The organism is Armatimonadota bacterium, from assembly GCA_017993055.1.
GTDB lineage: Bacteria > Armatimonadota > UBA5829 > DTJY01 > DTJY01 > JAGONM01.
The window spans coordinates 1-54,098 of sequence record JAGONM010000025.1; the positions used below are offsets into that span (position 1 = coordinate 1).

61 protein-coding genes, 4 tRNA genes and 1 other annotated feature are annotated in these 54,098 nt (G+C 59.9%); of the genes, 58 read left to right on the forward strand and 7 right to left on the reverse strand.

Annotated features, from left to right (window positions below; genetic code table 11):
* The 43 genes from tuf to argH all read left to right on the forward strand — a co-directional run.
* A partial coding sequence (gene tuf, locus KBC96_10255; GenBank protein MBP6964777.1) for an elongation factor Tu occupies positions 1 to 126 on the forward strand: 126 nt, incomplete at its 5' end.
* Positions 127 to 149: 23 nt separating this feature from the next.
* On the forward strand, positions 150 to 458 hold the full coding sequence (gene rpsJ, locus KBC96_10260) for a 30S ribosomal protein S10 (protein ID MBP6964778.1): 309 nt from the start codon (positions 150 to 152) through the stop codon (positions 456 to 458).
* A gap of 94 nt (positions 459 to 552) precedes the next feature.
* On the forward strand, positions 553 to 1,170 hold the full coding sequence (gene rplC / locus KBC96_10265) for a 50S ribosomal protein L3 (protein ID MBP6964779.1): 618 nt from the start codon (positions 553 to 555) through the stop codon (positions 1,168 to 1,170).
* Between the two features lie 74 nt (positions 1,171 to 1,244).
* Positions 1,245 to 1,871, forward strand: coding sequence for a 50S ribosomal protein L4 (rplD, locus tag KBC96_10270; GenBank protein ID MBP6964780.1), 627 nt, complete (start codon positions 1,245 to 1,247; stop codon positions 1,869 to 1,871).
* Positions 1,868 to 2,158 (forward strand): 50S ribosomal protein L23, encoded by a 291-nt coding sequence (rplW, locus tag KBC96_10275; GenBank protein ID MBP6964781.1) that lies wholly within the window; start codon positions 1,868 to 1,870, stop codon positions 2,156 to 2,158. The genes rplD and rplW overlap by 4 nt, the downstream gene beginning before the upstream one ends.
* A gap of 5 nt (positions 2,159 to 2,163) precedes the next feature.
* Positions 2,164 to 2,988 carry a 50S ribosomal protein L2 gene (rplB, locus tag KBC96_10280; protein ID MBP6964782.1) on the forward strand — a complete coding sequence of 275 codons (825 nt, stop codon included), beginning with the start codon at positions 2,164 to 2,166 and terminating at the stop codon, positions 2,986 to 2,988.
* 11 nt (positions 2,989 to 2,999) lie between these two features.
* Positions 3,000 to 3,284, forward strand: a complete 285-nt coding sequence (gene rpsS / locus KBC96_10285) for a 30S ribosomal protein S19 (GenBank protein MBP6964783.1) — start codon at positions 3,000 to 3,002, stop codon at positions 3,282 to 3,284.
* Positions 3,285 to 3,355: 71 nt separating this feature from the next.
* Positions 3,356 to 3,883 carry a 50S ribosomal protein L22 gene (gene rplV / locus KBC96_10290; protein ID MBP6964784.1) on the forward strand — a complete coding sequence of 176 codons (528 nt, stop codon included), beginning with the start codon at positions 3,356 to 3,358 and terminating at the stop codon, positions 3,881 to 3,883.
* Positions 3,884 to 3,895: 12 nt separating this feature from the next.
* On the forward strand, positions 3,896 to 4,696 hold the full coding sequence (gene rpsC / locus KBC96_10295) for a 30S ribosomal protein S3 (protein ID MBP6964785.1): 801 nt from the start codon (positions 3,896 to 3,898) through the stop codon (positions 4,694 to 4,696).
* 2 nt (positions 4,697 to 4,698) lie between these two features.
* Positions 4,699 to 5,139, forward strand: coding sequence for a 50S ribosomal protein L16 (rplP, locus tag KBC96_10300; protein ID MBP6964786.1), 441 nt, complete (start codon positions 4,699 to 4,701; stop codon positions 5,137 to 5,139).
* The gene (gene rpmC, locus KBC96_10305; GenBank protein MBP6964787.1) at positions 5,120 to 5,338 is read left to right on the forward strand and encodes a 50S ribosomal protein L29; all 219 of its coding nucleotides are present in this window, start codon (positions 5,120 to 5,122) and stop codon (positions 5,336 to 5,338) included. The genes rplP and rpmC overlap by 20 nt, the downstream gene beginning before the upstream one ends.
* 5 nt (positions 5,339 to 5,343) lie before the next feature.
* Entirely contained in the window at positions 5,344 to 5,604 is a 261-nt protein-coding gene (rpsQ, locus tag KBC96_10310; protein ID MBP6964788.1) for a 30S ribosomal protein S17, read from the forward strand.
* Positions 5,605 to 5,644: 40 nt separating this feature from the next.
* On the forward strand, positions 5,645 to 6,013 hold the full coding sequence (gene rplN, locus KBC96_10315; GenBank protein ID MBP6964789.1) for a 50S ribosomal protein L14: 369 nt from the start codon (positions 5,645 to 5,647) through the stop codon (positions 6,011 to 6,013).
* A gap of 14 nt (positions 6,014 to 6,027) precedes the next feature.
* The gene (rplX, locus tag KBC96_10320; protein MBP6964790.1) at positions 6,028 to 6,369 is read left to right on the forward strand and encodes a 50S ribosomal protein L24; all 342 of its coding nucleotides are present in this window, start codon (positions 6,028 to 6,030) and stop codon (positions 6,367 to 6,369) included.
* 13 nt (positions 6,370 to 6,382) lie between these two features.
* Entirely contained in the window at positions 6,383 to 6,925 is a 543-nt protein-coding gene (rplE, locus tag KBC96_10325; protein ID MBP6964791.1) for a 50S ribosomal protein L5, read from the forward strand.
* A 12-nt stretch (positions 6,926 to 6,937) separates the two neighbouring features.
* The gene (gene fusA / locus KBC96_10330) at positions 6,938 to 9,019 is read left to right on the forward strand and encodes an elongation factor G (protein MBP6964792.1); all 2,082 of its coding nucleotides are present in this window, start codon (positions 6,938 to 6,940) and stop codon (positions 9,017 to 9,019) included.
* A 20-nt stretch (positions 9,020 to 9,039) separates the two neighbouring features.
* Positions 9,040 to 9,225, forward strand: coding sequence for a type Z 30S ribosomal protein S14 (locus KBC96_10335; GenBank protein MBP6964793.1), 186 nt, complete (start codon positions 9,040 to 9,042; stop codon positions 9,223 to 9,225).
* A gap of 158 nt (positions 9,226 to 9,383) precedes the next feature.
* Positions 9,384 to 9,782, forward strand: a complete 399-nt coding sequence (gene rpsH, locus KBC96_10340) for a 30S ribosomal protein S8 (protein ID MBP6964794.1) — start codon at positions 9,384 to 9,386, stop codon at positions 9,780 to 9,782.
* Between the two features lie 12 nt (positions 9,783 to 9,794).
* Positions 9,795 to 10,349 carry a 50S ribosomal protein L6 gene (rplF, locus tag KBC96_10345; protein ID MBP6964795.1) on the forward strand — a complete coding sequence of 185 codons (555 nt, stop codon included), beginning with the start codon at positions 9,795 to 9,797 and terminating at the stop codon, positions 10,347 to 10,349.
* A gap of 20 nt (positions 10,350 to 10,369) precedes the next feature.
* Positions 10,370 to 10,729: a 50S ribosomal protein L18 gene (locus KBC96_10350; protein ID MBP6964796.1), complete on the forward strand. Its 360-nt coding sequence runs from the start codon at positions 10,370 to 10,372 to the stop codon at positions 10,727 to 10,729.
* Between the two features lie 10 nt (positions 10,730 to 10,739).
* Positions 10,740 to 11,336 (forward strand): 30S ribosomal protein S5, encoded by a 597-nt coding sequence (gene rpsE, locus KBC96_10355; protein MBP6964797.1) that lies wholly within the window; start codon positions 10,740 to 10,742, stop codon positions 11,334 to 11,336.
* A complete protein-coding gene (gene rpmD, locus KBC96_10360) occupies positions 11,329 to 11,505 on the forward strand; it encodes a 50S ribosomal protein L30 (protein MBP6964798.1) in 177 nt (58 codons plus the stop codon). The genes rpsE and rpmD overlap by 8 nt, the downstream gene beginning before the upstream one ends.
* 59 nt (positions 11,506 to 11,564) lie before the next feature.
* On the forward strand, positions 11,565 to 11,999 hold the full coding sequence (gene rplO / locus KBC96_10365; protein MBP6964799.1) for a 50S ribosomal protein L15: 435 nt from the start codon (positions 11,565 to 11,567) through the stop codon (positions 11,997 to 11,999).
* Between the two features lie 3 nt (positions 12,000 to 12,002).
* Positions 12,003 to 13,283, forward strand: a complete 1,281-nt coding sequence (gene secY, locus KBC96_10370) for a preprotein translocase subunit SecY (GenBank protein ID MBP6964800.1) — start codon at positions 12,003 to 12,005, stop codon at positions 13,281 to 13,283.
* A 2-nt stretch (positions 13,284 to 13,285) separates the two neighbouring features.
* Positions 13,286 to 13,918, forward strand: coding sequence for an adenylate kinase (locus KBC96_10375; GenBank protein ID MBP6964801.1), 633 nt, complete (start codon positions 13,286 to 13,288; stop codon positions 13,916 to 13,918).
* 40 nt (positions 13,919 to 13,958) lie between these two features.
* Positions 13,959 to 14,726, forward strand: coding sequence for a type I methionyl aminopeptidase (gene map / locus KBC96_10380; GenBank protein MBP6964802.1), 768 nt, complete (start codon positions 13,959 to 13,961; stop codon positions 14,724 to 14,726).
* Between the two features lie 112 nt (positions 14,727 to 14,838).
* Complete coding sequence (rpmJ, locus tag KBC96_10385) at positions 14,839 to 14,952, forward strand: 50S ribosomal protein L36 (protein MBP6964803.1); 114 nt, start codon at positions 14,839 to 14,841, stop codon at positions 14,950 to 14,952.
* Positions 14,953 to 14,967: 15 nt separating this feature from the next.
* Positions 14,968 to 15,339, forward strand: a complete 372-nt coding sequence (gene rpsM, locus KBC96_10390) for a 30S ribosomal protein S13 (GenBank protein MBP6964804.1) — start codon at positions 14,968 to 14,970, stop codon at positions 15,337 to 15,339.
* Between the two features lie 12 nt (positions 15,340 to 15,351).
* The gene (rpsK, locus tag KBC96_10395; GenBank protein MBP6964805.1) at positions 15,352 to 15,744 is read left to right on the forward strand and encodes a 30S ribosomal protein S11; all 393 of its coding nucleotides are present in this window, start codon (positions 15,352 to 15,354) and stop codon (positions 15,742 to 15,744) included.
* 21 nt (positions 15,745 to 15,765) lie between these two features.
* Positions 15,766 to 16,395 carry a 30S ribosomal protein S4 gene (gene rpsD, locus KBC96_10400; protein MBP6964806.1) on the forward strand — a complete coding sequence of 210 codons (630 nt, stop codon included), beginning with the start codon at positions 15,766 to 15,768 and terminating at the stop codon, positions 16,393 to 16,395.
* 124 nt (positions 16,396 to 16,519) lie between these two features.
* Complete coding sequence (locus tag KBC96_10405) at positions 16,520 to 17,575, forward strand: DNA-directed RNA polymerase subunit alpha (GenBank protein ID MBP6964807.1); 1,056 nt, start codon at positions 16,520 to 16,522, stop codon at positions 17,573 to 17,575.
* Positions 17,576 to 17,602: 27 nt separating this feature from the next.
* A complete protein-coding gene (rplQ, locus tag KBC96_10410; protein MBP6964808.1) occupies positions 17,603 to 17,959 on the forward strand; it encodes a 50S ribosomal protein L17 in 357 nt (118 codons plus the stop codon).
* Positions 17,960 to 17,971: 12 nt separating this feature from the next.
* Positions 17,972 to 18,706, forward strand: a complete 735-nt coding sequence (gene truA / locus KBC96_10415) for a tRNA pseudouridine(38-40) synthase TruA (GenBank protein ID MBP6964809.1) — start codon at positions 17,972 to 17,974, stop codon at positions 18,704 to 18,706.
* Between the two features lie 14 nt (positions 18,707 to 18,720).
* Complete coding sequence (gene rplM, locus KBC96_10420; GenBank protein MBP6964810.1) at positions 18,721 to 19,164, forward strand: 50S ribosomal protein L13; 444 nt, start codon at positions 18,721 to 18,723, stop codon at positions 19,162 to 19,164.
* Positions 19,164 to 19,559 carry a 30S ribosomal protein S9 gene (rpsI, locus tag KBC96_10425; GenBank protein ID MBP6964811.1) on the forward strand — a complete coding sequence of 132 codons (396 nt, stop codon included), beginning with the start codon at positions 19,164 to 19,166 and terminating at the stop codon, positions 19,557 to 19,559. Before rplM ends, rpsI begins: the two co-directional genes overlap by 1 nt.
* 384 nt (positions 19,560 to 19,943) lie before the next feature.
* Positions 19,944 to 20,648, forward strand: coding sequence for a C40 family peptidase (locus KBC96_10430; protein ID MBP6964812.1), 705 nt, complete (start codon positions 19,944 to 19,946; stop codon positions 20,646 to 20,648).
* Between the two features lie 117 nt (positions 20,649 to 20,765).
* Positions 20,766 to 21,971 (forward strand): bifunctional glutamate N-acetyltransferase/amino-acid acetyltransferase ArgJ, encoded by a 1,206-nt coding sequence (argJ, locus tag KBC96_10435; GenBank protein MBP6964813.1) that lies wholly within the window; start codon positions 20,766 to 20,768, stop codon positions 21,969 to 21,971.
* A 108-nt stretch (positions 21,972 to 22,079) separates the two neighbouring features.
* On the forward strand, positions 22,080 to 22,952 hold the full coding sequence (argB, locus tag KBC96_10440; protein MBP6964814.1) for an acetylglutamate kinase: 873 nt from the start codon (positions 22,080 to 22,082) through the stop codon (positions 22,950 to 22,952).
* A 201-nt stretch (positions 22,953 to 23,153) separates the two neighbouring features.
* Positions 23,154 to 24,344 carry an acetylornithine transaminase gene (locus KBC96_10445; GenBank protein MBP6964815.1) on the forward strand — a complete coding sequence of 397 codons (1,191 nt, stop codon included), beginning with the start codon at positions 23,154 to 23,156 and terminating at the stop codon, positions 24,342 to 24,344.
* A 36-nt stretch (positions 24,345 to 24,380) separates the two neighbouring features.
* Entirely contained in the window at positions 24,381 to 24,866 is a 486-nt protein-coding gene (locus tag KBC96_10450) for a hypothetical protein (GenBank protein ID MBP6964816.1), read from the forward strand.
* A gap of 22 nt (positions 24,867 to 24,888) precedes the next feature.
* Positions 24,889 to 26,289, forward strand: a complete 1,401-nt coding sequence (gene argF / locus KBC96_10455) for an ornithine carbamoyltransferase (GenBank protein ID MBP6964817.1) — start codon at positions 24,889 to 24,891, stop codon at positions 26,287 to 26,289.
* A 16-nt stretch (positions 26,290 to 26,305) separates the two neighbouring features.
* The gene (locus tag KBC96_10460; protein ID MBP6964818.1) at positions 26,306 to 27,496 is read left to right on the forward strand and encodes an argininosuccinate synthase; all 1,191 of its coding nucleotides are present in this window, start codon (positions 26,306 to 26,308) and stop codon (positions 27,494 to 27,496) included.
* Between the two features lie 2 nt (positions 27,497 to 27,498).
* Positions 27,499 to 28,869 carry an argininosuccinate lyase gene (argH, locus tag KBC96_10465; protein MBP6964819.1) on the forward strand — a complete coding sequence of 457 codons (1,371 nt, stop codon included), beginning with the start codon at positions 27,499 to 27,501 and terminating at the stop codon, positions 28,867 to 28,869.
* An 87-nt stretch (positions 28,870 to 28,956) separates the two neighbouring features.
* On the opposite strand, the gene KBC96_10470 is transcribed toward argH, so the two are convergent.
* The 3 genes from KBC96_10470 to KBC96_10480 all read right to left on the reverse strand — a co-directional run bounded on the left by KBC96_10470 (position 28,957) and on the right by KBC96_10480 (position 32,441).
* Complete coding sequence (locus KBC96_10470; GenBank protein MBP6964820.1) at positions 28,957 to 29,736, reverse strand: trypsin-like peptidase domain-containing protein; 780 nt, start codon at positions 29,734 to 29,736, stop codon at positions 28,957 to 28,959.
* A gap of 46 nt (positions 29,737 to 29,782) precedes the next feature.
* Entirely contained in the window at positions 29,783 to 31,831 is a 2,049-nt protein-coding gene (locus KBC96_10475) for a PDZ domain-containing protein (GenBank protein ID MBP6964821.1), read from the reverse strand.
* Positions 31,832 to 32,090: 259 nt separating this feature from the next.
* A complete protein-coding gene (locus KBC96_10480) occupies positions 32,091 to 32,441 on the reverse strand; it encodes an STAS domain-containing protein (GenBank protein MBP6964822.1) in 351 nt (116 codons plus the stop codon).
* Positions 32,442 to 32,974: 533 nt separating this feature from the next.
* Here KBC96_10480 and KBC96_10485 point away from each other — a divergent pair.
* The 3 genes from KBC96_10485 to KBC96_10495 all read left to right on the forward strand — a co-directional run bounded on the left by KBC96_10485 (position 32,975) and on the right by KBC96_10495 (position 37,621).
* Entirely contained in the window at positions 32,975 to 34,213 is a 1,239-nt protein-coding gene (locus tag KBC96_10485) for an MFS transporter (GenBank protein MBP6964823.1), read from the forward strand.
* A gap of 200 nt (positions 34,214 to 34,413) precedes the next feature.
* A complete protein-coding gene (locus KBC96_10490) occupies positions 34,414 to 36,768 on the forward strand; it encodes a SpoIIE family protein phosphatase (protein ID MBP6964824.1) in 2,355 nt (784 codons plus the stop codon).
* Between the two features lie 403 nt (positions 36,769 to 37,171).
* Positions 37,172 to 37,621, forward strand: a complete 450-nt coding sequence (locus KBC96_10495) for a hypothetical protein (protein MBP6964825.1) — start codon at positions 37,172 to 37,174, stop codon at positions 37,619 to 37,621.
* On the opposite strand, the gene KBC96_10500 is transcribed toward KBC96_10495, so the two are convergent.
* The 3 genes from KBC96_10500 to KBC96_10510 form a co-directional block, all read right to left on the reverse strand.
* A complete protein-coding gene (locus KBC96_10500) occupies positions 37,591 to 38,721 on the reverse strand; it encodes a hypothetical protein (GenBank protein ID MBP6964826.1) in 1,131 nt (376 codons plus the stop codon). The two genes, KBC96_10495 and KBC96_10500, sit on opposite strands and share 31 nt — an antisense overlap.
* Before the next feature lie 74 nt (positions 38,722 to 38,795).
* Complete coding sequence (locus KBC96_10505; GenBank protein MBP6964827.1) at positions 38,796 to 39,917, reverse strand: hypothetical protein; 1,122 nt, start codon at positions 39,915 to 39,917, stop codon at positions 38,796 to 38,798.
* Positions 39,918 to 40,026: 109 nt separating this feature from the next.
* Positions 40,027 to 40,509, reverse strand: coding sequence for a S1 RNA-binding domain-containing protein (locus KBC96_10510; protein ID MBP6964828.1), 483 nt, complete (start codon positions 40,507 to 40,509; stop codon positions 40,027 to 40,029).
* A gap of 210 nt (positions 40,510 to 40,719) precedes the next feature.
* Between KBC96_10510 and KBC96_10515 the strand changes: the two genes are divergently transcribed.
* Positions 40,720 to 42,069, forward strand: a complete 1,350-nt coding sequence (locus KBC96_10515) for an FAD-dependent oxidoreductase (GenBank protein ID MBP6964829.1) — start codon at positions 40,720 to 40,722, stop codon at positions 42,067 to 42,069.
* On the opposite strand, the gene KBC96_10520 is transcribed toward KBC96_10515, so the two are convergent.
* Positions 42,062 to 42,919: a YihY/virulence factor BrkB family protein gene (locus KBC96_10520; protein ID MBP6964830.1), complete on the reverse strand. Its 858-nt coding sequence runs from the start codon at positions 42,917 to 42,919 to the stop codon at positions 42,062 to 42,064. The genes KBC96_10515 and KBC96_10520 overlap by 8 nt on opposite strands.
* Positions 42,920 to 43,051: 132 nt before the next feature.
* Here KBC96_10520 and KBC96_10525 point away from each other — a divergent pair, with 132 nt between their 5' ends.
* From KBC96_10525 to KBC96_10575, 11 genes are all read left to right on the forward strand, one after another.
* The gene (locus KBC96_10525) at positions 43,052 to 43,288 is read left to right on the forward strand and encodes a glutaredoxin family protein (GenBank protein MBP6964831.1); all 237 of its coding nucleotides are present in this window, start codon (positions 43,052 to 43,054) and stop codon (positions 43,286 to 43,288) included.
* A gap of 166 nt (positions 43,289 to 43,454) precedes the next feature.
* Positions 43,455 to 43,530: transfer RNA gene (locus tag KBC96_10530), tRNA-Arg, on the forward strand.
* A gap of 87 nt (positions 43,531 to 43,617) precedes the next feature.
* A tRNA-Lys gene (locus tag KBC96_10535) sits at positions 43,618 to 43,693 on the forward strand.
* Between the two features lie 66 nt (positions 43,694 to 43,759).
* Positions 43,760 to 43,843, forward strand: a tRNA-Leu gene (locus KBC96_10540).
* A gap of 73 nt (positions 43,844 to 43,916) precedes the next feature.
* A tRNA-Gly gene (locus tag KBC96_10545) sits at positions 43,917 to 43,991 on the forward strand.
* A gap of 140 nt (positions 43,992 to 44,131) precedes the next feature.
* Complete coding sequence (gene tig, locus KBC96_10550; protein MBP6964832.1) at positions 44,132 to 45,436, forward strand: trigger factor; 1,305 nt, start codon at positions 44,132 to 44,134, stop codon at positions 45,434 to 45,436.
* A gap of 90 nt (positions 45,437 to 45,526) precedes the next feature.
* Positions 45,527 to 46,114, forward strand: coding sequence for an ATP-dependent Clp endopeptidase proteolytic subunit ClpP (gene clpP, locus KBC96_10555; GenBank protein MBP6964833.1), 588 nt, complete (start codon positions 45,527 to 45,529; stop codon positions 46,112 to 46,114).
* A 29-nt stretch (positions 46,115 to 46,143) separates the two neighbouring features.
* The gene (gene clpX / locus KBC96_10560; GenBank protein ID MBP6964834.1) at positions 46,144 to 47,409 is read left to right on the forward strand and encodes an ATP-dependent Clp protease ATP-binding subunit ClpX; all 1,266 of its coding nucleotides are present in this window, start codon (positions 46,144 to 46,146) and stop codon (positions 47,407 to 47,409) included.
* 180 nt (positions 47,410 to 47,589) lie between these two features.
* Positions 47,590 to 49,998: an endopeptidase La gene (lon, locus tag KBC96_10565; protein ID MBP6964835.1), complete on the forward strand. Its 2,409-nt coding sequence runs from the start codon at positions 47,590 to 47,592 to the stop codon at positions 49,996 to 49,998.
* Positions 49,999 to 50,020: 22 nt separating this feature from the next.
* Positions 50,021 to 50,308 (forward strand) — a binding site (T-box leader).
* Positions 50,309 to 50,386: 78 nt separating this feature from the next.
* Positions 50,387 to 53,041, forward strand: coding sequence for a valine--tRNA ligase (locus tag KBC96_10570; GenBank protein ID MBP6964836.1), 2,655 nt, complete (start codon positions 50,387 to 50,389; stop codon positions 53,039 to 53,041).
* Between the two features lie 116 nt (positions 53,042 to 53,157).
* A partial coding sequence (locus tag KBC96_10575; GenBank protein MBP6964837.1) for a sugar ABC transporter substrate-binding protein occupies positions 53,158 to 54,098 on the forward strand: 941 nt, incomplete at its 3' end.

The window sequence follows — 54,098 nt, forward strand, 5'->3', positions numbered from 1 at the left end:
GGAGACAACGTCTCGCTGGAGGGAACGCTGATCCAGCCGATCGCGATGGAAGAGGGGCTGCGGTTTGCGATCCGAGAGGGCGGCCACACCGTGGGAGCGGGAGTCGTCTCCGCGGTTATCGAGTAGGTTTAGTACCGGAGGATCGTTCTATGCGTAAGGAAAAGGTCAGGATTCGGCTGAAGGCGTTTGACCATCGGATTCTGGATCAGTCGGCGGAGCGGATCGTAGAGACGGCCCGCAGGACGGGTGCGCGTATCTCCGGCCCGGTGCTCTTGCCGACTGAGAAGGACATCTTTTGTGTGAACAGGGCACCGAACATTGACAAGGAGTCCATGGAGCACTTCGAGATGCGGACGCACAAACGGCTCATAGACATACTCGAGCCGGGTCCCAAGACCATCGACGCATTGATGCGGCTGGATCTGCCGAGTGGCGTAGACATCGAGATCAAGCTCTAGTTGCGGGAGTGATGCGCTTACGGTAGGCACGGCGGCTGTAATGTCGAGGCAGCCGTGGGTGACCGCTCCCGTGGAAGTAAGAAGGGATACGAACATGGTCAGTTCCATAGTCGGCAAGAAGGTCGGAATGACCCAGGTCTTCAGCGAGGACGGGAGTGTTGTACCCGTGACCGTCATTGAAGCCGGCCCAGCTGTAGTCACGCAGATACGCACAGAGCAGACTGACGGTTACACAGCCGTGCAGGTCGGCTTTGGTGATATCGCTGAAAAGCGCCTGACGAAGCCCGCCGCCGGACACCTGAAAAAGGCAGGCGTCGCACCGAAGCGTTATCTGCGGGAGTTCCGCGTGGAAGACGCCGGCGATATGGCGCTCGGCCAGGAGTACAAGGTGGATATCTTCGGCGCCGGAGACAAGGTCAGCGTGACCGGTGTGTCTAAGGGCAAAGGGTTCGCCGGTGCCGTAAAGAGATGGCACTTCCACGGTGCGGACATGACTCACGGCTCGATGATCCACCGCAAGCCGCAGTCCGGCGGTGCAACCGATGCAGCTCGCACCTTCAAGGGCGTCAAGCGGCCCGGCCGAATGGGTGGAGAGACCGTTACGACCCGTGGCCTGACGGTGGTGCGCGCGGACGCCGAGAAGAACCTGCTCCTGATCAAGGGTGCCGTTCCCGGCGCAAACGGGGGTTTGGTCATAGTCGCCAAGATGTAGCGATCCCGGCGGCGCACTGTGGGAAGCCGCAGGCGACCCGCCGGTTCGGAGTGTAGTGAGACGGAGGACAAGTCATGCCCAGAGTGGACATAGTAGACTCTGAGGGGACCAAGGTAGGGCAAACGAATCTGAAGCCGCAGCTTTTCGGGATTGAGGTCAACGTGCCTGTGATGCATCAGGCCGTCGTTGCTCATCTCGCTAAGTGTCGGCAGGGCACGCACGATACCTTGACACGTGCGGAGGTTGCCGGTGGTGGAGCAAAACCGTATCGCCAGAAGGGGACCGGCCGCGCCAGGCAGGGCAGCATTCGCGCCCCGCACTACCGGCATGGCGGCGTTGTCTTCGGCCCGCATCCGAGAAGCCATGACGTTGACCTCCCTAAGAAGATGCGGAGACTCGCGCTGAGGTCGGCGTTCTCATCGAAGGCTGCGGACAAGGCCATCATAGTCCTGGACCAGTTGACGCTCGAGAGCATCAGCACGAGGAAGTGCGCCGAGATTCTCACGAAGATCGGCGCGAACGGGAAGACCCTGCTCGTGCTCAGCGATCCGGACCAGACACTGATCAAGTCGCTCAGGAACATACCTTGGGTGCAGGTGCGAATAGCGCCGTCGGTTTCGTCCTACGATCTCCTCAACGCGGATCAGGTGGTCGTGACCAAGGCCGCTCTGGACACGATCCAGGAGGTTCATGCGAAATGAAGAGCCCTTACGAGATCATCGAGAAGCCTCTGGTAACGGAAAAGAGCGTTGACTCGGCTGCAGCAGGCAAATACACTTTTCGCGTCAGCAAGGACGCAAACAAGGTTGAGATCGCTCACGCAGTAGAAGCGATCTTCAGCGTGAAGGTTGACAAGGTCAACACTGTCACGGTTCGAGGGAAGACTAGGAGAGTCGGTCGTCATCCGGAGGGTAGAAAGCCCGACTGGAAGAAGGCGATCGTCACACTGAAGTCCGGACAGACCCTCGACATTTTCGAAGGGATGTGACACTAGTGGCAATCAAGAAGTTCAAACCGACATCACCGGGTAGAAGATACGCCACGGTTTCGTCCTTTGAGGAGCTAACGGCCAGCGAACCGGAGAAGTCGCTAACGAGACCGCTGAAGAAGACCGGCGGTCGTAACAACAGCGGGCGCGTGACCTGCCGCCACAAAGGCGGGGGACACAAGCGTCTGTACAGGATCATAGACTTCAAACGGGATAAGGTGGACATACCGGCCAAGGTGGCCACCATAGAATACGATCCCAACCGGTCGGCCAGGATCGCGCTGCTGAACTATGCGGACGGCGAGAAGAGGTATATCCTCGCGCCGCTGGGTCTGCAGGTAGGCGATGATGTTATCTCCGGCGAAGCCGCGGACATCAAACCCGGGAACGTGCTGCCGATGAACAACATTCCGGTCGGTACGATCATTCACAACATCGAGTTGAGGCCCGGCAAGGGCGGTCAACTCGTGCGAAGCGCCGGCGCCGGAGCACAGCTCATGGCGAAGGAGGGCAAGTACTGTCTCGTGAGACTGCCGTCCTCCGAGATGCGGCTCGTTTTGCAGACCAATCGCGCGACCATAGGCCAGGTCGGCAATGTCGAGCACGAGAACATCGCGCTAGGCAAGGCCGGGAGATCTCGCCACCTCGGGATTCGCCCGACGGTACGCGGGGTTGTCATGAACCCGAGGGACCATCCCCACGGCGGTGGTGAGGGCAAGTCGCCTGTAGGTCGAAAGAGCCCGATGACCCCTTGGGGCAAGATCGCTCAGGGCCGGAAGACGAGGCGCAACAAGACGACTGACAAGTTCATCGTCAAGAGAAGGAAGTAGGACGTAACCAAGTGGCTAGATCACTGAAAAAAGGACCCTACGCTGAAGCCAAGTTGCTGAAGAAGATCGAGGATATGAACGCGAAGGGCGAGAAGCGGATCATCAAATCCTGGTCTCGCCGATCCACGATCTTCCCGATGATGATCGGGCACACCATCGCGATACACGATGGAAGGAAACACGTGCCTATCTTCATCACGGAGAACATGGTCGGGCACAAGCTCGGTGAGTTTGCGGCGACGAGGACGTTCAGAGGACATAGTGGGCATACGGAGAGGTCAACCTCTCTGAGGTAGGCCGCGCTCGGGTCTTGTGATAGGCCCGACGACTACCGTAACTGCCTGCCGTTGCAGGTTTGGAGGACGCAATGGATGCTAAGGCAATCGGTCGTTACCTGAGGGTGCCGCCGAGGAAAGCACGATTGGTGTTGGACACAGTACGCGGGAAGAGCGCGCAGGATGCGCTCGCCACGCTGAAGTTCATACCGAACCGGGCCGCCCGGTACATCGAGAGGCTTGTTGAGTCGGCTGTCGCAAACGCGGTGAACAACTACAGCATGGATCGCGACGTACTTCGGCTGTCCGGCGCATACGTAGACCAGGGGCCCACGCTGAAGCGCATTCAGCCGCGGGCGATGGGTCGCGCGTACCGCATCGTGAAGAGGACAAGCCACATTACGGTGCTCGTATCCGAGGATGAGGCTCTCAGGAAAGAGGTCGCCGCGACCAAGGCCAAGACCAAGGCGAAGGGTCGAAAGCCGGCGCGGGCAAAGACCGAGCCTGCCGCTCCCAAGGCCGCCGCTCCAAAGCGCGTGCCGAAGGAGAAGAAGGCGGAGAAGAAGACCGAGGCTTCGGCGGCTCAGGGAGAAACGACTCCCGATGCGGTGGAAGAGTAAAGGGGAGATATTATGGGTCAGAAGATTCATCCCATAGGTTTTCGGATCGGTGTTATCAGAGAATGGGACAGCAAGTGGTACGCCGATAAGGGTTTCGCGGACGCTCTGGTGGAAGACTTCAAACTGCGGAAGTTCATCAAGAAGACGCTGTTTGCCGCCGCCATCTCCAGGATAGAGATAGAGCGCGCCGCAAACCGCGTGAAGCTGACCCTGCACACCGCGCGCCCCGGCATTATCATAGGGCGAGGCGGCAAGGGTGTCGACGACCTGAGGGCCATTCTTGAGAAGATGACCGGCAAGCAGGTGCATGTCAACGTGCAGGAGGTCCGCCGGCCCGAGGTTGACGGCCAGCTCGTCGCCGAGAATATCGCCGGGCAGATAGAGAAGCGGATCGCGTTCCGAAGAGCGATGCGCCAGTCAATCCAGCGGACGATGCGTATGGGCGCCAAGGGAATCAAGATTCAGTGTTCGGGAAGACTCGGCGGAGCGGAGATCGCCCGCCGTGAGTCCGACAAGCAGGGCAAGATTCCGCTGCATACGCTGCGCGCAGACATAGATTATGGATTCGCCGAGGCGGCAACCACCTACGGCAACATCGGCATCAAGGTGTGGATCTATCGGGGCGATGTGCTGCCCGGTGAGAAGCGCGATCTTCTCACTCCCAGTGTCCCTGAGGGCCCGCCGATGCCGCCGCGCTACCCGAGAGGTGAGCGCCGCGGTGGTGGCGGTGGTGGCATGCGCGGCGGTTCCGGGAGAGGTCGTGGCGGCGGCAGAAGGGGCGGGTCACAGGGCCAGACGGAGGGTGGTAGCTAGACATGTTGATGCCCAAGAAGGTCAAGCATCGCAAGATGCATCGAGGCTCGCGCGCCGGCAAGGCGAAGGGCGGGACGAACATAGATTTTGGCGAGTTCGGTCTGCAGGCGCTCGAATCCTGCTGGCTCACCAGCAATCAGATAGAGGCCGCCAGAGTTGCCATGACGAGACACGTCAAGAGAGGCGGCCAGATATGGATCCGCGTCTTTCCGGACAAGTCAGTAACGAAGAAGCCGGCCGAAACCAGAATGGGATCCGGCAAGGGCGCTCCCGAAGTCTGGGTTGCGGTCATCAAGCCGGGCCGCGTTCTCTTCGAAATGGCGGGAGTAAACGAGGAACTGGCCAAGGAAGCCATGAGGCTTGCGTCTCACAAGTTGCCGATTGCAACCAAGTTCGTTACGAAGAAGGATCTGGGTGAGGTTCATGAAAGTAGCTCAGCATAGAGAACAGCTTCGCCACTCTTCCGCGACCGATCTCGAGCGACTGCTCCAGGACGAAAGGAAGAGCCTGTTCATGGCCCGTCGGCAGTCGGCGATGAAGCAGTTGGAGAACCCAAAGCGAATCTCCGAACTACGAAAGAACATCGCGAGGATATTGACCATCCTTCGGGAGAAAGAACTCGAAGCGGCGAAAGGACGATGATAACCATGGATGAAGTCAGAGGCAGACGCAAGGTCCGAAGCGGACGAGTCATAAGTGATAAGATGGATATGACCGTCGTCGTCGCTATTGAGTCACGGATTCGCCATCCGCTCTACGGTCGGATCATGAGGCGCACCAAGAAGTTCAAGGCGCACAACGAGTCCAACCAGGCCGCGCTCGGCGATCTAGTGGAGATCATGGAGACGAGGCCTATCAGCCGCGAGAAGCGGTGGAGAGTCGTTCGTGTCGTAGAGAAAGCCAAGTAGTGGCCGCGCCTCTGTGCCGGTCTTAGAGGAGTAACGAGCAATGATACAGCCCTATACACGTGTGAAAGCAGCCGACAACTCGGGCGCCAGAGAGATCATGTGCATCAGAGTGCTCAAGGGTTCGAACAACCAGTTCGCCGACGTCGGCGATACGATCGTGGGAACCGTGAAGTCGGCGACGCCTGGGGCGGGAGTCAAAAAGGGCGAGGTCATCAGGGCAGTCGTGGTCCGCACCAAGAAGCCGCTTCGCCGGTCGGACGGCTCTACTCTGCGATTCGACGACAATGCGGCTGTAGTCATCAACCAGGCCGGAGAGCCCCGTGGCACTCGGATATTCGGGCCGGTAGCCAGGGAACTTCGTGAGAAGAACTTCATGAAGATCATTTCGCTGGCGCCCGAGGTACTTTAGGCGAGGCAACTGAGATGAAGACAAGGATCAGAAAAGGCGACCAGGTCAAGGTGTTGGCCGGCAAGGACAAAGGAAGCAAGGGCAAGGTCATCCAGACGCTTCCCGAGAAGGGACAGGTCATCATAGACGGCATCAACATGGTGACCAGGCATCAGAAGCCGAGGCAGAGTTCGAAGACCAGGGCTACCCCGCAGACCCAGACCGGTCGCATCACCAAGCCGGCGCCGATGCCGATCGGTAAGGTCATGCTCATATGCCCGCGTTGCGGCGAGGCTTCCCGCGTCGGCAGTGAGCGCGTCGAGGGAAAGCATACCCGCGTGTGCAAGCGCTGCAAAGAATATGTGGATGAGATCTGAGGGGGCTTGAGAAGTGGCACGACTCAAAGACAGATACAAGAACGAAATCGTCCCTGCGCTCGTGAAGCAGTTCAACTACACTAGCGTCATGCAGGCGCCGAGGGTGCAAAGCGTCGTCATCAATATGGGCGTCGGTCAGGCGGTTCAGGACCCGAAGCTGCTGGACGGAGCGGTGCGCGACCTTACGCTGATTGCCGGGCAGAAGCCCGTCATCACCAGGGCGAAGAAGTCAATCGCGAACTTCAAGATTCGCGAGGGCATGCGCATTGGCACGAAGGTCACCCTGCGCGGTTCCCGCATGTACGAGTTCCTCGACAAGCTGGTCAACGTCACGCTGCCGAGAGTCCGCGACTTTGGCGGGGTGAACCCGGACTCGTTTGACGGTCGGGGGAACTTCGCGATGGGACTCAAGGAACAACTCATCTTTCCGGAGATTGACTACGATAGCGTTGACAAAGTGCGGGGCATGGATGTCATCATCACGACGACGGCCCGGACGGACGAGGAGGCTCGCGCTCTGCTCAAGGCGATTGGCATGCCTTTCAGAGAGCGATAGAAGGAGCACGACGTGAAGGCATACACGGCTGAATCCATCAGGAATATTGCGCTCGCCGGGCACGGCGGATGTGGCAAGACCTCCCTCACGGAGGCCCTTCTGTTTGATGCCGGTGCCGTTGACCGGTTGGGCAAGGTGGATGATGGGTCAACTGCTTCGGACTATGACCAGGACGAGATCAAGCGCAAGATCAGTATCAACGCTTCTCTCGCGCCGTGCGAGTGGAAGAACTCCAAGATCAATTTGATAGACACTCCCGGGTACGCCGACTTCGTCGGCGACGTGAAGGGCGCGATGAGGATTGTTGAGAGCGCACTTATCGTCGTCTGCGCGGTTTCCGGTGTGGAGGTCGGCACCGAGACGGCTTGGGATTTCGCAAATGAATGCGGAATCACAAGGGCCTTCTTCGTCAACAAGATGGAACGGGAGAACGCTGATTTCTTCGCGGTCGCCGATGCTATGAAGGTGCGGTTCGGCAACCGAGTCGTCCCGGTCTGGCTGCCGATCGGCTCGCAGGACAGCTTCAAGGGCTATGTGGATCTGGTTTCCATGAAGGCGGTGACCGGTGCCGGCAAGCAGGCTGTTGCAGGTGAGATCCCCGCCGATATGGCCGACACCGTGCAGCGATGCCGCGAGGGGCTGATCGAGGCCGCGGCTGAGAATGACGACGATCTGCTCAACAAGTATCTCGAGGGTGAGACGCTCTCGAACGAGGAGATCGCGCGCGGTCTGATGCTCGGCGTCAAGGCGGGTAAGGTCGTTCCGGTGTTCTGCGGTTCGGCTGCAAAGAACATTGGGGCTTCGGGTGTGATGGATATGATAGTGGAGAACTTCCCTTCACCGGCTGACATGCCTGCGGCCAAGGGGACCAACCCGCAGTCCGGCGCCGAGGAAGAGCGGAAACCGGCCGATTCCGAGCCGTACTCGTCGCTCGTCTTCAAGACACTGGCGGACCCGTATGTCGGCAAGTTGACGTACTTCAGGGTCTACTCCGGAGTGCTCAAGTCCGATTCGCACGTGTTTAATTCGACGAAGGGATCCGAGGAGCGTGTCGGACAGGTCTACTTCCTGCGAGGCAAGAACCAGGAAGCCACGCCGGAGGTCCACGCCGGCGACATCGCGGCAGTCGCGAAGCTGGCGGAGACGTCTACCGGCGACACTCTGTGCGACAAGGCCAGGCCGATCAAGTATGTACCGATAGAGTTTCCCGCGCCGATCTACTCGGTGGCGATCTTCGCCAAGACCAAGACGGATGAGGACAAGCTCGGTCCCGGTCTCGCCAAGCTTGCTGACGAGGATCCGACGTTCCATTACCGCCGAGAGGTCGAGACTTCGGAGACGCTCGTCTCGGGTATGGGCGAGACGCACGTGGACATTATCGTAGATCGCCTGAAGAGGAAGTTCGGAGTCGAAGTCGAGACTGCCCTGCCCAGGATTCCCTATCGAGAAACCATTACGATGGGTGCGAAGGCCCAGGGCAAGCACAAGAAACAGACGGGCGGCCGGGGCCAGTATGGCGACGCGTGGGTCGAGTTGCAGCCGCGCGAAAAGGGTGAGGGCTTCGAGTTTGTTGATCAGGTTGTCGGCGGCTCCATACCCCGCCAGTACATACCTGCAGTCGAGAAGGGCATTCGCGAGGCAATGGATCGAGGCTTCCTGGCGGGCTATCCGGTTGTAGACGTGCGAGCGATCGTCTATGACGGCTCGTTTCACACGGTGGACTCCTCGGAAATGGCGTTCAAGATGGCGGGTATCCTGGCCTTCCAGGCGGCGGCGGAGAAATGCGGCCCGGTCCTACTCGAGCCGATCGTCAACGTCGAAGTCATCGTGCCCGAGGAGTTCATGGGCGACATCATCGGAGACCTGAACGGCAAGCGGGGTCGCATCTTGGGCATGGAGCAGATCGGCGGCGGGAAGCAGCGTATCCGAGGCACCGTTCCGCAGTCCGAGATGCAGAGATACGCCATAGATTTGCGCTCCATCGCGAGGGGACGCGGCACATTCAAGATAGAGCCGTCGCACTACGAGCAGGTGCCGGCGCATCAGGCACAGCAGATAATCGAGCAACGCAAGAAGGAAAAGGCTGAGGAATAGCAGCAAGGAGACGAGTTCACTTGGCGAAACAGGCACTCATCGAGAAATGCAAGCGGACGCCGAAGTTCAAGGTTCGTAGGTACAACCGGTGCAGACTCTGCGGCCGGCCGCGCGGTTTCATCCGGAAGTTCGGCATCTGCAGGATTTGTTTCAGGGAACTGGCGCACCAGGGACTCATCCCCGGCGTGACCAAATCGAGCTGGTAGGTCCCTGTCGCCGGTTGGTAGTGTCGAAACATCGGCTACTGAACCGGTAGAACATGGGACGCCGACGGCCGATGTTCGGCGTGTCGGAAGAGCGAACCGGGCATGGACGCGCGAATCATCGCCGCGGACCTGGTGCCCAGGCGCATGGAGGAAGATACATGGCAGTCACAGACCCGATTGCGGATCTCTTGACCAGAATCCGCAATGCGAACTCCGCGGGCCACGACTATGTGGAAGTGCCCGCGTCCCGGCTCATCTCGGAGATCGTCACGATACTCCAGTCGGAAGGGTTCATCAAGAGCCACGAGCTGGTGAAGGATAAGTCGCAGAACAGGATTAGGATCGCCCTGAAGTACGGCCCGCGCAAGGAGAAGGTCATAACGAACCTGAAGCGCGTCAGCAAGCCCGGGCTCCGTGTCTACTCGAAGAAGGGGGACCTTCCGCGAGTGTTGGGCGGCCTTGGAATCGCCATCATAAGCACATCCCGGGGTGTCATTACCGACCGCGAGGCCCGAAAGCTGCGGGTCGGCGGCGAGGTTCTCTGTTATGTTTGGTAGGAGGGTTTAGCTATGTCGAGAATAGGCCAGATGCCGATTCCTATTCCCGGCGGAGTTGACGTGCAGATCGGTGAGGGTGAACTCACCATCAAGGGACCGAAGGGCACCCTGACCAAGAGCTTCCATCCCGACATGATCGTGAAGATCGAGGATGGTCAGGTTCTCGTCCAGCGCCCGTCGGAAGAGAAGATGCACAGGTCGCTCCACGGGTTGACCAGAACCATAATCGCAAATATGGTGGAGGGAGTCACCAAGGGTTACGAGAAGGTGCTCGAAGTTCACGGGGTGGGCTACCGCGCGCAGATGAACGGTGCGAGCCTGAATCTACAGGTGGGCTACTCTCATCCGGTTGATGTCACGCCAAGACCCGGTATCGAGTTCGAGGTGGGCCAGGAGACGAATACCAGGCTGCCGCTCGTCAAGGTTCGCGGCATTGACAAACAGGTCGTCGGCCAGCAGGCCGCCGAAATCAGAGCGATACGCAAGCCCGAGCCCTATAAGGGCAAAGGCATCAGATACTCGACCGAGGTCGTTCGCCGCAAGGCGGGTAAGAGCGGCAAGGTCTAGTCGGGGGAGGCTCAGAATCCATGGCAAATCGAAAGGAATTGCGCCAGGCCAGACACTCTCGTGTCCGCAAGAAGGTTTCGGGTACTCCCGATAGACCCCGCCTGAACGTCTATCGCAGCCTGAACAACATCTATGCTCAAATCGTGAACGATGAGGACGGCAGAACCGTCGTGTCCGCCTCGACGCTCGATCCCGAAGTCAAGGGACAGATCAAGAGCGGCGGCAACGTCGAGGCAGCCAAGGCTGTCGGCGAACTGGTGGCGAAGCGTGCCCAGGAGAAGGGCATCAAGCAGGTCGTCTTCGACCGCGGTGGGTACATCTTCCACGGCAGAGTGAAGACGCTCGCCGAAGCCGCCCGATCCGGCGGTCTCGAGTTCTAGGAGGATTTCTATGCCGAAGATCAAAGCAGACATGCTCGACCTCGAAGAGCGCGTCATCCGCACAAACAAGGTGCAGAAGACCCACAAGGGTGGACGTACCCTCAGTTGGAGCGTTCTCTCCGTCGTCGGGGATCACAACGGACACGTCGGCATCGGCCTGGGCAAGGCGCGGAGTGTGCCGGACGCCGTGCGAAAAAGCATGGAAGATGCGAAGAAGAACCTCGTAGAGGTCCCCTTCGTCGGTTCGAGCATTCCCCATCAGGTTCAGGGAAAGGCCGGTTCGTCCCTCGTGCTGATGAAGCCCGCCTCTCCGGGAACCGGAGTCGTAGCTGGTGGATCGGTCAGGGCTATACTCGAGGTTGCGGGTGTCCGTGACGTGCTCGGCAAGTCACTCGGCTCCCCGAATGCCATCAACACGGCCCATGCGACCATGGACGGGCTCCGACAGCTGAAGAGGGCCGAGGAGGTCGCTCGGATGAGAGGGAAGACCATCGAGGAGCTTCTTCCCAGGGGCGTGCTGAGGACGATGGCCCAGACTGCTGAGGCCCCTGCAGTTGAGGAAGAGGAGTCGGTCGTCGAAGTTGCGGAGGGCGGAGAGAATGCTTAAGATCACCCTGCGAAAGAGCCCGATCGGATATGAGAAGACCCAGAAGCTGACCGTCAAGGCGCTCGGGCTGGGCAAGCTCAACTCGTCCACCATCAAGCCGGACAACCCGCAGATACGCGGAATGATCCGTAAGATCACGCACATGTTGGAAGTCGAACAGGTAGACTGATATCCTATTGGGTCGGCAGTCAGACCCGCGACCCAGTCCAGCTATCCAGGAGGCAGATTTTGAAACTCAGTGAACTCAGACCCGCGGAGGGATCGGTACGAGAGCGAAAGCGAGTGGGGCGAGGCATAGGGTCGGGGCGCGGCAAGACCGCGACCAAGGGCCACAAGGGCCAGAAGGCCAGGACGAAGGTACGCGTCGGATTCGAGGGCGGCCAGACTCCTCTGCATCGCCGGGTTCCGCACACCCGTGGGTTCAACAACATATTCAGGAAGGAATACGCCGTTGTGAATCTCGATGTCTTGGCGAAGATCGAAGACGAGGTCATAACCCCCGATCTTCTCGTCAAGAAGGGCGTCGTCAAGTCACTCAAGTGCGGTCTGCGAGTTCTCGGCCGCGGCGACATCGGCCGCGCCGTTACCGTGCGAGCGCATCATTTCAGCAAGAGCGCCGAGGAGAAGATCAAGGCGCAGGGTGGCACTACGGAGGTACTGTAAAGCATGCTGGCATCACTGATCGCAGCCTTCAAGCTTCCCGACCTTAGAAAGCGAATTCTGTTCGTATTCGCGATGTTCGCCGTCTTCGTTCTAGGTCTGCACATTCCGGTGCCGGGAATCAACAGAGAGGCCATGGCGAAGCTGTTCGAGCAGGGCGGCGTTCTCGGAATGCTCGATGTGTTCTCGGGCGGGGCTCTGAAGAAGTATACGATCTTCGCTATGGGGATCGCTCCGTACATCAACGCTTCGATTATCATGCAGCTCCTGACGATCGCCATCCCGAGCCTTGAGGCTCTGGCCAAGGAAGGCGAGCATGGGCGGAAGAAGATTTCCCAGTACACAAGGTACCTGACCGGTGTATTGGCCGCCTTCCAGGCGACAGGGATGAACAAGATGCTGATGGGCATGGGCATCCTGGATGTCAACCCGATGACGTTCATCCAGATCGTGGTGACCCTTACAGCGGGAACGGCCTTCCTGATGTGGGTTGGCGAGCAGATCACCGACAGAGGCATCGGCAATGGCGTTTCGATGATCATCTTTGCCGGCATCGTTGCCAGCCTGCCGCCTCAGCTGTGGAACACCCTGGACGCGATGCGCGGCGGTGCATATGCCCCCGTGCGGGTCGCCGGTATGGGACTTCTGTTTCTCGCGACTGTCGTGGGCATCGTCATCATCCAGCAGGCGCAGAGAAAGATTCCGATCCAGCATGTGAAGCGTGTTGTCGGCCAGAAGGTCTACGGTGGGTCGTCTTCGTTCCTGCCGCTCAGGGTCAACTCCGCCGGAGTCATCCCTATCATATTCGCTATCTCTCTGCAGTTGCTGCCGCAGACGCTGGCGACGTTCTTCCAGGGGACGACCGGTTTCAGTCTGTTCATCCAGCAGTTTGCCAAGTGGTCCAACCCCGGAGACAACATATTTGCTGCGCTGCTGTATGCCGGTCTGATCATATTCTTCACGTATTTCTACACGGCCGTAACGTTCAATGTGAGCGACGTCGCGGACAATCTGAAGAAGTACGGCAGTTTCATTCCGGGCATCAGACCGGGCAAGCCGACCCTGGAGTTCCTTGACAGGGTCATGTCGAGAATCACCCTCGCCGGCGCGGTGTTCCTCGCCGTTATCGCCCTGATGCAGTACTGGTCGCCCCACATCACTGGGATTCAGACCTTCTACCTGGTCGGTGGCACTTCACTGTTGATCGTCGTCGGCGTTGCGCTGGAGACGATGCAGGCTATCGAGTCTCATCTGCTGATGAGGCACTACGAAGGATTCATCAAGTAGCAATGAAGCTGATACTGCTGGGCCCTCCGGGGGCGGGCAAGGGCACCCAGGCCGCTCTCATCGCAAAGGAATACGGTATAGCGCACATTTCCACCGGGGACATGTTGCGGGCGGCGGTCAAGCAGGGCACCGAACTCGGAGTTCGGGCAAAGTCATATATGGACGCAGGCGAACTCGTGCCGGACGATGTCGTGATCGGTATCGTGGCGGAGAGGCTCGGCCTGCCGGAGTACGCCAAGGGGTATATGCTCGACGGCTTCCCGCGCACAGTCGCGCAGGCGGAGGCTCTGGACGTGGCCCTCTCCTACAGTGGTGGGCGGCTTGACCGGGTGATCAGTTTCGAAGTGCCTGATGACGAGGTGATCCGGAGGCTCGGCGGCAGACGAGTGTGTGAGCGCTGCGGAGCGACCTTCGGTGCGGTGGACGGCGACGAGTGCGGTCTCTGCGGGGGTCGTCTGATCACGAGAGATGACGATCAGCCCGAGGCTATAGCGCGCAGGCTTCAGGTCTACCGCGCACAGACAGAACCTTTGATAGACTACTACGATCGAGCCGGGATACTTGCGGCGATCCCCGCGACGGGCACCGTCGAAGAGATATTCGATCTGGTCCAGGCGGAACTCGCGAGACGCTGATAGGCGATGCTGGTTCGGCCCGGAAGCTGGTTGTCCGAATATGATCATTATCAAGTCGAGCGCCGAGATCGAGAAAATGCGCGTTGCCGGTCGAATAGTGGCTGCAGCTCTCTCGATGCTCGCAGAGTCTGTTGTTCCGGGCAAGACGACCACCGGCGATCTCGACGATCTGGCTGAGGACTTCTTGCGGATCAGAGGCGCCGTCCCTTCGTTCAAGGGATATCGCGGGTATCCCAAGGCGCTGTGCGTAGCCGTGAATGAAGAGGTCGTGCACGGCATTCCGGGCCGCCGCGTACTGAATGAAGGCGATATAGTGGGAGTGGATCTCGGCGCTATCGTTGATGGTTATCACGGAGACGCCGCGATCACGGTCCCGGTGGGTGAGGTATCCGCCGAGGCGTCCAGGCTGTTGGAGGTCGCACGAGAATCGCTCTTTCAGGGGATAGACCAGGCTCGTGCGGGCAACAGGCTGACCGATATATCGTACGCGATTCAGCATCATGCCGAGACGCGCGGATACTCCGTCGTGCGGGATCTGGTAGGTCATGGTATCGGCCTGGACCTTCACGAGGAGCCACAGGTGCCGAACTTCGGAAAGCCGGGGCGGGGGCCTTTGCTCGAGAGCGGCATGACACTCGCGATAGAGCCGATGGTGAACGTGGGCGGCCATCAGGTAGAGGGTCTCTCGGATCGGTGGACGATCGTAACCCGAGACCGGAGGTTGTCCGCTCACTTTGAGCACACGGTTCATGTCACGGAATCCGATCCGGACATACTCACCCTCTCGGATGGGTGGTTGCCGTCGTGAGAGGGGCTTGCATGATAGGCCGATATCGGCTATAATCAACATTTGTCGCGGCAGATGCCGAGCCGCCTGATGTCGGGCGAGAGGCCGTCGCGTTGATTCTGGAGGCAGTGAAGTGAAAGTAAGAGCATCGGTCAAGAAGATCTGTGATAAGTGCAAGATAGTCCGGCGCGAACGCGTAGTTCGGGTCATTTGCGACAAACCTAAGCACAAGCAGCGACAGGGCTGAACGGAGGTAATACCCTTGGCTAGAATTGCGGGAGTCGATCTCCCTCGTGACAAGAACATCGAAACGGCACTGACGTATATCTTCGGGATAGGCCTCACCAGCAGCAGGAAGATACTGGCTGAGATTGGGGTCGCCCCGTCAACGCATGTGCGCGATCTCACGGAGTCGGAGATCAGCAAGATCAGGGAGACGATAGACCGCGACTATCGCGTTGAAGGTGATCTGAAACGGCAGGTGTCGTTGAACATTCGCCGCCTGATGGAGATCGGATCGTATCGTGGGCTGCGACATCGCCGTGGCCTGCCTGTTCGAGGCCAGCGCACGAGCACAAACGCTCGTACCAGAAAAGGCCCGAGACGGACCGTCGGCGTCCGAAGAAAGAAGTAAGGAGGCCTGCGATTGGCTAAGAAAGTATCGGCTAGAGGCAAGCAGAAAGAGAAGAAGAACATCGCGCAGGGCATCGCCCACATCAAATCTACCTTCAATAACACCGTTATCTCTATAGCGGATGTGAAGGGCGAAGTCATCTCTTGGGCCAGCGCGGGCACCGTAGGTTTCAAGGGGTCCAGGAAGGGCACTCCGTTCGCGGCGCAGTTGGCAGCCGAGTCGGCGGCGCGCAAGGCGATGGAACATGGGCTCAAGCGGGTGGACGTCTTCGTGAAGGGGCCCGGCTCCGGTCGCGAGACAGCCATCAGGTCGCTCCAGGCCGTAGGGCTTGATGTCAGCACCATCAAGGATGTCACGCCGATCCCGCACAACGGATGCAGGCCGCCGAAGAGACGCAGAGTATAAGAGCTCAGGAGATAGAGGACAATGGTAGCAACAGCAGAATCCGTATGCAGGCTCTGCCGCCGAGAGGGCGCGAAGCTCTTCTTGAAGGGCGATCGCTGTTATACGAGAAAGTGCGCCTTCGAGCGGAGGCCTTACGCGCCGGGTCAGCACGGTCAGGCCATCAGGAGGAAGGTGAAAGAATACGGCGTGCAGCTTCGAGAGAAGCAGAAACTGCGCCGCATATACGGCGTCACTGAAGGCCAGTTCCGAGGCTACATGCGCGAGGCCATGCGGCAGGTAGGCATCACCGGCGAGGTTCTGCTGCAACTGCTTGAGCTTCGGCTGGACAACGCGGTCTACCGCCTCGGTTTCGCCTCGTCGCGCAGGCAGGCCCGCGAACTGGTCAGCCACGCGCACTTCACGGTAAACGGCCGCAAGGTGAACACCGCTTCGTATATGCTGAAGCCCGGTGACGTCGTCGAGGTCAAGGAGGCTAGCAGAGGCATTCAGCCGGTCGTGCAGTCTCTGGAATCATCGTCGGGTGCGCGGACTCCGGAGTGGATGGAATCGAACGCGGAAGCCAGGCGAGGCGCCATCATCCGGGTTCCGACCCGTCAGGAGATTGACACCGACGTTCACGAGACCCTGATCGTGGAGTTCTATTCGAGATAGCGGTGGATACTCACGCAGACCGTCAGCCGCAGGACCAACATGCGTGTCCCGCGGCTCTTCGGTCGTTAGAGTTGCGAACCGGAAGAGTAGATGTTAGTCCCAGTTGCTGGGGATTGGAGAAGATATCATGGAACAGATCGTGCCTCGGATTGAGATGCTGCAGCAAAAGGATAACTACGGCAAGTTCGACATGGAGCCGCTCGACAGAGGGTTCGGCGTCACTCTCGGAAACGCCCTGCGCCGGGTGCTGCTCTCCTCGATAACCGGGGCTGCCATCACATCCGTCAAGATTGACGGCGTGTTGCACGAGTTTTCCACCATACCCGGGGTCAAAGAGGACACAACGGAACTCATTCTGAATTTGAAAGATATCCATGTGAGGGTGGAGCGTGACGGATCGGCGAAGGAGCCGAAGACGATCTGGATTGATCTCAAAGGCGCGGGCGAGGTGACCGGCGCCGACATCCGCACTCCGGCCGGAGTCGAGGTGGTCAATCCCGAGGCATATATTGCCACTATCAGCGACGAGAAGGCATCCCTCTCAATGGAGATGACTGTCGAACTCGGCAAGGGGTACGTGCTGCCCGAGAAGCAGGAGAAGGTGAAGCCCACGATCGGTGTTATACCGGTCGGCGCAGCCTTCACGCCCGTGACCAGGGCCAACTTCATCGTCGAGCCGACCCGTGTCGGCCATAGGTCGGACTACGATCGGCTGGTGCTCGAGATCTGGACCAACGGCACAATCCTCCCGATCGAGGCCCTCGGAGAGGCCTCGAGGATTCTCGACAGGCAGGTGCGGCTGTTCATGGACTTCGCCGGAGGTGGGGTCGGAGACGCATTCGACGGCGACGATATCTACGGTGATGATTCCGAGATGAGAGCCCCGGAAGCCCGGATCGAGGAACTCGATTTCTCGGTGCGCACCTACAACTGTCTGAAGAAGGCCAATGTCCTTACAATCGGTGAACTCGTGCAGATCAGCGAACCCGAACTGATGGGCATAAGAAACTTCGGACGAAAGTCGCTGAACGAGGTCAAGGAGAAACTGGAGCAGATGGGTCTGAGCCTCAGGAGCGGTGGGGACGAACAAGCATTGGCGCAGGAGACCGTCGCCGCAGAGGTGGTCGAGGCGGACTCCGGAACTGACGAAGTTCCCGCAGAGGCCGGCTCCTCCGCTTAAAGATACTGCAGGAAAGGGATTGTAATCATGCGACACAGAGTTGCGGGACGAAAATTCGGGTTGCCGAGCGGTCAGCGGAGAGCGCTGCTCAAGGGATTGGTGCGCGCCCTAATCGAGCGGGGCGAGATTCGCACCACTGAGACCAGGGCCAAAGACGTCCGCGCAGTCGCCGAGAAAGTCATAACCGTTGCCAAGACCAACGACTTGCACTCTCGAAGGCTCGCCCGCCGCGTGCTGAACGATGAGGGCCTGGTGAAGGTCCTGTTCGATACCGTCGCCCCCAAGTTCTCGGGCAAACCGGGCGGATACACCCGCATCACGAAGATCGGCTTCCGGAGGGGTGACGCCGCGCCGATGGTCAAGCTGGAGCTTGCTGCCGACTGATCCGAGGCGTAGGTGCGCAACGTCAAGGCAACGATTGAGTACGACGGAACGGGTTTTTTCGGGTTTCAGAAGCAGTCGTCCGTGCGCACGGTTCAGGGCGAGCTGGAGTACGCTGCAGCGTCCGTCTTCGGCGAGCGAGTTTCAGTCATCGGAGCGGGCAGGACGGACGCCGGTGTGCATGCAGTCGGGCAGGTGGTCAGTTTCAAGGTGCCGGGACCGATCCCGACGGCCAACTTGGTTTGTGTGCTGAATGACCGGATGCCTGCGGATTTGTGCATAAGGCGCTGTGTCGAAGTAGATGAGAGTTTCCATGCCAGGCGCTCGGCGCTGTCCCGGACCTACGTGTACACCGTTCTGAGCCGGGAGGAACCGGCCGCGATTCTTGGGCGGTACGCGTGGCAGGTCTCCAAGCCGCTCGACGTGGATCTGATGCAGGAAGCGGCGCAGGCGTTAGTCGGAACGAGGGATTTCGCTTCATTCGGTATGCCCATGCGTATCGGAGAAAGCACTGTCAGGCGCGTAATAGGTGTCGGGGCGCTGCGACAAGGGGACGCGATTCGGTTTGTGATCAAGGCCAATGCATTCCTGCGGGGCATGGCAAGAGCGATCGTTGGCGCTCTTGTCGAGGTTGGGCAGGGCAAACGGCGAATCGAGAGTCTTCCGGCGATGATCGAAGCATGCGACAGGCGGGCGGCGGGAGTGATCGCTCCCCCGCAAGGGCTCTGTCTCACCAAGGTGGAATACTGAGGAGATAAGGCAATATGAGGACCTACACGGCAAAGCCGAATGAAATCGAGAGAAAGTGGTACGTGGTAGACGCTGAGGGCAAGCCTCTGGGTCGTCTCGCCTCGCAGGTGGCCAAAATTCTGCGCGGTAAGCACAAACCGATCTTTACCCCTCACGTTGACACCGGCGACCACGTCATCATCATAAACGCGGACAAGGTGAAGCTGACCGGGCGCGGCAAGCCTGAGGCGAAGATTTACCGGCACACCCAGTACCCGGGTGGCATTCGCAGCACGACGTACGGCAAGATGCTGGAGGACAAGCCCGAAGGCCTGATCACGCGCGTCGTCAAGGGCATGCTCCCGCACAACTCGCTCGGCGCAAGCATGCTGAAAAAGTTGAAGGTCTACAGGGGCGCTGAGCATCCCCATGCGGCCCAGCAGCCCGAAGTGCTTGAGATCTTGGAGGACAAATCGTAGTGGCAAACGAAGCTAGATACTACGCTACGGGTCACAGGAAGAACGCCACGGCGAAGGTGTGGCTCACGCCCGGCACGGGAACTATCACCATCAACGGTCGGACCGCAGGCGATTATCTCGGCCGCCGGACGCTTGAGATGCTGATTGTGCAGCCTCTGGACGCCGTCGAGGCCGGCGGACGGTTCGACATCCGTGCCGACGTGCTGGGCGGAGGTATCTCCGGTCAGGCTGGGGCCATTCGCCACGGCATCTCCAAAGCTCTGCTCGAGGCGGATCCCGAGTTCCGGAAGGTGCTTCGCCGCCAGGGTTTCCTGACGAGAGATCCGAGAGTGAAGGAGCGCAAGAAATACGGTCTCAAGAGGGCCCGCCGCGCGTTCCAGTTCTCGAAGCGCTAACAGCGCATATCCCGGGCCGGTTTCACCTGAGGCCGGCCCGAGTGGAACACAGTGAGGGGTCTTCGTCGTCCATACAAATACATTCGGCCTGCCATTTTCCCCGGCGGCGCCGCATTTCCGGTGGATCACGCAAATCGGCGAGCTGCATTCCTGCGGCATCCAGCCGATAATGACTGAAGGGAGCGCGTTTGTATGGTTAGCGCTTGCTGATTCGGGGAATGATCACTTGGCAGGCGTGTTTGGGGGCAACTTATGACGAGAAGTTCCATACTGCACGGAGCGATTGCGCTGGTCTTTATTCTCACCTGCGCCGCTGGCGTTGGTGCCGCGCCGGAGCGGACGCTCAACGTCACGCTCGACCCGCCGGCCGCCTCACAGGACGACATGCGCCTGAAGCATGAGACTACCGGCGCAACGAAGGCTGGCTCGGGGAAACTGGCGGCGTCTCAGCAGTACCAGGCTCAGACTCAGACGAAGTCCTCCGGCCCCCAGAAGCCGATCGGGCGAGTTGGAGTGATCACAGCCTCCAAGGCGGATATCAAGTCCGCGCCCGGTTCGAGATCCTCCACCTACTACACATGCCCGAAGGACGCCTACATTGCCGTCATCGGCGAGAACCGCGACTGGTACGGCGTGCTGATGTCGAACGGCAGCACGGGCTGGATCGCGAAGAAATGCGTCAGTCTTCTCGATTACCAGGTCGTGGGCAGCCAGACGCAGGCCAACACCGCGGGTGGTGCGATCATTGACACCGCGATGAAGTACGTCGGCATCCCCTACGTCTGGGGTGGTTACTCTCTCAGCGGGCTGGACTGTTCGGGCTTTGTAAAGGCCGTCTTTGCGAGCCACGGCATCAACTTGCCGAGAGTGTCGCGCGATCAGGCTAACGTCGGCGCCGCAGTGCCCTTTGACCAGCTTCAGGCGGGCGATCGGTTGTACTTCGCCTGTAAGGGTTCGGTGGTGGACCACACCGGTATCTATATGGGCAACGGCATGTTCATCCATGCGTCCGGTTCGCGGGGCGGAGTCGGGGTGGACGATCTTGTAAACTCGCGTTATGCGGCCTGGCTCGTCGCCGCACGCAGATGACAGACCGCGCTCGGACGCGCATTTGACTGGTTTTTCCGGGCCGGAGCATTCTGCTCCGGCCCTTTGTGTTTGCCAAACGGATACCCGTGTGCTATCATTCTGGCTTGGGAGATCCCGATGAGTTTCAGACAGACAGAGGGCTCGGTGACTGCTCCTAAGGGGTTTCTTGCCGCAGGGGTCCGAGCCGGCATAAAGGAACAGGGTGACGATCTCGCGCTGATCGTGTCGGAGCATCCGGCTTCCGCCGCCGGGGTGTTCACGACTAACCTGATGAAGGCCGCGCCGGTGCTGCTTGACCAGGCGCGCCTGCCGAGGGCAACCGCGCGCGCAATCATCGCGAACAGCGGCAATGCGAACGCCTGTACCGGGGATGGCGGCCGCACGGATGCTCTGCGGATGGCCAGGGAGACGGCTAGTCTTCTCGAAGTGCCTGAGGAGGACGTCTTGGTCTGTTCGACGGGCATCATCGGGCGGCGGCTGCCGATGGATTCCATCCTCGCGGGCCTGGCATCCGCGAAAGAGGCCCTGAGCGACACAGGAGGGGAATCGGCCGCCCGGGCGATCATGACGACCGATTCGAAGCCGAAGACCGCGTGCGTGGAGTTGGATCTTCCCGGCGGAATCGTGCGAATCGCGGGAATGGCCAAGGGGGCCGGCATGATCTGCCCGAACATGGCGACCATGCTCGCGTTTGTCACCACGGACGCTGCTCTGTCGCCCGATATACTGCAGGGATGTCTGTCCGAATCCGTGGAGAAGTCATTTAACTGCCTGACCGTTGACGGCGACGGGAGTACGAATGACAGTGTGATCATCCTGGCAAATGGCGCCGCCGGATATCCTCCGCTCGGCGCTGGGAGTGCCGAACTAAAGAAGTTCCAGGATGCTCTCGATGTGGTTACTGTGTGTCTCGCGAAGCAGATCGCTCTCGATGGCGAGGGCGCGACGAAGCTGATCGAGGTCAGGGTTGAGGGTGCGCGATCCTTTCAAGACGCCCGTCAGGTGGCGATGGCGGTTGCCAACTCACCTCTTGTCAAGACCGCCGTGTTCGGCAGTGACCCGAACTGGGGCAGGGTGCTTGCGGCCGCCGGACGCGCCGGGGTTGATTTCGATCCCTCCGAGATGCGGCTGAACTTCGGTCCGATCATGCTGGTCGAGGATGGAGAGCCGGTCGACTTCCCGGAGGCGCAGGCGCACGACTATCTGCGTGGCCGGGAGATTCTTGTGACTCTGCGAATCGGCAGTGGGCCTGGCGAGGCGACGGTCTTCACCTGCGATTTCTCGTACGACTATATCCGCATCAACGCGGAATACCATACGTAAGACGGAGCACGGAAACACGGACGCAGAGGGAGATCACGGAGACGGCTTCACTGGAGACGCAGTGTCCTCCTTCGGTTCCCGTGCTTCCGCATCCTCCGGGAGGCTGCAATGGAAAAGGCCATCGAGCAGGCCGAGATTCTCGTTCAGGCGCTGCCGTACATCCAGCGGTATTCGGGGCAGACGATAGTCATCAAGTATGGCGGCAATGCGATGGTCAACCCCGAGTTGAAGGAAGCTGTCATGCGCGACATCGTGCTCATGCACTGCGTCGGTATGAGGCCAGTGCTGGTTCACGGTGGTGGCCCGGAGATCAGCGAGATGATGAGGAAAATGGGCAAGGAGTCCTCATTCGTCGGCGGTTTGCGCGTTACGGATGCCGAGACGATGGAAATCGTCGAGATGGTGCTCGCCGGGAAGACCAACAAAGGCATCGTCGCGCTGATCAACCGGCAGGGTGGCAAGGCAGTCGGCCTGAGCGGTAAGGATGCCGACCTGTTTGTCGCAGAGAAGGTTATCTCAGAAGAAGGTGACCTTGGGTTCGTCGGCGACGTAGTCGAGATGAATACCGGCATCGTTCAGACTCTGATCCGAGAGGCGTACATACCCGTCATATCGTCGGTCGCGGTAGGTCGGGACGGTGAGTCCTACAATATCAACGCTGACCACGTTGCCGGCACGCTTGCGGCGGCGCTAAGTGCCTCGAAGCTGATCATGCTTACCGATGTGCGCGGCATCTATCGGGATTTCCAGGACAAGTCCAGCCTGATCTCGTCGCTGACGCCTGACGAAGCGCGCGGCCTTATCGCATCGGGTGTAGTAGACTCGGGGATGATACCCAAGGTCGAGGCATGTGTTACCGCGTTGGCGGGCGGCGTCGAGCGTGCGCACGTCATTGACGGCACGCTGCCTCATGCTCTCCTGATGGAGGTCTTTACGGACAGAGGTATCGGCACTATGGTAGCTGCTGAGGTTGACATTTGACTGCAACATCTGTAGAATAGAGCCATAATCGGGATGTCAGAGCGGATGGACATGAAAAAGCCGATCTGCATGACAACAGAATACGGCGATTCGGCGTAACACAAGGCAGAAGCACGACTCTGCCTTTTTTCGTTTCTGTGCTTCGCCGACAGGCGATAGCATGGCAGGAGAGGACCAACAGCGGTGAAACCCGGACTCGACATAGATACCCGTTCGGTGATCCGAATGAGCGACGACTACCTGATGAACACGATCGCGCGCCAGCCCGTCGTCTTCGTCCGCGGGCAGGGCATGAGGGTTTGGGACGCCGACGGTATGGAGTACCTCGACTTCCTCGCTGGGATCGCCGTCTGCGGGTTGGGTCACTCGCATCCCGCGCTGGTCGATGCCATCTGCAAGCAGGCCGCCGCGCTCATGCACGTCTCGAACCTCTATCACGTCCCGCAGGGTCCGGCGCTGGCGAAGAAGCTTGTCGAGTTGTCCGGCATGGGCAGGGCTTTCCTCTGCAACAGCGGGGCTGAGGCGAACGAGGCTGCCATCAAGTTGGCGCGCAAGTGGTCGAAAGAGAACCGTGGCCCGGAGAAGTTCGAGATCATCACGACCGAGGGCTCGTTCCACGGTCGAACCCTGACAACCGTCACCGCGACGGGACAGCCGAAGTATCATCAAGGCTTTGAGCCGCTCGTTCCCGGGTTCAGGTATGTGCCGTACAACGACGTCGCCGCCTTGGAGTCCGCGATCGGGGAGAACACCTGCGCCGTCATGCTCGAGCCGATACAGGGCGAGAGCGGAGTTCATCCGGCGTCGCAGGAGTACATGCAGGCGATCAGACGCATCTGCGATGCTCGGGGTCTTCTGCTAATCCTGGATGAAATCCAGACTGGACTTGGGAGGACCGGCAAGTGGTTCGGCTTCGAGCACTACGGCATCAAGCCCGACATCATAAGCCTGGCGAAGACCCTGGGTGGTGGGTTCCCGATAGGCGCATGTCTCGCAACCGGCGAGGTTGCCACCGGCTTCCGCCCGGGGAACCACTCGTCCACCTTCGGTGGCAATCCTCTCGCGTGCGCTGCCGGCTTGGCCGCTGTGCAGGCCATCGAGGACGAGGGACTCGTAGAGAACTCGGCGGAGGTCGGCGCATACTTCCGCGATGCGCTCATGCGTCTAAGAGATAAGAGGGACGATATAGGGGAGATAAGGGGCATTGGCCTGATGCTTGCGATGGAGATGAACCGCGGCGACGCCCCGGAGATCGCGGCACAGTGTCTGCGGGATGGACTCATCGTCAATGCGATCGGCCGTAGTATCATCCGGTTCCTGCCGCCGCTGATCGCGACCAAGTCCGATGTTGACTCCGCCCTTCGCACTATGAGCGGGGTCTTGGATAAGTAGAAGTTCAGCGATTTCTCTACAGGAGGAAACATCAGCATGTGGAGACAACTCACTCAGCACGCCAGGAAGGCTATCTTCCTGGCCCAACAGGAAGCCGAGAAGCTTGGCTACAATAGCGTGGGTCCGGAGCACCTGCTCCTCGCGCTCATCCGCGAGGACGACTGCGTCGCGGCGAGTCTGCTCGAGCGTCTGGGCATTGACCTCGGCACCCTGAAATCCGAGGTCATGAAGATCGTTTCGCGGGGTACGGACCACATCGGCGATGACATGCAGTTGACGACGGAAGCGAAGCGAGCGGTGGACCAGGCCTTCAACGAAGGCCGTCGGCTCAACGATGAATGGATCGGCACGGAGCATCTGCTTCTTGGTCTGGCCGGAGATACCGGCGGCGTGGCGTCGTCGGTTCTGAATCGGCTCGGCGCTGATCAGCCCGCGATCCTCGATCAGTTGCGCAATCTTCAGGCGGGAAGACTGCCGTTTGGTCGGGCGAACGGCAACGAGTCAGCGTATCTGCAGGGCTGATCGGAGGGGGCGGACAGACATCATGTGGCAGCGGTTCACAACGAAGGCACGGGAGGCCGTGTTCTATGCTCAGGAAGAGGCAGGATCGGTCGGATGCGACACGGTTGAACCCGATCACCTGTTGCTCGGCATGCTGCGTAGAAAGGACTCCTCTGCAGCGCGCATACTCAGTCAACTGGGCGTGAATCTGGAGAAGCTCGGAAATGATGTCAGACGCGGTGTCAAGAGAGGCTGCGGGAGGACAGGAAGCGACATGCAGCTGTCCGCCGCCTGCAAGCGTGCCATTGATCTGACGTATGAGGAATCCCGTCGGCTGAACTGCGATTATATCGGTACCGAGCATCTACTCCTCGGGCTTCTGCGAGATGCCGGACAATCAGCGGCGCTTGCGCTGGTCAAAGCCGGTGCCGATCTCGAGAGAGCGCGACACATTCTGGTAGGTGGAGAGCATGTGGAAACTGAGACCAAGATGGACGTCAAACTGATGACAGAAGAGATGCGCGGTCGTGACCTGCTCTCCATACGGGATCTCAACGTCACCGAAGTCTGGAAGACCTTCGAGGTCGCGAAGGCGCTCAAAAGCCGGTCGCTTCGGTATCAGGCGGACAACCCGGTCCTTCCTGGCAAGACGCTCGCGATGATATTCGAAAAGCCGTCCCTGCGGACCAGGGTGAGCTTCGAAACAGGGATGACTCAGCTCGGCGGTCACGCGATTTACATCCAGCCGTCCGACATTCAGCTCGGCACGCGGGAGAGCATCCCCGATGCGGCTCGAAACCTCGAGCGGATGGTGCAGGGCATCATGGCGCGGGTGTTCTCGCACCAAACGGTCGTGGACCTGGCTAAGCATGCCGACATACCGGTGATCAACGGCCTCTCCGACCTGGAGCACCCTTGCCAGGCGCTGGCCGATTTTCTTACAATATACGAGAAGAAGGGCGAGCTAAAGGGTCTCAAGGTGGCGTACATCGGCGATGGCAGCAGCAACACATGTCACAGCCTCATGCTCCTTGCGGCGAAGCTCGGCGCCAACTTCGCAGTCGGCAGCCCCGAGGGATATGAGCCGGACACGGCGGTTCATCTCTCCGCGAAACGCGATGCGGAGGAGACCGGCGCCGCGATCGTTATCACAACTGATCCGGTTGAGTCGGCGAGGGATGCCGACGTGATCTATACCGATGTGTGGACGAGTATGGGGCAGGAGGCGGAACGCGAGGTGCGCCTCTCGATCTTCCGGCCGTATCAGGTTAACCAGGCGCTCGTTGACTCGGCGAAGGGCGATGTGATAGTCCTGCACTGCCTGCCCGCGCATCGGGGCGAGGAGATCACCGACGAGGTGATTGACGGGCCGCACTCGGTCGTTTTTGACCAGGCGGAGAACCGCCTCCACGCGCAGAAGGCGGTCATGGCCTTGGTGATGTAGCGGAGAGGAAAGAACAATGAAGAAGGTTGTACTCGCATATTCCGGGGGACTCGACACGTCGGTCTGCATACCGATGATGAAGGAGGACTACGGATTCGACCATATCGTCACTGTCACGGCGGATGTCGGTCAGCCGCCTGATGACATCAAGCAAGCAGAGGAGCGCGCCGCCGCACTGGGCACTGAGCATTACACCATTGATGCCAGGGCCGAGTTCGTGACGGACTACTGCTTCCCGTCTGTAAAGGCTAACGGCGACTACCAGGGCTATCCGCTGAGCACGTCTATCGCGCGGCCGCTGATCGCCGTCAAGAGCGCCCAGATAGCCCGGAAGGTCGGTGCGGACGCCTTCTGCCACGGATGCACCGGCAAGGGCAACGACCAACTCCGGTTCGAGTTCGTGTGGCGCACGATGTGCCCCGACCTGCCGATCATAGCCCCGATGCGGGAGCACAACTACACCCGCACCGAGGAGATCGAGTACGCCAGGGAGCACGGCGTTCCGATCGCGCAGACCGTCGAGAAGATCTGGAGCATCGACGAGAACCTGTGGGGTCGCTCGATCGAGGGTGGACACCTCGAGGAGCCGAACTATACTCCGCCGGAGGAGATTTTCACCTGGACGAAGAGCCTTGCGGACAGCCGTGCCGAGCCCGAAGTGGTCGAGTTCACCTTTGACAAGGGCTCGCCGGTGGCTGTCAATGGCAAGGCCATGGACCCCGTCGGACTCGTCAAGGCAGCTCATGAGATCGCCGGCCGGAACGGGGTGGGGCGCGTGGACGTCATGGAGGACCGGATGCTCGGCCTGAAGGTCCGGGAGAACTACGAGTGCCCGGCGGCGGTGATCCTCATCATGGCCCACAAGGCGCTGGAGAGCCTCGTCTGCACCAAGGACGAGCGGCAGTTCAAGACGATGGTCGACCAGAAGTGGGGCGAGCTTGCCTATGCCGGGCTCTGGTTCGACCCGCTCAAAGAAGACCTCGAAGCGTTCATCAACAGGATCCAGGACCGCGTGACCGGCACGGTGCGCCTGCAGCTCTTCAAGGGCGGCGCGAAGGTCGAGGGACGAAGCAGCAAGTTCGCGCTCTACTCCGAGGACCTGGCATCGTTCGATACCAAGACGTTCGACCAGAGCGAGATGACCGGAGCCGTAAAGATTCACGGCCTTCAGTCGCGCATGTACTGGTCGCTGATGAAGAAGGACTGACAATGTCGAAGCTCTGGGGCGGTCGGTTCAGCAAGGCCACTTCCAAGGATGTCGATCGGTTCAATGCATCCATCGGGTTCGACTCCCGGCTCTGGGAGTTCGACATCGAGGGGAGCATCGCGCACGCCACCATGCTTGGCGAGTGCGGCATCATCCCCGCCGAGGATGCACATAGCATCGTGAACGGTCTGAAGGCAATCGAGGTGGATATCCGCGCCGGGAAGGTCGAGTTCGACATCTCGGCCGAGGACATCCACATGAACATCGAGAAACTCCTCCATGAGCGGATCGGTGAAGTCGCCGGCAAGCTTCATACCGCGCGCAGCAGGAACGATCAGGTAGCTCTCGACCTGCGCATGTACGTCAAGGCTCAGATCAGGGTGCTCGATCGCGCGCTCCAGAACGTCCAGAAGACGTTGATAGATGCCGCGGAGAATCATCTCGACGACATCATGCCGGGTTATACGCATCTGCAGCACGCCCAGCCTGTCCCGCTCGCGCACCACCTGCTCGCTTACGTGTGGATGTTCGAGCGCGACCGGGGGCGTTTCGAGGACTGCTACACCCGCACGGATGTCATGCCGCTGGGATCGGGTGCCATGGCCGGGACCTCCTTCCCGCTGAACCGGCATCGGGTGGCCGAGATGCTCGGTTTCAACAAGGTGAGTGAGAACAGCATGGACGCCGTCTCGGCGCGGGACTTCGCCGTCGAGTTCCTGAGCGCCTGTGCGATCACGTCAATGCATATGTCTCGCTTTGCTGAGGAGCTCGTCATCTGGAACACCCGCGAGTTCGGTTTCGTGGAACTCGACGATTCGATGGCGACCGGCAGCAGCTTGATGCCTCAGAAGAAGAATCCCGACGTTCCGGAACTGATCCGCGCCAAGACCGGACGGGTCTACGGCGATCTGATGTCGCTGCTGACTATGCTGAAGGGACTTCCGCTAACGTATAATAAGGACCTTCAGGAGGACAAGGAGGCAATCTTCGACGCGGCGGACACGGTTTCCGACTGCCTGAAGATGCTCGACCTCGTGATCGGCTCGACTGAGTTCCGTACCCAGCGCATGAAGCAGACCCTTGAGGCTGACTTCTCAAACGCGGTGGATCTCGCCGACTATCTCGTGCGCAGGGGGGTGCCGTTCCGTTCGGCCCACGAGATCGTGGGCCGACTAGTGGCCTACTGCTTGGAGAGCGGGAGATCGTTCGAGAACCTGTCGCTGGAGGAACTGAACCGGTTTTCGGATCAGTTCGACAGCACCGATGCCGTCTCATCGGTCGAGAGCAGTGTTGCGGCCAGGGGCGTCTACGGCTCGACGGGCAGGGAGGAGATTCTGCAGCAGCTCGAGGCGGCAAAGAAGCTGCTGACTTAGCCTGCCGTCTGGTATACTTAGCAGCAACGGCCCTCGTCCGTCTGGAGGATCGAGGGCCGTTCTTGCATCAGGTTGGCCGTTGCCGAACTATGGTGCCTGCTTGGCGGCCTCGGCTAGATCCGCGGCCGTCACGATGATCTGCGCGGAATTGCTGTACCAGTTGCTTCCGCCGGCTGCGGATGAAAGCTGTCTCATGACCGTCAGCCCTATGAAACTGCCGTCCAGGGCAAATATGCTGGAGCCCATGTCGAGTCCCTGATCGGGTACCGCGAAGAACCTCGGCTTCTCGACGATTGTCTCGATGCGGTCGAGCGAAGCCGCCACCGCGCGGTTGACCGCCACTCCCTGCCTCGAGAGCGCGATCACCGGGTCAAGCAACTCGGGCTTGGATCCCTTCGAAAGGTCAACCGCCAACACGTTAGTGGCCATCTTGGTCAGGGGCCTTATGAAGGCAAGATCGAGCTCCTTGTCCCTGATCATCACTGCGGCGGGAATCTCCTTGGAGTCGCCCATTCGTATCTTCACCTCAGTGATCTCGGTGGTGACCTGGTACTTTTCCGCCTCGCCGCCCAGGTAGTCCGCCATGGACTCCTCGGGGCTGATCTCAGAGAGAGGCGTTACCACCAGCCCCGACGGGTCAATCAGAAGCCCGTTCGCCTCGACCTTGTCCTCCTGCGGGGGTGCCTGCTCGCCCTCGTAGCTCGCGGTCGTTTTCACGACAAGCTGGACTGTCACGATCGCATCCTGCCACTTGCTCACGATCTGCCTGCCGCTCTGCGCGATCTCATCCGCGGAAACAGGGGCGGCGGCAACTGCAATGATCGCCGCCAACAAGACAACTGCCGATACCTTGCCAATCCGTGTCATTACTGCGTCTCCTTTCGAAATGCCGCCACCGGGCGGGGATGTCGAATCAGTCCTGCGGCCATGCCGGCCGCAGCTCTACGAAGGAGTCCGATATGCCGGACCTCACGCTGAAGATGATGCTCTTGGGCTTCCGCTCGGCAATACCTGCGATCTCCGCCTCGAATGCCTTCACGTCCGCCACGGGTTTGCCGTCCACTCCGACGACCAGGCTGCCCACGGACAGCCCGCCCAGGGATGCCCAGCCGCCGCCGGTGACCGAGTCAAGGATTACGCCGGTCTGGGTCTCCGGCCACTGCTTCGAAACTCTATCGAAGAAGCTGATGTCTCTGACCGTGAGCTCGAGGTCGTCGTTTCGGTACTTTTGCATCTCACGCACGAGTTGGGGCGAAGTCACGAGTTCCACGGGGATCGTCATCTCAGCGCCGCCCCGGAGGACTCCGAGATCGGCTGTCGTTCCGATGCGGTACTGACGAACCATGGCCGGGAATACATCGAGGTCCTCCGGCTGGGCGGCGGGAATCGGGGTGCCGTCGAGACTCAAAATGATGTCGCCCACCTTCAGGCCCGCCTTCTCGGCGGTGCTGTTCGAGTATACTTGAGTTACCCTGACGCCAGTGCGGTCCTTCATGCCCAGCGCCTCGGCGATGTCTCGGGTGAGCACCTGAGTCGCCGCTGGCAGCCATGCCTTCTTGACTTCGAGGCCGGGGTCTCTCAGGTCCTGCCGACCGACCTTCACCGCAGTCAGGTACTGGTCGGAGCCGCGCTCAAACGTCACGATAGTCAGGACCGGGGCGTCAGCATTCTCTGTTATCTCCTTAGTAGCGGCGTGGAAGTCCTGCAGATTGGCCACAGGTTTGTCACCGATTCTGACGATGATGTCCTGTTCGATGATCGCCGGCTTCGCGTTGCCTGCCGGGCCTCCCGGCCCGACGCTGGAGACGAGCACCCCGCTCTTCCCGGGGCGCTTCATCTCCTTCGCCTTGAAGAACGTGATGTTGCTGGCACACAGACCCCAATCCTTGAACTCCCTCGGCTTGGCCATTGCGTCCTCACGGTCAACAGGTGTGACCTTGAGGTGCACGTTCCTTCCGTCACGAAGCACGATCGCCTCGACTTCCTTGTCGGCGGGAAGGGACATCAGAAAGTGGTTGAAGATCGGCACCTCTTCCTGGAACGCCACGGTGCAGGGTTTGCCGGCGATTCTCAGAAGTATGTCGCCCGCTCTGAACCCGGCCTTCTCGGCAGGAGAACCGTCCACCGTTCCGCCGATTAGTACACCCTCTTTTCTCTCGGACGATTTCAGGAGAGGTTGTGTCATCAGCCCGAACCAGCTTCTCCTGACCTTGCCATGCTTGATGATCTGATCGGCGACTTCCCTCGCCAGGTTGCCGGGGATGGCTCCGCTGAGCCCGAGGTCTACTTCGTTGATGCCCACGATCTCACCCGTCGCGTTGACGAGCGGCCCGCCGGAGTTCCCGGGGAATATCGCGGCATCATGGGCGATCCAGCGAACGAGCGAGCCGACGCTCTCCCCGTCCAGCACGAGATCAAACCACGAACCGAGTTGTTCAGGTATGACCAGTTCGGTGTTGCTTACCACTCCCATCGTGACGGACTGAGAGAAAGCCAGGGGGCTTCCCATCGCGAATACCCTGTCTCCAACCTTGAGGGTGGACGAGTCTCCGAAACTGGCGGCAGTGAATGTCGTCCTCTCCGCTGGTTTCAGCCTGATCACGGCGATGTCCGACAGTGCGTCGGTTCCCACGAGTTCGGCGTCAATCTCCGACTTGTCGGCCAGGGTGCAGGTGAGCAGCCTGGCGTCGGCGGCCACATGGTGATTTGTGATAACATGCCCTTGCTTCGATATGATTACCCCGCTGCCGACACTCTCGTACTTTATCTCCCGGCCCTGGTCGTAGTCTACAGTGACGACGCTGATCTTTACGAGGGCGGGCTTCACCTTGGCTACTGCTGTCTCGACCGCCCGCCGAAGCGACGCAGAGTCGTCGGCGACAGCTGCGGGTGTGGGTAGTGTGAGGCACATCAGAACGGCGATTGCCGCGAGGGGCGACGTCCTGCGAATGGTGATCTGCATAGGTCCTCCGGTCGGCGCGGGTCTGTGATGAGCCGGATGCCTGTCCGTCTGGGGCAACCCGGATGCTGAAGCGGTCGCGAGCAGGGCGCTGGCGACCCTCGCATGCGATCATGTTGCTAGAATAGACCTCGGGCTGAAGAAAGTCAAGCAGCAAGAGAGGGTCGGATGAGCAAGGGCTCAGGAGGAATCACGCGAACGGGCGTCGCGCATCGCCCGCTGCGCGGAATAGGGCTCGGACCGTCGAGCCGCGCGATGGCTTTCAATTCCCGATCGCCGCAACTGCTTGCTCGGCCGAGATCACGTCGCCGCAGATTTCCAGGCCCGCAAGTCTGTCCATGTGCAGAATCTCCAGCACCTTCTTGACATTCGGCCGTTCGACGACCAGTGAGAGGCGCCCTCCCTGGTCCTGAAGTCGGCGGTATACCACAAGGATCGTGTGAATGCCTGTGCTGTCGAGGTAGGTCACGTCCGAAAGGTCCACGATCACGCCGTCGGGCGATTCGCTCACGGCATGGTCCAGAGCGGCGCGGAACTTCGCGCTGGTCGTGAGGTCAACTTCCCCGGCAACCTTCACCACGTTCGGCTTGCTCTGCGTTACCACAATCTCCATGTCAATGGCCCCCTGAAATCATCGTGAGAATGGTTTCCCGGCCCTTTGAGGCCGATCGCTTGTAGGCACGACAAGCGGCAACTGCTGTGGTGCGGCAGTTGCTGTGAATGGCCACATCCTGTACGTGAGACCTCCGTGTCCGACAGATATACAAGCTGCGCTCGATCAAGAGGTACGGTCATCCGGCGCCAAGGTGGAGGACGGCTTGACCGGTTGCCCGGTCGGCCATATGCCGTGTGCGTCGAATGATCGTGCCTGCCCGACTACAGCACTACCGCATATTATACCAGCGCTTGCCTGATTAGTCAAGTATTATTGCGAGGTTGCTCGCTTGGATAGTTGTAGGTCTAGGACGGCACGAGGCTTGGGATAGGGCTGCCCGCGATACGGGGTGGGGCATTTGCCCGTGCAGCGAAGGAGGACATAACGGTTTCTGCAGAGAATATGGTCGGCGAATGAGGAAGGTGGGACGGCGGTGCGGTCGCGACTCGACTGTCGTTCCGGTCAGACATCTCGTTAAGGGAGGTAGGGATTTGAGTAGAGGCGCTAGTGCTTCCGACTCCGCTTACAGCCATCGCGGCGAGTTGTTCACGGCAAGTTGCATGGCTCTCGTGGTCAGCGCGATCGCATTTGGCATCCGTGGCGATACCCTGGGCGATTTCATGGCCACATTTCACGCCAAACCGGCAGACATCGGCTGGGCCATCACCGGCGCGTTCTGGGGATTCACGATCGCCATCGCCTTCAGTGGCATCGTCTGCGACTGGCTGGGCATGAAGTCTCTCCTGGTGTTCGCTTGGATTCTTCATATGGCGGGCATTGCGGGAACTGTTTTCGCGAACAGCATCATGATGCTGGCGGTTGGCACCCTGCTTATCGGACTCGGAAATGGGTTCATTGAGGGTGCGGTGAATCCGCTGGTCGTCACGCTGTATCCGGACAACAAGACGGCCAAGTTGAACGCCCTGCACGCGTGGTGGCCCGGAGGGATCGTGATCGGAACGGTCATTGCCTACCTTATGACCCAGGTCAGCGCCCTCAACCACTGGGAGTACAAGACGGGCGTCCTGTTCATCCCCACGCTGGTGTACGGCGCAATGTTCATCAAATTGAAACTCCCGCCGACCGAGCGCGTGCAGTCCGGCGTCTCCACCGGGAAGATGTGGAAGTCGGTGTTCTCGCTGTTCCTGGTATTCTGGGTCTGCATGTGGCTCACGGCATTTACCGAGTTGGGCACCAACCAGTGGATCTCTGAGATGTTGAAGGAGTCGGGGGTCAAGGTGGGTACTCTTGTTCTCGGCTGGATCAGCTTCGTGATGCTGATCGGCCGGGTATTCGCCGGCCCGGTCGTTCACAAGCTGAAACCCATCGGCCTCTTGCTCCTCTCATCTGTCATCTCGGTGCTGGGCCTGCTGGCGTTGAGCGTAGCCCAGGGGCCTGCCATGGCGTTTCTGGCTGCCACGGTCTTCTCCGTCGGCGTATGCTATTACTGGCCGACAATGCTCGGATACACATCGGAGCGCTGGCCTGAAGGCGGCGCGTTGGCCATGGGTCTGATGGGTGCTGCCGGTATGGCGTCCGCTGGTTTCGCCCAGCCGATATTCGGTTGGCTCTTCGAAGGCCGAGGGACCTCCGGCTGTCTGCAGGCGGTGGCCATCCTGCCGGCCATTGCGGCCGTCGTCTTCCTGTTCTTCTACCAGGGCCATCGGAAGGAGGGCGGCTATAAGGCCGTCAAGCTGGCTCAGGATAGTCCGGTTGAACCCCAAGGCTGAGAGGCCGCCTGCGACCGTATCGGCAGGTTCATTTCGTTGACGAATCAAATGGGTCCGGCGCGAACCGCGCCGGACCCATTTGCGTCTTCACTCTTCTGCTCGCTTGCTAAAGTCGGGCATTGTTGGGTATAACTGTAGACGCAGGATGGTTGCAGCGCGGCCTGTGTCTGGACAGTGACAATACGCGCGGAGTTGCTCTCATGGCCGAAGGACGTCCGAAGTCGAGTCTGAGAAGGAAGCTGCTGGTCATATTGCTGCTGGCCGTGCTCGCGCCTTCCATATTCGTGTCCACTGCCCTGATTCTGATGAGCATACAGGAACAGCAAGCTGAGGCCCTCTCGGCGCTTGGCGCCCTGGAGGAGACTGTTTCTCAGCAGGCCCTCGATTTTATAGACGATCTCGACTCGTTCCTGACTGGCGTAGGCCGCGATAGGGTCTTCGGCGAGCGGGACAGGCCCGGGCAGATTCTTGTCATGAACCGGTCTCTCGCGCGGATGTCGTTCCTGCGCAGCATGAGCGTGTACTATTCGCCCCGAGAAGTGTTTGCTGCCGTCTCAGCCTCGGATCAGGAGTGGGAGCCGCCCCGGTCCTTGGTTCAGAAAGGCTTCGTCGAAGCCGCAAAGGGCGGCATCTTCGTCAGTAGCGTCCACTACACCCCTGCTAGCGAGGCGCTCGCACTGATCATGTCTCCCATCGGATCATCGGGAGAAACCCCCGTTGGTGCTGTTGCCTGTGTGGTCAGTCTGCGCTTGCTCCAGGAACTGGCCGATGGATTCGGCTCGCAGCCCGATAGAAGCGTGCTCATCGTGGACGGCACGTGCCGGGCGGTGGCGTTTTCTCCATCGTATCCGGATATTGCCGTGGGAGACAGCCTGATGCACCTCCCTCCGGCAAGTCGGCTGATGGGCGATCCGGTTTCTGATGCGGCTGGACACCTGATCTATCGGGATCGTTGGGGAAAGCGTTATCTGGCGGTCTACAGGCGGCTGCCGGTAGTTGGGTGGGGAGTCATCGTAGAGGAAACCGCGACCCCAGCGATGACACCGCCTTATCGGGCGGTGGCGATGGCTCTCGCATGGATGATTATCTCCGTGTTGCTTGTCACGCTGCTCAGCACCTACGTGAGCCGTCGGATCACTCGTCCGCTCAGGCTGCTCCGAGAGGGCGCCGAGTTCATAGGCGCAGGCAACCTGGGACATCGCGTTGCCATAGAGACGGGCGATGAGCTTCAGGAGCTGGCAGCTTCGTGGAACCACACTGCATCGCGTCTCGAAGCCTCGTATAGGGAACTCGAGGACGAACATGACAAGGCACTTATCTCTGCCAAAAGGGCCGACATCCTTCTTCGCATATCCCAGGCGCTTGTTGCGACTCTTCGCGTTGACGAAAGACTCGAGCTGATTGCGGCGAGTTTGGCTGATGTCTGCGGCACCCGCAAGGTGGCGATCTGGCTGATCGAAGATGGACTGGTGAGGCCGACAACCTCCTACGGGCTGTCTGAGGAGGAGGGCGAAGTTTTCGCGAAGTGGGAGACGCCTCTTGAGGATGCCCTGGATCTGACAAAACACATCGTCGCTACCGGGCAGCCGCTGGCCATCGGAAACGCTCCCGAGGACGATCTCGTGCCGACCGAGATGGCCGTCAAGTTCAACGTGAGGTCGCTGCTGGCTCTTCCGATGCTCATCGAGGACGAGGTAATGGGTGTGGCCATCGCATACGAGCCGGGCGCCTCGCGCCCCTTCTCGGACGATCAGGTCTCGATGGCGCAGGCGGTGGCGGTTCAGGCCGCGGTCGCTGTCCATAACGCGCAAGCCTATGAGCGCGAGCGGCATATCGCCTATACCCTGCAGAGGTCCTTCCTGCCGCAGATCCCCCGCCGAATCGGCGGGTTTGAGTTCGCCGACCGGTATGAGGCCGCCCTGACCGAGTCTGAGATCGGCGGTGACTTCTACGATCTGATCCGGCTGACCCCTTCGCGCATCGGCTTCGTCATCGCCGATATCTCTGGCAAGGGATTGAGCGCGGCCGTGCATACCGCCATGATCAAGTATATGCTGCGGGCCTACGCTCTCGACGCCCCGACCCCGGCGGAGCTGGTGAGGCGTCTAAATCGCGCCGTCTGGGCGGACATCGGCGGGCGGATGTTCGTCACGCTCTTCTACGGAGTACTGGATACCGAGAGCAAGGAACTGACTTACGTCAACGCCGGACACGAGCTTCCCATGCTTATGGGGGAAGACCGTGGTCTATGCCACCCGCTGGTGACCACCGGCACCGCACTCGGCATCGTTGCGGACTACGAGTACGGCGAGGAGACGGCGGGGTTCGAGCCTGGCGACGCGCTTCTCCTCTATACGGACGGTGCCACCGATGTCAGGAATGAGGGGCGATTCCTTGGAGTGGAAGGACTTCAGACCCTCTTCTGCAACGCCGCGGGGAGGACCGCGCAGGAGATCGTCGATGCGGTGGAAGCAGGCATTCGCGGTCATGCCGATGGAGAACTGCACGATGATGTTGCGCTGATGGTCATCAAGTACACACGGTCGGGCGATTGACGGCAGTTTGCCGCCCGTCTGCTGCTTCGTTAGCCAATGCGTCATACCGTATCTTAGCCGCAGACGGATGCGCTAAATATTGTGACCGTTCGGTTAACCCGGATGTCGGAGCCTCGCATCGTGCGCGGGTCGGCATAACCGGAGATCACTCTCTGACCAGGGATTTGCGGCCGCCAAACTTGTGGCAGAAAAATCATGGTTCAGCCCCCCACATTTCCTTGACAGCCTCCAGCCTGGGTGATAAAGTCGGTCCTGCGACTGCGAGCCGTCAGACCGTGTGAATCCGAGCGGCTGTTCGGCCCGTCACCACCAAATGCGGCGCCAGCCGTGCTATCGGGTCTATTGAGATGTATGTGGCCGTGCAAGACGCGGTTGTGACAGCATCATGGATGAGGGGGGCGCAATGACCACGGAAGTCCGGATCAAGAAGAACCGCATCTATCTGCCGCACCTTCGTAAGATCGTATCCAGCTTGGCTGTGGGCTTGGGGATGAGTCGGGATGAGGTTCGCGATGCCGAGGAAGCCGTGCACGAGGTCTGCGTCTCGTCAATTCAGGCTGCAGAGGGCGACGGTCAAGGTAGTCTCTGCATCAAGCTCCACACCTGCGACAACTGCATGACCGTGGACATCTGCGATCCCGCGTGCTGCTTCACGCCACCCGCGAACCGGCAATGGCTGGTCGGTGCCGCGTCGGCAGGCACTTTTCAGAAGCTGAGATTGCTGGCCGACGAGATCCAGTTCATGCCGGCAGACGATGGAGCTACTGTCCGCCTCACAAAGTATGCCCGGGAAGCCGAAGATCCTGTGTCTGCGTGTTTCAGTCAGTCACCCACGAGTACTTTGCAGGTCTGAACGATTGGCAGCAATAGTGAACGGATCACTGCGCGAGCTGCTTTGCTCTCCCTGATGCCGTCGGCTATCGGCGGGCTGATCTCATAGTAAGCGTTCACCAGGTCTCTCCCCGCAGGGCTTGTCATCAGGTAGCGGTCCCGGAACTGCCGGAGCGTCAGCACATCCTCTTCCATGTCCGTACCGTACGCGGCAGTGGCTATGAAGCACTTCGGAGAGCCGTAGTCTGTCTTGCTGAAGTCCAACTGGGTGATGATCCACCTGTTTCGTTCCCTGGAAAGGTAGTATACCAGCCTGGTCGTCCTGCGTTTGCCGTCCGGGCCGTCGAAGACATGCTTTGCAGCCGCTCTGGCCTCGTACCCGTCCCTCTCGACCGAAGTGAAGCGAAACTCCGTCGTGCGGATGCGGCTCAACGACTCCTCCGTGAGCTTATACATCTCACGAGGCGAGACTCTGTGGGAGTAGTCTCCTTGGTAGAAGATGTCAATGCTGCGCGCGGGGTCGACGTGCCACATGAGGAACTCCGGTTCGCGTTCCCACCATGTCGCTTCGATGTCAACGAGCGCCTCCTCTAGAGATCCCGGGACCGGAGACCGGTAGCTGTACTCTCGACGCCAGGCTCGCCTCGGATTGCGCCAGGCGTCGTCAATGATGATCACGCTACCTCTGTTGTAATAGGGGTAGTAGCTCCAGAACTGGCGGTCGTACGGGTAGAAGAACGGATCGTAATAGTGCTTGCGGTATTCGTATTCGGGATCGCGGCGCTCGTCTCGCCTCTCGACCTGCCGAGAGAGACTCGAACTACTGTCTCGTTCGCCTCGCTCCGATGAAGACCGACTGGTGTCCTCCGAGGTCGTGGAATCGCGTTGCTCTGATCGCGAGTTGCCGACGCTGTTGCCCGACGACGAGCGGCTGTCCTGCGAAGACGAGGGGGGAGAATCCTGCTGTTTCGGAGGCGGCGAACTACGCTGTTCACCGGAGTCTTGGCTCTGCGACGACGAATCGTCTTTGGTCTTCACGATGCCCTTGGCATCGACCCTCACCACCAGAAAACCGCACGCAAGAAACGCGATCAGCATAAGCGCAACGTGTCTTGCTCTCATCTTCCCATCACCTCGCGCGAAAAGAACGAGACCCCGGGGCTCGATATCTGATGCCCCGGGGTCCTCGGCCTGGATCAGTTGGGATACGGCGACGACCCTACGGCCGTGATGTACCAGTCCGAACCGAACCGCTCCAGGGTGTACGAAACGAATACCGTCTTCAGAGCCCCGTAACGGTCGGTGTACACGTGTTTGCCTTTCGCGATGTGCCGGTCGAGACCCGCCCGGTTCACTTTGTCAAAGTCGAACGAGTAGGTCTTGATGACCGACATCGCGTCGCGTGTCATATCGTAGTAGTCGGTCGTATCGAGAGAGTACGAATACTCATCCCTGAGGTATACGTCCACTGCGAGATAGCTCTTGACGTGCCGCATGATGAGCTCCGGCTCGGATCTCTCCCAGGCCCGCTGGATGTCTCTGAGGGCCGCCCATAGGCCCTTCTGTATCGAGTCGGAAAGGTAGTAGTCACTGGACCGGCTGTAGACGAACACCGGAACCTCCAGCACCATCCTGGCATTGGACAGTCTGGCCGTGAAGAACACGCGGTCGTGGAAAAGGTACGGCGGGAAGTAGTCGTAGTAGTAGCAATATACGGACGGGTAGCACCGCGTGGGGAAGTAGTCGTAAGAGTAGTATCGGTACCGGAAGGATGGAGTATACACCCCTACGCTCCACCCCCAGCCATCGGACCGGCCGTAGTATCCTGGACCCGAATCGTGGTATCCTCTCCGATAGTCGTCGTACCGTCGGTTGTCTGTGTCGCGCTTCTCCTGCCGCCCCCTCCAGAGGTCGCCGATGTCCGCGTAATCCTTGCGATATGTGGGACTCGGAGTTCGCGTGTCTTGCCGGGAAGATACCGAGCGGAGTTGGAACTCCTGGTCTAGCCTGTTCGTGATCGAACCCGAGGGTGAGCGGGTCTCGATGCGTGTGGCAGGGCTTCGATCCACGGTAGCCGACGAGCGGATGGATGAATCTGACGATCGGCTGGATCCGCCCGACGCTCCGCCGGCCGATCCGCCTGAGTCGCTCGATCTGGCAGACGATCTCGATTCATTATCCGAACTCCCGCCGCCGCCGGAGGACTTGACGGCGCCTTTTGCCCAGGAGGTATCGTCGCAGACAAAGATCATTACGGCAGTCATTGCCATGGCTAGACAAATCGTAAACCCGAGGATAGCTCGAAGTCTTCCTGTCATTCTGTGTCACTCCTTTCCAAAACTGCCTCTGTCCGGAGCGCTATTGGCACATCACTACCACTAGTATTAGACGTTCGAATGTGCCACTTTTGTTTCATGGAGTCGGATCCTAACGCCTTCGGCTGCCTCGCTTGGATTCCAGGTGTCGCTTGACGTCGAACTGTCGGTCGTTGCTGTCCTTCAGGAACGCCTTCAGACGGTCCTCGAAAGTGATCGAGTCGGCCGCGGCGGATCGCGGTGCGGTTTCGTGTTCGGGGCCGAGGTTCACGGGATCGGGGATGCGTTCGACGGGCCTCTGGGGTCGTCTTGAGAGAACGGGCTCGCGGGCCGGCTGCTCGATCTTCTTCGTGGAGAGTTGGTAGCGCCCCCTGCCGTTCCGACTGAGAACCGTGGCGCGTATCCGGTCGTGCTCCTTGAAATGGTCGTTGATATCACGGACGAAGGTATCGGCCACTTCGGAGATGTGAACAAGGCCGGTATTGCCGCCCTCTAGTCTAACGATCGCTCCATATTCCGCGAGCTTGACTACAGTCCCGACCACGGTGGAGCCGACCTCGAGGATCGTTTCTACTCTGGATGCTGCTTCTTGCATGGCATTCGGCGTGGGAACGTGGGGAACACACTGCTGAATCCAGTATATGTTGCGGTATGCGGGCTGTCAACCAGCATTTTTACCAGTATTGCGCACGCCGAACAATGGCTTAATTGCACGTTGATCCGACTCCCTCTCGGCAGGGCTCGCGCAAAATGGTATACTTGCATAGTGAATCCGCTTGATGAATGCCGGGAGGTGTGCGGCGAGTTGAAACCCGATTTTTCCTGTGATGTGCTTGTTGCCGGTGGTGGAGTTGCCGGCGTTGCGGCAGCGGCAAGCGCGGCCAGACAGGGTGCGAGGACTCTGCTGGTCGAGAAATATGGCTTCCTTGGAGGCATGGGTACGGCCGGACTGGTTAACCCGTTCATGAGTTCGCGAACGTCAACCGGCGCTCCGTTGATCGGAGGCTTCTTTGCGGAGATCTGCGACCGGATGAGCAGCCTGGGTGGGCTATTCGGTCGAGCGTTCGACCCCGAGGCGATGAAGTTCGCCGCACAGGAAATGATCCTGGAGGCGGACGGGGAGCTTCTCCTGCACTCGTGGATCAGCGGTGTACGCAAGACAGGGCCTGCCATCGCGGGTGTGGAGGCGTTCACGAAGGGCGGACCGCTCGGAATAGACGCCAAGGTTGTCGTGGATGCCACGGGAGACGGCGATGTCTCCGCGATGGCGGGGGCGCCATTTGAGATGGGCGGTCCCGCTCACGGGCTGACACAGGCGATGACGCTTATGTTTACGGTCGGCGGAGTCGAGATGCGTAAGTGCCTCGAGTACGCGCTTGCGAATCCCGACCAGATGCGCTTTCCCAAACCATCCAGCCAGGAAGACGTCGAGCGGCTGCTGGCAACCGCAGCCGGCGTGGCCGGTTTCTACAAAGAGGTTGACGAAGCTCGCAAGAACGGCGAGTTCCCCCTGCCTCAGGAGATGGTGTTCTTCATCGCGATGCCAGCTCCGGGCCAGGTGGTTGTCAACACGACCCACGTCGGTGGTGTGAGTGGTACCGATTCGACTGACCTGACAAAGGCGGAGATAGAGTGTCACAGGCAGGCGATGGCCCTGATGACATTCTTCCGGAAGTACGTTCCCGGATTCGAGAATTCGTATCTCATACAGACCGCCCCACAGGTCGGCGTCCGCGAGACTCGTCGGATAGTAGGCGAGCATGTCTTCAGTGTGGACGATGTCTCCCAAGGTCGGAAGTATCCCGATGCGGTGCTGAGGTCGGCCTACGCGGTGGACATTCACTCGCCGGTTGGTAGAGGATACGTTCGGGCCGACGACGGTAAGCCGGGGATCGGTCCTCCCCATGGGGACTGGTATGAGGTGCCCTACAGATCACTGGTGCCGCTGGAGGTAGAGCAGTTGCTCGTGGCCGGGCGTTGCATATCCTCTACTCACGAGGGTCAGGCTGCGATGCGCATCATGCCGAACTGTATGGCGCTGGGCCAGGCGGCGGGTGTTGCGGCGGCCCTCTGCGTCGAGCAGCAGGTCTCCCCTCGGCAGCTCGACGCGGCCCTGCTCAGGAGTGTGCTGCTCGGGCAGGGCGCAATCATATAGTCGTCCGGTCCACCATGTGCTGCTCCCGCTTCCTCACGACCGAGGCGATCTCGGCGCAGAACACAGTGATCATCGAAACGTAGTATATCCACAGAACGGCAATGATCACGCCGGCGATCGAGCCGTACACCACGGAGAAGTTCGCGAAGCTCCTGAGGTATACCCCGAAACCCCACTTCGCCAGTTCGAAAAGCAGGCCGGCGGTGACTCCGGCGGCGAGCGGCCCGCGGATGCCGGTCTTCGCCGCCGGCAGGAACTTGTATATCAGGAAGAACATCAGCATAGAGGTTGCGATCGGTATCAGGGTTGCGACGAGGTTCCAGAAGGGGTCGAACTCGACTGACTGCAGTCCGAGTATGGGGGCGTCAAATGTCCTGACGGCGGTTAGGGCCCAAGTCGTTCCGACGGACAGAGCGAACAGCACCCCGGAGGCCAGTACAAGCGCCAGAGCCCTGAGCCTCAGCGCGAAGTAGTTCAGCCTCCGCTTGAGTCCGAGCGCGATGTTCATCGCATGCTGCAGTATTACGAAAATGGAACTGCCGGCCCAGAGCAGTGCAAGAAGGCCGAGGCCGCTGAACAAGTGCGACGATTCCCGGATCGTATCAAGGTTCTGCGTTAGATTCTCCGTACCTGCGGGGGCGTAGCTCGTGATGAAGCGAAGAACCTGATCATAAGCCTCTTGGGAGCCGAGCACCCTCCCGAAGACGCCGATGGCGAGCAGCAAGAGAGGCAGCAGTGACAAGAGGCCGAAGAAGGCCATCGCCGCCGCAGCCAGACTGCCCTGGTCGTCCCCGTACTCGTGGAAAACCTCAGACAGGAATCGATAGAGCTCCGATATTCGGGGCTTCATGCTGATATATGCTCTCTCCGAGACGCGAACTCCTCTTGTTTGGCGGTCCTTCGTGTGCGGGTACTAACCTAATGGCATCCGGGGAAATCGTCCTCGGCTCTGCTGGCATATTCGCAGAGAGGAGATTCGTATATGGCCGACAAGGAAGTGAAAGTCTACTCGAACCCCACATGCCCGTGGTGCAGGAAAGTCAAGGAGTATCTGCAGCAGAAGGGTGTTGCGTATCAGGATTTCAATGTCGCGGAACAGAGAGACAAGCTCCAGGAGATGGTGGACTTGTCCGGTCAGCGCGGCGTGCCGGTCATCAAGATCGGCGAAGAAGTGATCGTTGGATTCAACCAGCCGAAGATTGACGCAGCGCTTGAGTAGGCGTACCTCGATGCCGTCCTCGCGAGGGTGGGATTCCATGCAAGCCGTTTTTCAGGGCTTCGATCGAGTCTCGCCCTCTCGTCCTTTTGATTGTGTGAGTACGACCGTCGGACTCGCATCCGGTTGACACCACGCGAGTGAGATGATAGTATTGTACTCGGTACATGCGGCTGTAGCTCAATGGATAGAGCATCAGTCTTCGGAACTGAGGGTTGGGGGTTCGAGTCCCTCCAGCCGCGCCATCCGGTGTCGCAGAGTGCGAACCCGGGGTTGACAAACCCGGCGGTAGAGTTTATAATCTGCCTGGCTTGGGGAGCGAACAAGGTTCTGGATCGTTAGCTCAGTTGGTAGAGCAGCTGACTCTTAATCAGCGGGCCGAAGGTTCGAGTCCTTCACGATCCACCATCCCTTAACATATGGAATCAGCGCCGGCCTATGTCGGCTCTGCGCTCGCCGGCGGAATGGAATCACGGGCGAGTGGTGGAATGGCAGACACGCTAGACTTAGGATCTAGTGCCGCAAGGCGTAGGAGTTCAACTCTCCTCTCGCCCACCAGGAAGTACGAAGTACCGGGGTACGGAGTACTCATACGGCGCGGATCGGCGGTTTGTCTTGGCGTTCCGAGCATGCGGGAGTGGTTCAGTGGTAGAACGCCACCTTGCCAAGGTGGATGTCGCGGGTTCGAATCCCGTCTCCCGCTCCATGATCTGAAGTGCAAAGTACAGGGTACGAGGTAGCAGAACCGAGTGCTTTGTACTTTGTGCTGTTTATGCCTCGCCTCGCCGCCATGGATATCCCGCGGCGGGGCGTTCTTGTGAAGGCCAAACCAAGGAGCCGTAGAAGATGCAGGTAACAGTCGAACAGCAAGATCCATGCGAGGTGGAACTCAATATCGAGATTCCGGCCGAGCAGGTATCTACCGCAAGAGACAAGGTCTACAAGGAGATCGGAGCGCACACCTCGATCCCGGGGTTTCGAAAGGGCAAGGCCCCGAGGGCAATCCTGGAAAAGCACCTGTCCGATGAGACGGTGCGCCGTCACTTGCTGGACGAACTGCTCCCGGATGCGTACGCGCAGGCTCTCAAGGACAACGACATTGATCCCTACGCCGACCCGGACGTAGACATTGTGCAGTTCGAGGCTGACCAGCCGCTCATCTTCAAGGCGAAGGTCCCTCTTCCTCCGAAAGTCGAGCTTGGCGAATACCGCGGAATCCTGGTCGAGCGCTCGACGGTGAACATTACGGACGAGGACATTGACGCCGAACTGAAGCACCTTCGGATGCAGCGCGGCGAGATGAGAGGAGTCGAGGACCGGCCGGTTCAGTCGGGCGATGTGGTCGTCATGCAGATGCTGGCCGTTGTCGAAGGAGAGAATCCCGGCAAGCCGAGACGGACCGTGGTCAGCATCGGATCGAATCCGCCCGTCTTCGACGATCAGGTTGTCGGCATGAACGCCGAAGAAGAGAAGAGCTTTACGATTGAGTACCCGGCCGATGTTGCGGACGAATCGCTAGCCGGCAAGAAAGCGGACTACACCGTCACGGTCGAAGCCATTCGCGAGCTCGTTCTTCCCGATCTGGACGACGAGTTCGCGAAGTCCCTCGGAGAGTACGATTCGCTCGATGCGCTTAAGAACGGACTTCGCGACAGCCTGACGGACAGAGCCAACGCGCGGGCAGACCAGGAGGTCGAGAGCAGGATCATCGAGGAAATCGTCTCGAGGTCCCAGGTGAGCTACCCCGAGATCATGGTCAAGGCGCGTGTCGCGCATCACCTCGAACACCTGCGAGAAGACCTCGAGCAACGGGGACGAACGCTCAAGCAGTACTTGGAGGGACTGGGTCGCACCGGCGACGAGTTCATGGCCGACCTGACCGAATCCTACTCTCGGCGCGTGGCGATCGGGCTGGTCCTGGGACAGCTTGCAGAGAATGAGAACCTTGTCGTCACCGAGGAGGAAGTGGAGGCCGAGATCTCCCGACTGGAAGAAGCTTCCAACGCTCCCCGCGAGGCTGTCGAGGCTTATTTGGAGCCTCGGGGCGGTCGCGACGGGCTTGAGGAAGCGATGCAGGAAAAGAGGATCTCCGACTTTATTCTGTCGGTTTCCACAATCAAGAGTGCAGAAAGCGGCGAACAGAGCACATAATATGACTAATGGGGAGACCCATCCGCGTTGTCAAAGTGCACTGAGCACCATGTGATGGCCGCTTCGTATAGAAAAGGAGACAACCAACGCATGGCACTGGTACCTATGGTCGTCGAGCAGTCCGCAAGGGGAGAGCGAGCATATGACATCTACTCTCGCCTGCTCAAGGAACGCATCATATTCCTGGGCACTACCGTGGACGATGATATAGCAAACCTGATTATCGCTCAGTTGCTCTTCCTCGAGAAGGAAGATCCGGACAAGGATGTCGAGTTTTACATCAACAGCCCCGGAGGCCTTGTGACAGCGGGCCTCGCCATATACGACACGATGCAGATCATCAAGCCCGACGTTGCGACCATTTGCGTCGGTCAAGCTGCGAGCATGGGCGCCGTGTTGCTGGCTGGTGGGGCAAAGGGCAAGCGGTGCGCTCTGCCGAATGCCCGCATGATGATCCATCAGGGCAGCGCGGGCTTCCACGGCACTCCTTCAGACATAGACATCCAGGCTAAGGAAGTGCTCAGATATCGGGCCCTCCTCAACGAGATTCTCTCGAAGCACACCGGCCAGGCCATCGAAAAGGTCGAGAAGGACACGGACAGGGACTACTTCATGTCCGCCCTCGAAGCTAAGGAATACGGCCTGATTGACGATGTGATCGCGAGAGACAACAGATAGCCTGAAGCTGACATTGGGGGTACAAGATCTTGCCGAGGGTTGGATTCGATCGTAACGACCAGCGCTGTGCTCTGTGCGGCAGAACCAGGGAACAGGTAAAGAAGCTCATAGTGGGAGTCTACGGCGGCATATGCCTCGACTGCCTCGATCTGTGCAACGATACGATCAAGAGTGAACTGCCCAAGACCGGTGATGAGTTCTCACCGCTCGGTTCCGTGCCGAAGCCGAAAGAGATCTACCGCATCCTGAGCCAGTATGTGGTCGGCCAGGAGAAGGCCAAACGCGCTCTCAGCGTGGCCGTCTATAACCACTTCAAGCGCATCAACTCGCCGTGCCACGAAGTTGAGTTGCAGAAGAGCAACATCATGCTGATCGGCCCGACCGGCTGCGGCAAGACGCTTCTCGCTCAGACTCTGGCCAAGATTCTGAACGTTCCTTTCGCCATTGCCGACGCAACTTCTCTTACTGAGGCAGGATACGTTGGGGAGGATGTCGAAAACATCCTCCTGAAGCTTTTGCAGGCGGCGGATACGGGGGAGAGCGTTCAGGCAACGGTCCGCAACGCACAGCGCGGCATCGTCTACATTGACGAGATAGACAAGATCGCCCGCAAGGCCGAGAATCCTTCAATCACGAGGGACGTTTCCGGCGAGGGAGTTCAGCAGGCTCTGCTGAAGATTCTTGAGGGCACGACGGCCAACGTTCCTCCGCAGGGCGGCAGAAAGCATCCACAGCAGGACTACGTGCAGCTTGATACCACGAATGTCCTGTTTATCTGCGGCGGGGCGTTCGACGGGCTCGAAAGTATTATCGAGCGCAGAGTCGGCACTCAGACGATGGGGTTCCGCGCGAAGGTCGAGAGCAAACTTGAGCGGCAGGTCGGCGATCTGCTCTGCGAGGTCATGCCGGAGGACTTGCTGAAGTACGGCTTCATCCCCGAGTTCATCGGAAGGCTTCCCGTGGTCGGAACGCTCGAGGCGCTGGACAAGACGGCGCTCATGCGGATACTCGTGGAGCCGAAGAACGCGCTGATCAAGCAGTATCAGAAGTTCTTCGAGTACGATGGGGTCGAACTCGAGGTAACCGAGGGTGCCCTCGATGCCATCGCGGGCGAGGCGATAAAGCGCAGTATCGGCGCGCGTGCGCTTCGGGCGATCATCGAGGAAGTCATGATGAATATCATGTACGAGATTCCCTCGACCCCGGGGATCAAGGGATGCATCATTGACGCCGATGTGATCCTGTGCGGCAAAGAGCCCACGCTCGTCGTGGAGGAGTTCAAGGCGGCATCCTAGTCACTTGGTTGGTCAATAAGGCCGACGGTGGATGCCAGTCATTGGGATTCCGCCGCCGGCCTTTGTCATGATGACGGGTCGTTGCTTGGTGGCCCTGTCCGGACATGTGGCGCTCGAAAAGAGCTGCATAGACCAAGAAAACCAGTTTTCTCGCTTTGATCAGGAAAGGTGACACGATTCATGGCAAAGTCTCAGACCAAGGCTCACAAGCCAAAGCCTGAACCCGAACCGGAAACCCTCGACGAGCAGTTGATAGACGAACTCCCGGATGAACTCCCGCTTCTGCCGATCCGGGACGCGGTCTACTTCCCTCAGATGGTGTTCCCGCTGTTCGTTGGCCGCGAGAAGTCTGTCAAGGCCCTCGACGAGGCGATGGCACGCCAGCGTTTCATATTGTTGGTGGCCCAGAAACAGGTCGGCACGGACGATCCCGAGCCGGAGGACATATACGGGGTCGGCCTCGTGGCCGAGGTCATGCAGATAATGAAGGTCCCCGACGGTACGGTGCGGGTGGTTCTTGAGGGAGTCGAGCGCGTCAGGGTCGTCAAGTACGAGGAGACCGAGCCGTTCTTCTTGGTCAAGGTCGAGAGCATTCCCTGCATCGAGGAGTCCGGCATAGAGGTCGAGGCTCTGATGAGGAGCGTTGTCACCCAGTTCGAGCAGATCGTGAACATCGGTCGCTCGATCCCGCCCGAAGCCTTGGTCAACGTCATCAATATCACCGAGGCTGGACGGCTCGCGGATAGCATTACGCCGTATCTGCCGCTGCGCGTCGAGTCGAAGCAGGACATCCTTGAGACTATCTCGGCCAAAGAGCGGCTCGAGAAGCTGAGTGTCCTTCTCAAGAAGGAGACGGAGATTCTCGAGATTCAGCGGAGTATTCGTAACCGCGTCGAGAAGGAGATGGGCGACACCCAGCGCGAGTTCATACTTCGCGAGCAGATGAAGGCGATCCAGCAGGAACTGGGCGAGCGCGACGAGCGCTACGGTGAGATCGAGGAGTACCGCTCACGCATCGAGCAAGCCGCCATGCCGGAGGAAGTCCAGGAGCGCGCCAACAAGGAACTCGACCGGCTGGAGAAAATGCCCTATGCCGCGCCTGAGGGCGTCGTCGTGCGGAACTACCTCGACTGGCTCGTGTCTCTGCCGTGGAACGTCAACACCGAGGACAGCATTGACATAGCCGAGTCCGCGCGGGTGCTCGATGAGGACCATTACGGACTTGGCAAGCCCAAGGAGCGTATCCTGGAGTTTCTCGCGGTCAAACAGCTCTCGGGGCAGATGAAAGGCCCGATCCTCTGCTTCGTCGGTCCTCCAGGCGTCGGCAAAACGTCCATCGGCCGCTCGATAGCCAGGTCGCTTGGTCGGAAGTTCATCCGCGTCTCGCTGGGAGGCATCAGGGACGAGGCTGAGATCAGGGGCCACCGCAGGACCTATATCGGCTCGATGCCCGGTCGCATCATTCAGGGCATCAAGCAGAGCGGCTCGAACAATCCCGTGTTCATGCTCGATGAGATAGACAAGGTCGGGGCCGATTTCCGAGGTGATCCCTCGGCGGCATTGCTGGAAGCGCTCGACCCCGAACAGAACACGGGGTTCAGTGATCACTATCTGGAAGTCCCGTTCAACCTGTCCGACGTCATGTTCATCACAACGGCGAATCTGCTCGACACGATCCCGCCGCCCCTGAGAGACCGCATGGAGGTCATTCCGTTCGCCGGGTACATCGAGGACGAGAAACTCAAGATAGCGCAGTTGTTCCTCGTTCCGAAGCAGACGAGGGACCATGGCCTGAAGCCGAGCCGGATCAAGTTCGACGAGAGCGCGATTCGCCTTGTAATCCGCGAGTACACGCGTGAGGCCGGCGTACGAAACCTCGAGCGCGAGATCGCTACGATCTGTCGTAAGATCGCTAAACAGGTTGCTGAGGGCAGGAAGAGCCTGACCCGGATCACACCGAGGAAGGTGAAGGAACTGCTCGGCCAGCCCAAATACCACTACGGGGCTGCAGAGGAGAAGGACGAGATCGGCGCCGCCACCGGGTTGGTCTATACCGAGTTCGGTGGCGACATCGTGAGCATCGAGGTGGGTCTGATGCGTGCCGATAAGGGCCAGCTTCTGCTGACCGGCCAACTCGGTGATGTGATGAAGGAGTCTGCGCAGGCCGCGCTGACCTATGTACGATCGAAGGCGCGCACGCTTAAGATTGATGAGGATTTCACACATAAACTAGACATACATATTCATGTTCCGGCGGGCGCAGTGCCGAAGGATGGCCCGTCCGCGGGTATAACCATCGCGACCGCGCTCGCATCGGCGCTCACCAGGCGTCCCGTGAAGCGCGAGGTGGCGATGACCGGAGAAATCACTCTCCGCGGGAAGGTATTACCGATCGGCGGGTTGAAAGAGAAAGTGCTTGCCGCTCACAGAGCCGGCATCCGGACGATCATCATGCCCAGAGAGAACCTTAAGGATCTCGAGGAGATTCCCGACTACGTCCGCGAGGAACTGGCATTCAAGCCGGTCGAGCATGCCGATGAGGTGCTGAAGATCGCGCTTCACAATGGTTCGGACGGGACGGATCGCTGAGACGCTGAAGAACTGAAGACGCAGAAAAGCATTGAATGGGAAGAGTAGGGGATACCGACCCTTCAGAGAGGGCGGCGCATGCTGCGAGCCGCCCGGATACGGTCCTCCGAACGTCGCCCACGAGCTGCCGGGCTGAACTGCAGTAAGCCCGGCCGGGAGAGCCCGTTACCGCCGTTCGAGGTCTGTCCGCCATCTGGGTTCATCAAAGTGGACTTTGTGTCCTTCTAGCCGCGATTTCAATCGCCTGGGATACAGGGTGGTCGGCGGGCGAATCAAGGTGGTACCGCGGGAGGCTCCTCTCGTCCTTGTCGGATGAGGGGGGCTTCGTCTTTATGGAGCGGAGGAGCTTAAGTGCTCCATCACTTCAGTACTCCGCAGGAGAGCACTCATGAATCAATACGATACGCTACCGAAAGTGTACGACCCGCAGGCTGTCGAGCCGAAGTGGTATGACTACTGGATCGAAAAGGGCTACTTCCAGGCCGAGGTAGACCCGTCCAAGCCGATGTACTCGATCACCATCCCGCCGCCCAACATTACCGGCTCGCTGCACATCGGCCACGCGCTATGCTACACGATCCAGGACGTCCTCGGCCGCTGGAAGAGAATGCAAGGCTTCAACACGCTGATCCTCCCAGGCACCGACCACGCAGGCATCGCGACCCAGAACAAGGTCGAGCAACAGCTTGCAAAGGATGGACTCACACGCCACGACCTCGGCCGCGAGAGGTTCATCGAGCTTGTCTGGGAGTGGCGCGATCAGTACGGCAGCACGATCCTCAACCAGTTCAAGCGCATGGGCTACGGCTTCGACTGGGATCGCCTGCGCTTCACTATGGATGAGGGCTACGTGGACGCCGTCCTCGAGGAGTTCGTCCGCTGGTTCGACGCCGGCCTGATCTACCGAGGCGTGCGGGTCATCAACTGGTGCCCGAGATGCCAGACCGCCATCTCCGACATCGAGGTGGAGTACGAGGAGGTCGCCGGTCACCTCTGGCACATTGACTATCCGCTGGAGGACGGCTCCGGCGTGATCACGGTCGCCACCACGCGCCCCGAGACGATGCTGGGTGACACCGCGATTGCCGTCAACCCCGAGGATGACCGCTACGTCGGAATGGTCGGCAAGAACGCAATCCTGCCGATCATGGGCCGGGCGATCTCGATCGTCGCTGATGCGCACGTCGACCCCGAGTTCGGCACCGGCGCCGTCAAGGTGACGCCCGCTCACGACCCGAACGACTTCGAGATCGGCATGCGGCACAACCTGCCCAGCGTGATCGTCATCGGCACGGACGGCTCGATGACCGGGGAGGCCGGACGGTTCGCCGGCATGGACCGCTATGCCGCGCGCGAGGCGATCGTCGATGAACTGCGAGGCAAGGATCTGCTCGTCCGCGAGGAGGAGTACCTCCACTCCGTCGGGACGTGCGCCCGATGCGACACGACCATCGAGCCGCTTCTCTCCGAGCAGTGGTTCGCCAAGATGAGCGAGATCGCTCAGCCGGCCATCGATGTAGTGAAGAACGGCGATGTCCGCTTCGTGCCCGAGCGATACGCTGACACCTACACCGCTTGGATGGAGAACATCCGCGACTGGTGCATCTCCCGCCAGCTCTGGTGGGGCCACCGCATCCCTGTCTGGAAGTGCCTCGACTGCGGCGAGTACACGGCTGCCAAGACCGAGGTCGAGGCGTGCAAGAAGTGCGGCTCTAAGAACCTCGAGCAGGACCCGGATGTCCTCGACACATGGTTCTCGTCGGCGCTCTGGCCGTTCGCGACCATGGGCTGGCCAAAGGACACTCCGGAGTTGGACTACTTCTACCCGACCTCGGTGCTGGTTACAGCTCGCGACATCATCTACCTCTGGGTCTCCCGGATGATCATGACGAGCCTAGACTTCCGTGAGCAGATCCCGTTCCATGATGTCTATATCTACGCGACGGTGCTCAACGAGGAGGGCCGGCGCATGAGCAAGTCGCTCGGCACCGGGATAGACCCGCTCGACACCATAGAGAAGTTCGGGGCCGATGCTCTCAGATTCGCGCTGATCCAGCAGACAGGCAAGAATCAGGACATGCGCTTCTCCGAGGGCCGCGTGGAAGCGATCCGGTACTTCAGCAACAAAATCTGGAATATCTCGCGGTTCGTGCTCCTGAGCCTGGAGGAGACCGGTCACGCGAGCCCCGAAGCTCCATCGGCAGATAAGCTTACCCTCGAGGACAAGTGGATCATCAGCCGCCTGCAGGGTACTATCGCCGCCGTGAACAGGGGCCTAGGCGACTACGACATGGACGACGCCGCCCGCGCGCTCTACGAGTTCCTCTGGAACGAGTACGCCGACTGGTACATTGAGATGGCCAAGCCGAGACTCCGCGGTGAGGAGAGCGCTGGCGTGAAGTGGGTGCTCTGGCACGTCTTGGAGACTTCGATGCGCCTGATGCACCCAATCATGCCGTTCATCACAGAGCAGATCTGGCAGTCGATCCCGCACGAGGGTGATAGCATCATGATCGCCGAGTACCCGAAAGCCGATGAGTCGCTCCGGGATGCATCCGCCGAGGCACAAGTCGGCGCCATCATGGAGATCGTCCGTGCCATCCGCAACCTTCGCGCGGAGAGCGGCATCACGCCGGACAAGAAGGTCGAGTGCATGATCGTCCCTAAGACGGGTGAGGCGAAGGAGTCCGTCGCAAGTGGTCTTGAGAGCATCAAGATCCTGGCCAAGGTGAGCAGGCTCGGCATCGCCGCCGCGTCGCCCGCCACCGGAGAGGGCAAGTTCATCTCTGCCCACCTGCCGGTCGCGGACATCTACATTCCACTCGCCGGTCTGGTGGATATCGACAAGGAGATCGCGCGCATTACCAGTGAGATCGCGAGCGTCGAGAAGGATCTCGCTCGAAGCGCCGGGAAGCTGGCAAACGAGGCATTCATGGCCAAAGCCGCCGCTCCGATCATCGAGAAGGAGCAGCGCATCGCCCGCGAGTCGACCGAAAAGATCGAGAAGCTCCAGGAGCGGCTCGCGACCCTGCGAGGGGCGTAAGCCATTCAGAACACGGAAGCACGGAGGGCCGGGGAGAGCACGGATTCCCGATCGAAAGCCTTCTCCGTGTCCTCCGCTCCTTCCCTACTTCCGCGTTCTCTGGGAGTGTGTCGGCAGTGAAAAGGTTTGGCATCCTGGCACTTATACTGGCGGCGATGTTCTCCGGTTGCGGGCGGCGGAACGCGGGGCAGGGGACGACCGAGATCGTTTACCTCACCCGCGCGACGCCCGATCAGCTTGAGGTCTGGCGCAAGGCCACCAAGAAGTTCATGCTCCTGAACCCCGACGTCAAGGTGCGCTTCGAGAACCTCCCTTACGCCCAGTACTGGGACAAGTTCCAGACTATGACCGCCGCAGGCGTCGCGCCCGACGTCATCTTCATGGAGTCGAGCCGCTTCCCCAAGTTCGCGGAGAGTGGCTCCATCGAGAACCTCCAGCCCTACATCGAACGTGACGGTGACCTCGATCTTCCCGACTTCTACCCCAAGGCGCTCGATTCATACCGCTGGAACGGAGACATCTACGGCCTGCCCAATGACATCGCGATCGGCGTCGTCTTCTACAACAAAGACCTCTTCGACGAGGCCGGCCTGCCGTATCCAAGGCAGGGATGGACGTGGGCCGACTACCTTGGGGCTGCGAAGGCGCTTACTTTCGACTTCGATGAGGACGGGCGCATCGACCAGTTCGGCACGCTGATCGGCGACTGGCGGCACTTCGTCTGGCAGAACGGCGGAGAGATCGTCGATAGCCCGCTCCGTCCAACTCGAAGCACGATGAACACGCCGGAGGCCATCGAAGCGCTGCAATGGCTCGTCGACCTGCGGTTCAAGCATCACGTCACCACGCGGCCCGGCGAACTGGCGGACATGGGCGGCTACGAGATGTTCATGACCGGCAAGGTGGCGATGATGTTCGGCGGGCACTGGGACGTGCCGACGCTCTCGAAGGTGCGGCGCTTCCGGTGGGACGTCGCCCCGCTTCCGAAGGGGAAGTTCCGGGCGAACAACGCCTACGGGTCGGCGCTCTGCATCCCGTCGAAGAGTCGGCACAAGGA

Excerpts from the sequence above, each read along its gene's own strand:
- rpsJ (MBP6964778.1), top strand. The coding sequence starts at position 150 with ATGCGTAAGGAAAAGGTCAGGATTCGGCTGAAGGCGTTTGACCATCGG.
- rplC (MBP6964779.1), top strand. The coding sequence starts at position 553 with ATGGTCAGTTCCATAGTCGGCAAGAAGGTCGGAATGACCCAGGTCTTC.
- rplD (MBP6964780.1), top strand. The coding sequence starts at position 1,245 with ATGCCCAGAGTGGACATAGTAGACTCTGAGGGGACCAAGGTAGGGCAA.
- rplW (MBP6964781.1), top strand. The coding sequence starts at position 1,868 with ATGAAGAGCCCTTACGAGATCATCGAGAAGCCTCTGGTAACGGAAAAG.
- rplV (MBP6964784.1), top strand. The coding sequence starts at position 3,356 with ATGGATGCTAAGGCAATCGGTCGTTACCTGAGGGTGCCGCCGAGGAAA.
- rpsC (MBP6964785.1), top strand. The coding sequence starts at position 3,896 with ATGGGTCAGAAGATTCATCCCATAGGTTTTCGGATCGGTGTTATCAGA.
- rplP (MBP6964786.1), top strand. The coding sequence starts at position 4,699 with ATGTTGATGCCCAAGAAGGTCAAGCATCGCAAGATGCATCGAGGCTCG.
- rpmC (MBP6964787.1), top strand. The coding sequence starts at position 5,120 with ATGAAAGTAGCTCAGCATAGAGAACAGCTTCGCCACTCTTCCGCGACC.
- rpsQ (MBP6964788.1), top strand. The coding sequence starts at position 5,344 with ATGGATGAAGTCAGAGGCAGACGCAAGGTCCGAAGCGGACGAGTCATA.
- rplN (MBP6964789.1), top strand. The coding sequence starts at position 5,645 with ATGATACAGCCCTATACACGTGTGAAAGCAGCCGACAACTCGGGCGCC.
- rplX (MBP6964790.1), top strand. The coding sequence starts at position 6,028 with ATGAAGACAAGGATCAGAAAAGGCGACCAGGTCAAGGTGTTGGCCGGC.
- rpsH (MBP6964794.1), top strand. The coding sequence starts at position 9,384 with ATGGCAGTCACAGACCCGATTGCGGATCTCTTGACCAGAATCCGCAAT.
- rplF (MBP6964795.1), top strand. The coding sequence starts at position 9,795 with ATGTCGAGAATAGGCCAGATGCCGATTCCTATTCCCGGCGGAGTTGAC.
- KBC96_10350 (MBP6964796.1), top strand. The coding sequence starts at position 10,370 with ATGGCAAATCGAAAGGAATTGCGCCAGGCCAGACACTCTCGTGTCCGC.
- rpsE (MBP6964797.1), top strand. The coding sequence starts at position 10,740 with ATGCCGAAGATCAAAGCAGACATGCTCGACCTCGAAGAGCGCGTCATC.
- rpmD (MBP6964798.1), top strand. The coding sequence starts at position 11,329 with ATGCTTAAGATCACCCTGCGAAAGAGCCCGATCGGATATGAGAAGACC.
- secY (MBP6964800.1), top strand. The coding sequence starts at position 12,003 with ATGCTGGCATCACTGATCGCAGCCTTCAAGCTTCCCGACCTTAGAAAG.
- KBC96_10375 (MBP6964801.1), top strand. The coding sequence starts at position 13,286 with ATGAAGCTGATACTGCTGGGCCCTCCGGGGGCGGGCAAGGGCACCCAG.
- map (MBP6964802.1), top strand. The coding sequence starts at position 13,959 with ATGATCATTATCAAGTCGAGCGCCGAGATCGAGAAAATGCGCGTTGCC.
- rpsD (MBP6964806.1), top strand. The coding sequence starts at position 15,766 with ATGGTAGCAACAGCAGAATCCGTATGCAGGCTCTGCCGCCGAGAGGGC.
- rplQ (MBP6964808.1), top strand. The coding sequence starts at position 17,603 with ATGCGACACAGAGTTGCGGGACGAAAATTCGGGTTGCCGAGCGGTCAG.
- rplM (MBP6964810.1), top strand. The coding sequence starts at position 18,721 with ATGAGGACCTACACGGCAAAGCCGAATGAAATCGAGAGAAAGTGGTAC.
- KBC96_10430 (MBP6964812.1), top strand. The coding sequence starts at position 19,944 with ATGCGCCTGAAGCATGAGACTACCGGCGCAACGAAGGCTGGCTCGGGG.
- argJ (MBP6964813.1), top strand. The coding sequence starts at position 20,766 with ATGAGTTTCAGACAGACAGAGGGCTCGGTGACTGCTCCTAAGGGGTTT.
- argB (MBP6964814.1), top strand. The coding sequence starts at position 22,080 with ATGGAAAAGGCCATCGAGCAGGCCGAGATTCTCGTTCAGGCGCTGCCG.
- KBC96_10450 (MBP6964816.1), top strand. The coding sequence starts at position 24,381 with ATGTGGAGACAACTCACTCAGCACGCCAGGAAGGCTATCTTCCTGGCC.
- argF (MBP6964817.1), top strand. The coding sequence starts at position 24,889 with ATGTGGCAGCGGTTCACAACGAAGGCACGGGAGGCCGTGTTCTATGCT.
- KBC96_10460 (MBP6964818.1), top strand. The coding sequence starts at position 26,306 with ATGAAGAAGGTTGTACTCGCATATTCCGGGGGACTCGACACGTCGGTC.
- argH (MBP6964819.1), top strand. The coding sequence starts at position 27,499 with ATGTCGAAGCTCTGGGGCGGTCGGTTCAGCAAGGCCACTTCCAAGGAT.
- KBC96_10470 (MBP6964820.1), bottom strand. The coding sequence starts at position 29,736 with ATGACACGGATTGGCAAGGTATCGGCAGTTGTCTTGTTGGCGGCGATC.
- KBC96_10475 (MBP6964821.1), bottom strand. The coding sequence starts at position 31,831 with ATGCAGATCACCATTCGCAGGACGTCGCCCCTCGCGGCAATCGCCGTT.
- KBC96_10480 (MBP6964822.1), bottom strand. The coding sequence starts at position 32,441 with ATGGAGATTGTGGTAACGCAGAGCAAGCCGAACGTGGTGAAGGTTGCC.
- KBC96_10490 (MBP6964824.1), top strand. The coding sequence starts at position 34,414 with ATGGCCGAAGGACGTCCGAAGTCGAGTCTGAGAAGGAAGCTGCTGGTC.
- KBC96_10495 (MBP6964825.1), top strand. The coding sequence starts at position 37,172 with ATGACCACGGAAGTCCGGATCAAGAAGAACCGCATCTATCTGCCGCAC.
- KBC96_10500 (MBP6964826.1), bottom strand. The coding sequence starts at position 38,721 with ATGAGAGCAAGACACGTTGCGCTTATGCTGATCGCGTTTCTTGCGTGC.
- KBC96_10505 (MBP6964827.1), bottom strand. The coding sequence starts at position 39,917 with ATGACAGGAAGACTTCGAGCTATCCTCGGGTTTACGATTTGTCTAGCC.
- KBC96_10510 (MBP6964828.1), bottom strand. The coding sequence starts at position 40,509 with ATGCAAGAAGCAGCATCCAGAGTAGAAACGATCCTCGAGGTCGGCTCC.
- KBC96_10520 (MBP6964830.1), bottom strand. The coding sequence starts at position 42,919 with ATGAAGCCCCGAATATCGGAGCTCTATCGATTCCTGTCTGAGGTTTTC.
- KBC96_10525 (MBP6964831.1), top strand. The coding sequence starts at position 43,052 with ATGGCCGACAAGGAAGTGAAAGTCTACTCGAACCCCACATGCCCGTGG.
- tig (MBP6964832.1), top strand. The coding sequence starts at position 44,132 with ATGCAGGTAACAGTCGAACAGCAAGATCCATGCGAGGTGGAACTCAAT.
- clpP (MBP6964833.1), top strand. The coding sequence starts at position 45,527 with ATGGCACTGGTACCTATGGTCGTCGAGCAGTCCGCAAGGGGAGAGCGA.
- lon (MBP6964835.1), top strand. The coding sequence starts at position 47,590 with ATGGCAAAGTCTCAGACCAAGGCTCACAAGCCAAAGCCTGAACCCGAA.
- KBC96_10570 (MBP6964836.1), top strand. The coding sequence starts at position 50,387 with ATGAATCAATACGATACGCTACCGAAAGTGTACGACCCGCAGGCTGTC.